Below are 54,620 nucleotides of genomic sequence, written 5' to 3' on the forward strand. Positions count from 1 at the left end.
GGGAGCATCACCGGGATGCCGTCGCGGATCGGGTAGGCCAGACCATCGAAGAGGCAGATCAGCTCCTCGGCCTCGCGGTCGTACTTGAGCTTGCCCTTGCACAGCGGGCAGACCAGCATGGCCAGCAGTTCCTTGTCCATCGTGTTCACCTCACTCCTGATGGCGAACCGGCGGCGTGCCGGCTCGCGGATTCGTGTCGGTCGCTGCCGCCCCCAGGGCGGCCAGCCGCGCCTCGAGCCACACAGCGAAGGCCTTCTCGGGCTGCGCCTCCACCTCCAGCACCCAGCTGTCGGGAGGCGCCAGGCCCCGGCACTTCGCGGCATCCTTGGCGGTCATCACCAGGGGTCGGCCATCGGCGAAGGCGAGCTCCTCGGCGCGGTAGGCGTGGTGGTCGGCGAAGGGGTGGGGGATCACCTCGACGCCGAGGGTGGCCAGGGTCTCGAAGAAGCGCGCCGGCCGGCCGATGCCGGCCACGGCGTGGACCGGCCCCGCGAAGGGCGGCGGCGACAGGGCACGCCGCGCGCCGTCCCCCAGCCGCCGCCAGGCCACGGGGGCCAGGGTCATCCCGAAGGCGCCCGCCGGGGCCGCGAAGCGCGCCTCGCCGTTGACCACCACCCCATCGACGCTGGCCAGTCGCGACAGGGGCTCGCGCAGCGGCCCTGCCGGCAGACAGCGGCCGTTGCCGAAGCCCCGCGCCCCGTCCACCACCACCAGCTCCAGGTCGCGGGCCAGCGCCAGGTGCTGAAGGCCGTCGTCGCTGATCAGGATATCGCAGCCCGCCGCCAGCAGCGCTCGCGCCCCACGGGGACGGTCCGGGTCGACCACCACCGGCACCCCGGTCTGGTCGGCCAGCATGCGCGGCTCGTCGCCGCACTGCGCCGCCGGCGTCTGCTCATCGACGCGCAGCGGGTAGGCATCACTCTTCCCGCCATAGCCCCGGGAGAGGATGCCCGGACGATAGCCGCGCTCGGCCAGCCAGGCCGCCAGCCAGGCCACCAGGGGCGACTTGCCGGTGCCACCCAGGGTCAGGTTGCCCACCACGATCACCGGTACCGGGGCCTGCCACGCCGTACGACGCCCCTCGGCGTAGGCAGCGGCGCGACGCGCCACCGCGGCGCGGTAGAGCCGCTCCAGGGGCCGCAGCAGGGTCAGCCAGGAGGCTCCCGCATAGGCCGCCGCCAGCCAGCGCTCGCCCAGCCCGCTCATGCCGGGTCTGCGTCCTGGAACTGCAGGCGGTGCAGGGCGGCGTAGGCACCATCGCGGGCCAGCAGCTCGGCGTGGGAGCCCTGCTCGATGATCTCGCCCTGCTCCATCACCAGGATGCGGTCGGCACGCTCGATGGTGGAGAGGCGGTGGGCGATCACCAGGGTGGTACGCCCGCGGCAGACCTCTTCCAGCGCCGCCTGGATATGGCGCTCGGACTCCGTATCCAGGGCCGAGGTGGCCTCGTCGAGGATCAGCAGCGGCGCGTCCTTGAAGATCGCCCGGGCGATGGCCAGGCGCTGGCGCTGGCCGCCGGAGAGCATGACGCCGTTGTCCCCCACCACGGTGGCATAGCCGCCGGGAAGGCGTTCGATGAACTCGTGGGCATGAGCGGCCCGGGCGGCGGCCTCGATGGCCGCGGGGTCGGCGTCGGGCACGCCATAGGCGATGTTGTCGGCGATGCTGGCGTTGAACAGGGTCACCTGCTGGGAGACCAGGGCGATCTGGCGGCGCAGCGGCCCCAGGCGGTAGTCGTCAAGGGGCACGTCATCGACCAGCACCCGCCCTTCGATGGGCCGATAAAAGCGCGGCAAGAGCCCCACCAGGGTGGACTTGCCGCTGCCCGAGCGGCCGACGATGGCCACCATCTCACCCGGCGCCACCTCCAGGTCGATCCCCTTGAGCACCTCGGGCTGCCCCTCGGCATAGCGAAAGCGCACCCCCTCGAAGCTGACCTTGCCGGCCAGGCGGCCGGGCTCGTGATGGCCCTCGTCGCGTTCGGCGGGCTCCTCCAGCAGGCCGAAGAGCTCCGCGGCGGCGGCCAGCCCCTTCTGGATCTCGCTGTTGATCTCGGTGAGCTGGCGCACCGGCTTGGCCATCAGCGAGGCCGCGGTGATAAAGGCCACGAACTCGCCGGCGGTCATGTTGTCCATCAGCGCCGGCGACATCGCCAGCCACACCAGCACCGCCAGGGCCAGGGCCACCAGCAGCTGGATCACCGGCGTGCTGATCGCCTTGGTCAGCGCCTCCTTCATGCTCTGCTGGCGGTTGTACTCGCTGGCCGCGGCGAAGCGGGACTTCTCGAAGCCCTCAGCGCCGTGGGTGCGCACCACCCGGTAGCCGGAGAGCGCCTCGGAGGCCACGTGGGTGACGTCCCCCATGGAGGCCTGGATGCGGGCCGAGATGCGCCGGAAACGCTTGCTGGCGTAGCTGACCACCCCACCGATCAGCGGCGTGACGGTCAGGAAGAGCAGCGTCAGCATCCAGTTGGTCCACAGCAGGTAGCTGATCAGGCCGATCACGAAGAGCCCCTCGCGCAGCAGGATGGTCAGCGCCTTGGTGGCCGCCCCGGTGACCTGCTCCACGTGGTAGGTGACCCGGGAGATCAGGTGGCCGCTGGAGTGGCTGTCGAAGAAGCGCCCCGGCAGATGGAGCATATGGTTGAAGACGTTGCAGCGCAGGGCGTGGACCACGTTGCGCGCCACGTTGCTCATGAAGTAGGTGCCGAGGAAGGTGCCGAGGCCCCGGGCGGCGAACATGCCGACCACGAAGAGCGGCAGGAAGAGGCGAAAGGCGGCATCGGGGTCCTGGATGCCGTCGATCAGGCGCTTCATCATCTCGGCAAGCGCCGTGCTGGAGGCGGCATAGATGACGTAGCCCACGATGGCCAGGCCGAAGGAGCGCCAGTGGGGGCGCACATAGCTCAGCAGGCGCTTGTAGAGCGTCCAGCCGGAGTGTTGGGGGGTCCCGTCCTGATTCACGGCGTCTCCGCTTGTGGGGAAATGGTCTCGCCGGTGCGGCTTTCGGTGGTGGCGATGCGCACCCGCTGGATGCCCTGCAGGCCGGCCTGGTCGAGCACCCGTACCACGTCGGCGTGGCTGGCGCGGCCATCGGCCTCCACCACCAGCCCGTGCTCGCGAGCCTGCTCGGCCTCGGCGGCCAGGGCCGCAGGCAGCTCGGCCGGGGCGAGCTCGCGCTCGCCGAGCCGGTAGGCGCCGGCCGCGGTGACCACCAGGGTGACCGGCGAGACCTCGGCGGCGGCCCCGCTGGTCGTCTCGGGGAGTTCGAGCTCCAGGGCCTGGCGAGTCTCGAAGGTGGTCGAGACCATGAAGAAGATCAGCAGCAGGAACACCACGTCGATGAGCGGCGTGAGATTGACCTCCACCGGGTCGCGGCGGGTGCGCGCAAACCTCACGGGCGCCTCACCTCCGGCGCCAGGCGGCCATCGGCCTCCAGGCGCTCGTCGTCACCGCCGCCCTCGTGACGCTCGGCCAGGGTCAGGTCGCCGCCGAAGTGGGCCAGGAATTCCACCACCTGGCTCGACTGCTCCTCCATGCGCACGGTGATGTCCTCGACCCGGCGCAGGAAGTAGCGGTGGAACATCAGAGCGGGAATCGCCACGGTCAGGCCCGCCGCGGTGGTCACCAGGGCGCGGGAGATGCCGCCGGCGAGATCGGCGGTGCGACCGGCCCCGTCGCCGGCGACGATCACCGCAAACACCTCGATCATGCCCACCACGGTACCCAGCAGGCCGATCAGCGGGGCAATGGCGGCGATGGTACCGAGCGGGCTCAGGAAGCGTTCCATGTCGTGGACCACCGCGGTGCCGGCCTCCTGCAGCCGAGCCCGCACCTGATCGTGGCCGAGCCGGGCATTGCGCAGCCCGGCGGCCAGCACTCCGCCCAGGGGCGAGTGGCTCTCCAGCCAGTAGAGGTTGACCTGCCCCCGGGCCACCAGGGTGCACACCTCCTGGCCAAGGCCACGGGGGGCGATGCGTCCGGCGCGAAGCGTCCACAGCCGCTCGATGATGATGACCGTGGCCAGCAGCGAGCAGCCCAGCAGTGGCAGCATCAGCCAGCCCCCGGCGATCAGGGCCTCCATCATGTCCATGCGCACTCCCTCGAAGGTGCCCCGTGATCCAGCGTTGAGTCTCAGGGCGATTCTAACGCAAGGCAGTCGCCTCCGACACCGCCGCGCCGCCAGGGCAGCCGGCGCCGGTGCTCCACGGGGACCGCTCCCTCGTCCCCCAGCCGGAAGGCCAGCGCGCCGTCCAGGGCGGTGCTCCACTGGCAGCTGTCGGCGGCCCGAAAGCGGCGCACCACCTCAGCATGGGGATGCCCGAAGGCGTTGTGGCGCCCGGCACTGTAGACCACGTGGCGCGGGGTCAGCCACTGCACCAGCTGGGGGCCCGAGCTGGTGTGACTGCCGTGGTGGCCGGCCACCAGCAGGGTGACCGGCGCCTCGGCCTCGAGCAGAACCGAACGCTCCACCCGGCGACCCACGTCACCGGTGATCAGCAGCCGCTCACCGCCGGCGTTGACCTCCAGCACGCAGGAGCGGTCGTTGCTGGAGAGCGCCGCCGTATCGGCCGGCGGCCACAGGAAGCGGAAGCGCACGCCGTCACGCTCCCAGGCCTGGCCCTGCAGGCAGTACTCGAAGGACACCCCGATCTCCTCGCCGGGAGGCGCAAGGAAGCGCCCCACGCGATGCGCCTCGGCCAGGAGCGGCACTCCGCCGGCGTGATCGATGTCGTCATGGCTGACGATCACCTCGTCGAAGCGCTGGCCCGGCGGCCAGAGGGTGCTCACCGGCGCAAAGCCCGAGATAAAACGAGGCCCCGTATCATAGAGGGCCCGATAGCCGGCGGTGCGCAGCTCCACCAGCTGCCCCTGCCCCACGTCCAGCACGCGCACCTCCAGCTGCCCGTGGGGGATACCCGAGGGCGAAAGGCTCAGCGCTACCGCGATCAGCGCCAGGCTGCCCGCGGCGCGCAGTGACCCCGCCAGCCCCGGCAGCACCCAGAGCAGTGCCATCACCCCCAGGCAGAACGCCAGGGGCGTGACCAGATGTGGCTCGGGCAGCCACAGCGGCAGCAGCGCCACCGCCCGCTCCAGGCTCCAGGCCAGGGCCTCGGCGAGCCGGGCAAACAGCCACCAGCAGAGCGCTGAGAGCGGCGGCAGCGGGACCAGCAGCCAGCCCAGAAGCCCAAGAGGCACCAGCAGGCTACTCACCAGGGGAACCGCCACCAGGTTGACCAGGGGCGCGGCCGGGGCCAGCCGGGCGAAGGCCAGCAGCACCGCCGCGGCCATCAGCGGCGCCAGCAGCAGCTGGGTCCTGACCAGCGCCCAGGCCCAGCCGTGCAGGCCGCGTGGTCGCGGGCGCCCCTGCCAGGCCAGGATCAGCAGCGCCACCGCCAGGAAGGAGAGCCAGAGCCCTGGCCGCCAGGCGTGGCGCGGGTCGAGGAGCAGCACCACGGCCAGGGCCAGCCACCACCCCTGCCAGGGACCCGGCGCATGCCGGCCGCTGGCCACCCAGAGCCCCACCAGGGTCATCACCAGGGCACGCAGCGCCGGCGGTTCGAGACCGGAAAGGCCGGCATAGGCGGCGGCGGCAGCCCCGGCCAGCCACCAGGGCCATACCGCCAGCCGCCAACCGCTCGGGGTGATCAGGCGCGCCGCCCCTCTCCCCAGCAGCAGGGTAAACCCCGCCACCAGCCCCACGTGGAGACCCGAGATCACCATCAGATGGGTGGTACCGCTGGCGTTGAGCAGGCCCCAGTCGTCGGCGGTCAGCCGCTCACCGGCGCCCAGGGTCAGCGCCGCCAACCAGCGCTCGGCCCGGGGCGGAAGCCCACGGGTCTCCAGATGAGAGAGCGCGTGCTCGCGCAGCCCGGGCCTCGCCTCGGCCAGGCGCCGGGGCGGCGGCTCCCGCCGCATATAGCCGGTGGCCTGGATGCCCTCCCGCCACAGCCAGGCCTCATAGTCGAAGGTGTGGGGGTTGGCGAAGCCCGCCGGCGGGCGCAGGCGCACGGTAAGCGCCCAGCGTTCGCCGGGGTGCATCGCCGGCGCCTCGAAGGCACTCAGCCGCACGCGCTGCAGGCGTTCGCAGCCAGGGCGCCCCGCGGCCAGCGGGTGGCAGTCGCTCACCTCCAGGGTGAGGCGGGTCAGGCGCTCCTCCCGAGAGACGCTGATCAGCTGCCCCTCGATGGCGAGATCCTCGCGCAGGAGGCCATCGGGAAGGATGGCACCGCGAGCCAGCAGCAGCCCCGCCGCCACCCAGGCCAGGGCCGCCAGGGGCAGCCACACCAGCGGACGCCGCCAGGCCAGCGCCAGCAGCAGCAAGGCGCCAAGCCCCTCGAGCAGCCCCGGGGGCGGGCGCGTTCCCAGCCACAGGCCACCCGCCACGGCCAGCGCCAGGAGGGTGGCCATGCCATAGCGCATGCCCCTGCTCCAGGTCCGTGCATCGCCGCCCGCTCGCCGCCGATGGAAGTGTCGCGACCATGGCGGAAGCGGGCCCATCCATGGATAATAGCCTGCGTCCCGATGCTGCGAGCCCGACGACATGCCGCGCCGCTTTCTCCAGCGCTACATGCCCCACCCCGAGACGCTCAGGCGCCAGAGCTCGCTGCGTTTCATGAGTCACCTCATCGGCAACCCCGCCCTGTGGGTGCTGAGTCGGCGCAGTGTGGCCAACGCCTTCTCCGTGGGGCTGTTCAGCGCCATGCTGCCGATCCCTTTCCAGATGGTGGTCGCGGCCCTCGGCGCCTGGGTGGCACGGGCCAACCTGCCCCTCTCCGTGGGCCTGGTCTGGATCACCAATCCGCTGACCATGCCGCTGATCTTCTACGGCAACTACCGCATCGGCGCCTGGCTGATGAACACCCCTGCCCGGGAGGTGCCCGAGCGGCTCTCCACCCGCTGGATCGCCGAGCAGATGGCCGACATCCTCCCCGCCTTGGCGGTGGGCTCGGTGGTCACCGCCATCGTGCTGGCACTGCTCGGCAACCTGGCCATCCGACTGATCTGGCGCTGGCAGGTCTCGCGCAGCTGGAAGGCGCGGCGACGCAGGCGGCGTCGGCGCCCACCGCCGGACGATGACCCGCGCTGACTCCCCCGACGCAAAGGGCCCTCAACGCAAACGGCCGGCTCCATGCGGGGCCGGCCGTTTGCTCATCGCACTGCGAGGGGAGCGGCCTCGGTCAGGCGCCCTCCGCCGCCGGCAGCTGCTCGGTCAGCCGCCCCTCATCCAGGCGCATGACGCGATCCTGATGGGCCGCCAGGGCGGGGTCGTGGGTCACGATCACGAAGGCGCAGGCGGTGGTGCGGGCCAGCTCGTCCATCAGCGCCAGTATGTGCGCCGCGGTGTGCTGATCCAGGTTGCCGGTGGGCTCATCCATCAGCACCAGGCTCGGGTCGGTGACCAGGGCCCGAGCGATGGCCACCCGCTGACGCTCGCCGCCGGAGAGCTCACCGGGCTTATGATCGGCCCGTGCCGCCATGCCTACCTTCTCCAGCAGCCCCCGGGCGCGCACCTCGGCCTGCTTCTTGGACTGCCCGCGCACGATCAGCGGCAGCGCCGCATTCTCGAGGGCCGTGAACTCCGCCAGCAGGTGGTGGAACTGATAGACGAAGCCGATATGGCGGTTGCGGAAGCGCCCCAGCGCCGCATCGCCCAGGTCCAGCAGCGATTCGCCGGCGATGCGCACCTCGCCCCGGGTGGGCTGGTCCAGCCCGCCCAGCAGGTTGAGCAGGGTAGTCTTGCCGGAGCCTGAGCTGCCGACGATGGCCACCCGCTCGCCGGCGTGCACGGTCAGCGCCAGACCGTCCAGCACGGTAACGTCCTGGGGGCCCTCATGGTAGATGCGGGTCAGGTCGAGGCACTCCAGCATCGGCGCCCCCGGCGCCGGGGAGGCACCCTGCTCGGCTGTGGCTTGCATGGTCGTCTCACTCATAGCGCAGCACCTCCGCCGGCTGGACCTTGGCCGCCCGCCAGGCCGGATAGAGGGTGGAAAGGAAGGTCAGGCCCAGGGCCGCGGCGACGATGTCGCGCACGTCGGCCCAGTCGAGGCGCGATGGCAGATTGCTGATGAAGTAGACCCCGGCATCCAGAAACTGGATGCCGAACAGGCTCTCGACGCCGTCGATGATGTCGGAAATGGTCAGCGCCAGCAGCACCCCGAGCGCTACCCCGACCAGGATGCCGATCACCCCGATAGCCAGCCCCTGGACGATGAAGATGCCCATGATGGAGCGCGGCGTGGCGCCGATGGTGCGCAGGATGGCGATATCGGCGTGCTTGTCAGTGACCACCATCACCAGGGTGGAGACGATGTTGAAGGCCGCCACGGCGATGATCACGGTGAGCAGCAGCGCGATCATGCGCTTCTCCATCTGGATCGCCTGGAAGAGGTTGCCGTGGGAGAAGGTCCAGTCGATGCCGCGGTAGCCGGGGCCGAGCTCGTTGATGATGGCCCGGGTCTCCGCGGAGGCTGCAAAGAGGTCATCGAGCTCCAGGCGCAGCCCCCCCACGGCGTCACCCAGCCGCGCCAGCGTCTGCATGTCCTCGATATTGGCGTAGGCCAGGGCGGCGTCCAGGTCGGCGCCGACGCTGAAGATGCCGCTCACCGTGAAGCGCTTGAGGCGGGGAAAGACCCCGGCCGGGGTGATCGAGGCCTCCGGGACCAGCAGGGTCACGCTGTCGCCCACCCCGACCCCGAGCCGCCGAGCCAGGATGGAGCCCAGCACGATGTTCCACTCCCCGGGCTGCAGATCATCCAGCCCGCCCCGCTGCATATGCTGGCCGATGATCGAGACGCGGTCCTCCCACTCGGGGTGGATGCCATTGACCATGGCGCCCTCGTTGCGGCCACCCACCGAGAACATGCCCTGCTGCTCGACGTAGGGGGCGGCACCGATCACCCGCTCGCGCTCCATCAGCCGCTCGGCCAGCGCTTCCCACTCCACCATGCCGGTGCGCGACTCGATCTTGGTGTGGGGCACCATGCCGAGGATGCGGGTGCGCAGCTCGTGGTCGAAGCCGTTCATCACCGAGAGCACCAGGATCAGCACCGCCACGCCCAGCATCAGGCCCAGCATGGAGGTCAGGGAGATGAAGGAGATAAAGTGGTTGCGGCGCTTGGCGCGCACATAGCGCAACCCGATCAGGAATGGCAGACGGTCAAGCATGGAGGCGTTCCTTGTCAGCGGGCGCCCATGGTAAGACTTTTTGGGCAGCGCTGCACCGGGGCAGCCGGCACTTGCCTTCTATTTGCACGGAGCTCCCGGCGCTGCCAAGCAAGAGGCTATTGCATCCCCGGCCGTTGATGCCTACATTCGCCGGCTGACACTGCGCACCTGGCAACTCATCTACCGCGGGGCTTCACGACCATGGCCAAACGCCTGCTTCCCGAATGGCATCCACAGGATGCGGTCCAGCTCACCTGGCCCGGCCCCGAGAGCGACTGGGCCCCGCTGCTCGAGCGCATCGAGGCCACCCTGGAGGCCATGGTGGTGGCCATTGCCCGCTACCAGCGGGTGCTGGTCAGCGTGCCCGACACCGCCACTCGCACTCACCTGGCCGGCCGCTTCTCGAACCTCGGCGTGCCCGCCGAACGGCTCACCCTGGTAGTGGCCGAGAGCGACGACACCTGGACCCGGGACCACGGCCCCCTGGCGGTGGAGGAGCGGGGCGAGCTGCGCCTGCACGACTATGTCTTCACCGGCTGGGGCGGCAAGTTTCCCGCGGCCCGGGACAACACCCTGACGCGGCGCCTGGCGGATGCCGGCGTCTACGCCCGCCCGGTGAGCGAGCGCGGCCTGGTGCTGGAGGGAGGCGCCATCGAGAGCGACGGCGCCGGCACCCTGCTCACCACCGAGGCCTGCCTGCTCAACCCCAACCGCAACCCCGGCCTCGACCGGGAGGCGGTGGAGGACTGGCTCCACGAGGACTTCGGGGTGACCCGGGTGCTCTGGCTGGCCAACGGCCACCTGGAGGGGGACGACACCGACAGCCACGTGGACACCCTGGCGCGCTTCTGCGACCCGGCCACCATCGCCTACGTGCGCTGCGACGACGAGGACGACCCCCACTACCCGGCGCTGGCCGCCATGGAGGCGGAGCTCAAGGCGCTGCGCCGCCGGGACGGCGAACCCTACCGCCTGGTGCCGCTGCCCTGGCCGCGCCCCTGCTTCGACCCGGTCGACGGCCACCGCCTGCCGGCCACCTACGCCAACTTCCTGATCATCAACGGCGCCGTGCTGGTGCCCACCTACGGCGACGCCGCCGACACCCGGGCGCTGACCGCCCTGGCCGGCGCCTTCCCGGGTCGCGACATCATCCCCATCGACTGCCTGAGCGTGATCCGCCAGCACGGCAGCCTGCACTGCCTGACCATGCAGCTGCCCCAGGGCAGCCTGGCAACACTCACCTGAATCAAGAGGCGTCGGGGAAAGTCCGCAGAGGGGGTCCTACGCCAGGGGTGAGGAGCATTGCTCCGAACGGGCGGGCCATGGATGGCCCGCACCGGCCCTGCAAGCGGCGCAGGATGCGAGAGCGCCGCAGGGCGTCGGTAGCGTACAGGGAGGTATTCACAGCGCCCCCTCGGAGGACTGTCGCCGAATAGCCTCGGATAATTTGCAACCGAGGAGGCTTTAACATGCCCCGCCATCTGAAGGTCGGCCTGGTCCAGCAGCCCGCCTGGCCCGACAAGGCCAGGAGCCTCGCCGAGAGCGAGGCCGGCATCCGCGAGCTGGCCGGCGCCGGCGCCGAGCTGGTGATGCTCCAGGAGCTGCACGCCACCCACTACTTCTGCCAGTACGAGGACACCGAGCTCTTCGACCTGGCCGAGCCCCTGGACGGCCCCACCGGCACCCGCCTGGCGGCGCTGGCCGCCGAGCTCGACATCGTGCTGGTGGGCTCGCTCTTCGAGCGCCGCGCCCCGGGGCTCTACCACAACACCGCCGTGGTCTACGACCGCAAGCGCGGTGCCGTGGGCCACTACCGCAAGATGCATATTCCCGACGACCCGGGCTTCTACGAGAAGTTCTACTTCACCCCGGGAGACGCCGACGACGCTCGCGGCCAGGGCTTTCACCCCATCGACACCTCGGTGGGCCGGCTCGGCCTGCTGGTGTGCTGGGACCAGTGGTACCCGGAGGCGGCGCGGCTGATGGCGCTCGCCGGGGCGGAGCTTCTGCTCTACCCCACCGCCATCGGCTGGGACCCCGCCGACGACGACGCCGAGAAGAGCCGCCAGAAGGACGCCTGGACCCTGATCCAGCGCAGCCACGCGGTGGCCAACGGCGTGCCGGTGATCGTGGCCAACCGGGTCGGCCACGAGCCGGACCACTCCGGCGTCGGCCGCGGCATCGACTTCTGGGGCGGCAGCTTCATCGCCGGGCCCCAGGGGGAGCTGCTGGCCCACGGCGGCGTCAACGCCGAGCGCCTGCTGGTGACCCTGGACATGGCGCGCGGCGAGGATGTGCGCCGGATCTGGCCGTATCTGAGAGACCGCCGCATCGACGCCTATGGAGATCTGACCCGGCGCTATCGGGATTGAGCCGCCTACGGCGGATCTGGCCGCTCTGCATCTGCCGAGATCGCCGCATCGACGCCTACGGCGACCTCACCCGCCGCTATCGGGATTGATCGAGTAGGAGGGGGAGTCGCCTCCCCCGTCCTCTCACACCACCGGGCATACGGTTCCGTACCACGGCGGTTCACGAAGAACGACTAAGCCCTCTTGACCGTATCGAGTACCGAGATCAGGCCCTGCTGCTCGAACCATTTCCGTGGCAAGGCCTGATTCATGTGCGAGGCGCCGGCGTTCCACCAAGGGCCTCGCCCGTTTCCCGCTGACTTCCACGCCCGATGGTCGTCCAGACCCAGCGCCCGTAGCTTGCGGCGCCGTGTCCGCGGGCGCTTCCACTGCCGCCAGATCACGCAACGCAGTCGGCGACGTATCCAACCCTCCAGCGCTTCCAGCGGCCGCTCTACGTCGACGAGGGAGAAGTAGTTGGCCCAGCCCCGCAGGACCGGGGTCAACTCTTCGATAACGCGCCGTATGTTGCGCCCCCTGCCACGCTTGAGGATCTCGCGGACACGCTGCATCAGGCGCTGCAGGCTGGCCTTGGCCAGCGTCAGCTTCGGCCGCTTGTGCCGGGTCAGCGTGTAGCCCAGATACCCCCGGTGCCAGGGTCGGTCCACCGCGCTCTTGTCGCGATTGACCGTCAGCCTGAGTGAGTTCTCGAGAAAATCACTCAGACTGGCCATGACGCGCTCGCCCGCCCGCCGACTCTTGACGTACACCTGTACGTCGTCGGCGTAGCGGCAGAAGCGGTGGCCCCGGCGTTCCAGTTCCTTGTCCACGTCATCCAGCAGGATATTGGCCAGCAGCGGGCTGAGTGGCCCGCCCTGGGGTGTGCCCTGCCGGCGTGGTGCGACCAGGCCGTCCTGGAACATCCCGGCTTCCAGATAGCGGCGGATCAGGCGTAACGCTCGCTTGTCGCGGATGCGGCGCGCGACCCGCGCCATCAGCAGGTCGTGGTTCACCCGGTCGAAGAAGGCTTCCAGGTCGAGGTCGACCACCCAGCGGTGGCCGACAGTGACATGGGACTTCATCGCCGAGACGGCCTGCTGGGCACTGCGCCCAGGGCGATAGCCGTAACTCGATGCGGAGAATCCCGGATCGAAGATCGGCGTCAGCACCTGAAGCAGCGCCTGCTGAATCAGCCGGTCGGTAACCGTGGGGATGCCGAGCTGTCGCGTTCCGCCCTTGGGCTTGGGGATCTCGACGGCTCGGATCGGGCTGGGGTGGTACTCACCGGCCAGTAGCCGTTCGCACAGCGTTGGCCAGCATTCCTTCAGGTGGTCGGCCAACTGGTGGACCGTCATGCCATCGGCACCCGGCGCCCCCTGGTTGGCGACCACCCGACGGTAAGCCCGCTCCATGTTGGCCTTCTCTACCACGGCCTCCATAAGCGGGGCGGACTCCGCTTTCGTCCACGATGACGACGCCGGGACCGTCTCGACGCCCACCGGCTGGGACCCGGGGTACTGCCCCTGCCCCTCTGGGTGGGTGGCGGTATCAGCGCCACTTTCTGCCTTCATGATCGATCCTCGAGACATCATCGCCTACTCGCGGTTCTTCATGTTCGGCCCTTGGTGCCGCGGTGAACCAGCACTTACTATGGCCTCTGCTGACGTCTGGTGGCCCATCCCGTCGCCTCTCGGCGCCGGTAGCACCGTGGCAGACCACCAGACCTCCCAGGGTAAGACGCGCGACCTTCCTCCCATCTACCCGCCGCATTTACCTCCACATCTTCCGGATAGCTATTGGGCTTCGAGTGTCATTGCCCTCTCGCCCAGATGTGGCTGCCTCATATGCGATTCCTGTTCGTCAGGCCGGGAGTTTGCCTTCAGCTTCCTTCAGATTCCGCCTCGCGGCGGACACCCTTGCTGTTCGGCTAGCGGTTCCCGCTATCAGGGTCCGCAGGGGACTTTCACCCCCAAGTCATCCCGAGGCACCACCCTCGGGAACAGCACCTATCGGTGCTACGCGCCATGCCTGGCGCACAATGAAAAGCGGGGCGCTTCCACTGGAAGCGCCCCGCCTGCGTCAGAGGGGGATCGAGGCGACGCCCTACTCGTCTTCCTCGGCGCGGGGCAGCACCCAGTTGAGCAGGATGCCCACCAGGGCGGCGAGGCTCACCCCCTGCAGGGTGAACTGGCCGCCGCCGAACTGCATGCCGCCGATGCCGAAGACAAGGATCAGCGAGATCACCACCAGGTTGCGCGGCGCGGTCAGCGAGTGGCCGGCGCGCACCAGGGTGTTCATGCCCACCACGGCGATGGAGCCGAACAGCAGGGTCATGATGCCGCCCATCACCGGGCCCGGGATGGTCTGCAGCAGGGCGCCGAGCTTGGCCACGAAGGCCAGTGCGATGGCGAGGCAGGCCGCCACCACCATGTACTTCGGATTGAAGGCCCGGGTCAGGGTCACCGCGCCGGTCACCTCGGAATAGGTGGTGTTGGGCGGGCCGCCGAACAGCGCCGCGGTGGAGGTGGCCAGGCCGTCGCCCAGCAGGGTGCGATGCAGGCCGGGCTTCTCCAGGTAGTTCTTCCGCGTGACCGAGCCGATCGCCACCATGTCGCCGATATGCTCCACCGCCGGCGCGATGGCCACCGGGATCATGAAGAGGATCGCCGCCCAGTGGAAGCTCGGCGCGGTGAACGCCGGGATCGACAGCCAGGACGCCTCGCGCACCGGCGAGAAGTCCACCAGACCCATCGCAAGCGCCAGCACGTAGCCGGTGACGATACCGCCCATGATCGGGATCAGGCGCACGATGCCGCGGCCGAACACCGCCAGGGTCAGGGTCACCAGCAGGCTGATCATGGAGAGGAAGATCGCCGGGGCGTAGCCGATATGGTCGCTGGTCTCGCCGGTGGCCATGCTGACCGCCACCGGCGCCAGGGCCAGGCCGATCACCATGATCACCGGCCCCACCACCACCGGGGGCAGCAGGCGATGCAGCCAGGCGGTGCCCTTGAGGCGCACCGCCTGGGAGATCGCCACGTAGACCAGGCCCGCTGCCATCAACCCGCCCATAGTGGCCGGAATGCCGAAGTTGGCCACCGAGCCCTGGATGGGCGCGATGAAGGCGAACGACGAGGCCAGGAACACCGGCACGGTGACCCGGGTCACCCCGTGGAATACCAGGGTCCCCACCCCGGCGGTGAAGAGCGCCACGCTGGGGTCCAGCCCGGTCAGCAGCGGCACCAGCACCAGGGCGCCGAAGGCCACGAAGAGCATCTGGGCGCCGGTGAGCAGGGTACGGGGCAGCGATTCGACGGGGACGGCAGCGGCTGACGTCGAGGGGTCGGGCATGGTGATTCTCCGAAAAAACGCCCCTGGAGCGAGGTCTCAGGGGCGCGATGTCGATGGATGGCGGCTCAACGGGTACCGAAGATCTTGTCCCCGGCATCGCCGAGGCCGGGCACGATATAGCCGTGCTCGTCCAGGCGCTCATCGACGCCGGCGGTGTAGATCTCGATGTCCGGATAGGCCTCCTGCACCCGCTTGATCCCCTCGGGGGCCGCCACCAGCACGATCACCTTCATCTGCTTGCAGCCCCGCTCCCGCAGCATGTCCAGGGTCGCCACCATGGTGCCCCCGGTGGCCAGCATGGGGTCGATCACGATGGCCATGCGCTCCTCGAGGTCGTTCGCGAACTTGGCGAAGTAGGGCACCGGCTCCAGGGTCTCCTCGTCGCGGTAGAGCCCCACCACGCTGATCCGTGCGCTGGGGATCAGGTCGGTGACGCCGTCGAGCATGCCGAGGCCGGCGCGCAGGATGGGGACGATGGTGACCTTCTTGCCCTTGAGCAGCTGGACCGGAATCTTGTTGCCGCTCCAGCCGTCGATCTCCTGGGTCTGCAGCTCCAGATCCTGGGTCGCCTCGTAGGTCAGCAGCTTGGCCAGCTCACCGGCCAGCTCACGGAAACTCTTGGTGCTGATACCGGCTTCGCGCATCAGACCCAGCTTGTGCTGGACCAGGGGATGCTGGATGGCGTGGACGCTCATGGGCAGGACCTCTTCACTCTTCGGGCGGCAGGAGACGGCGCCGACCTTGGTCGCATGGACCCGGCCGACAAATTGCGGGCCATTCTACCCGCATCCTCCGTTGAGGTTAAAGCGTGCCCTCGCCGGGAGGGTCGGGCAGCTGCCAGTCGATGGGGGTGCGGCCCTGCGCCATCAGGAAGGCGTTGGCCCGGGAGAAGTGGTGGTTGCCGAAGAAGCCGCGGTGGGCCGAGAGCGGCGAGGGGTGCGGCGACTCCAGCACCAGGTGCCGGGAGGTGTCGATCAGCGCCCGCTTCTGGCGGGCCTGGCTGCCCCACAGCAGGAAGACCGAGGGCCGGCCGTGCTCGCTGACCGCGGCGATGGCGCGGTCGGTGAAGGTCTCCCAGCCCCGCCCGCGGTGGGAGCCGGCATTGCCCTGCTCCACCGTCAGCGAGGCGTTGAGCAGCAGCACCCCCTGGCGCGCCCAGTGCGCCAGGTTGCCGTGGGCCACCGGGCGGAAGCCCACGTCCGCCTGCAATTCCTTGTAGATATTGACCAGCGACGGCGGGAGGCGCACCCCGGGCTTCACCGAGAAACAGAGCCCGTGGGCCTGGCCGGGCCCGTGGTAGGGATCCTGGCCCAGGATCACCACCCTCACCTCCTCGAAGGGGGTCAGCTCGAAGGCGCGAAACCACTCGCTGGAGTGGGGGTAGACCACCTTCCTGGCCGCCTTCTCGGCGGCCAGGAAGTCGCGCAGCGCCTGCATGTAGGGCGCCTGGAGCTCGTCGCCCAGCCACTGCTGCCAGCTCTCGGGAAGCGGTGTCGCCATCCTGCCCTCTCGCCTCAGCGCCTGACCTGGTCGGCCAGGGGCTCAACGTAGGCGATGCCCATGTCCCAGGGGAACTGGATCCAGCAGTCCTGGGCCACCTCGGTGAGGTACTGGTCCACCAGGGGCTTGCCCTCGGGCTTGGCGTAGACGGTGACGAAGTGCGCCTTCGGCAGCATCTCGCGGACCTTGCGGGCGGTCTTGCCGGTATCCACCAGGTCATCCACCAGCAGCCAGCCGTCGCCGTCGTGGTCGACGCCCTTCATGACGTCGAGGCCGCCCTGGTCCATATGGTCGTAGCTCTTGATGCAGACGGTATCGATCAGCCGCACGTTGAGCTCCCGGGCGATCAGGGCCGCCGGGATCAGCCCGCCCCGGGTGATGGCCACGATGCCCTTGAAGTCGCGCTCCACCAGCTGGTGGCAGAGCTCGCGCACATCGCGGTGGAGCTGGTCCCAGGAGACGGTGAAGTGCTTGTGGTAGCGATTGCTGCTCATGGGATCATTCGTCCTCGGTGAAGGAACAGACGGCAAAGACGCCATAGCCCGCCTCGCGGATGCGCGCGGAGCCGCCCAGGTCCGGCAGGTCAACGATGGTGGCGGTCTCCACCACCTGGCCGCCGCTGCGGCTGATCAGCTTGGCGGCGGCCAGCATGGTACCGCCGGTGGCGATCAGGTCGTCGACGATCAGAATGCGGTCGCCCTCGCGGAAGGCGTCGGAGTGCAGCTCCACCTCCGCCTCGCCGTACTCCAGGGTGTAGGTCTCGCTGATGGTGCGGAACGGCAGCTTGCCCTTCTTGCGCACCGGCACGAAGCTGCAGCCCAGCTCGTAGGCCAGCGGCGCCCCGACGATGAAGCCCCGGGCGTCGATGGCGGCGATGGCATCGAGGTTCATCTCCTGGTAGCGGTGCACGAAGCTGTCGATCAACTTGCGGAAGGCGGCGCTGTTCTGCAGCAGCGGGGTGATGTCGCGGAAGTTGACCCCCGGCTGCGGCCAGTCGGGGACGGTGCGGATCACGGACTTGATATAGTCGCCGTAGATGCTCATGGCGGGTCTCGGTAGTGGATGATCAGTCGAGGAAGAGGAACTTGGCCGCGAACAGCAGGGCCAGGATGATCACCGCCGGGTTGAGGTCCCGGAAGCGACCGGAGAGGGCCTTGATGGCGACGAAGCTGATGAAGCCCAGCGCGATGCCCTCGGCAATGGAGAAGGTCAGCGGCATGCCGAGGGCGGCGATCAGCACCGGCGCGGCATCGGTGGGGTCCTCCCAGTTGGCGTGGGCCAGGCTGCCGGCCATCAGCACCGCCACGTAGAGCAGCGCCCCCGCGGTGGCGTAGGCCGGAATGGAGCCCGCCAGCGGCGCGAAGAAGAGGCTGATCAGGAAGAGCCCCCCCACCACCACGGCGGTGAGGCCGGTGCGGCCGCCCGCGGCGATGCCGGCGGTGGACTCCACGTAGCTGGTGGTGGTGGAGGTGCCCAGCACCGCGCCGGCCATGGAAGCGCCGCTGTCGGCCATCATGGCGCGGCCGATGCGCGGCAGCTTGCCGTCCTTGTCGAGCAGGCCGCCCTTGTGCGCCACCCCGACCAGGGTGCCCGAGGTATCGAAGAGGTCGACGAAGAGGAAGGCGAAGATCACGCTGAGCATGGCGATATCCAGCGCGCCCCACAGGTCCAGCGCCAGGAAGGTGGGCGCGATGGAGGGCGGCATGGACATCAGGCCGCCATACTCGTTGTGGCCCAGCACCATGGCCAGCACGGTGACCCCCAGGATGCCGATCATCACCGCACCGGTCACCTTCAGGTAGGCCAGGGCCGTGATCGCGAAGAAACCCAGCAGCGCATAGAGGGCCGCGGGCTCGGAAAGGTCCCCCAGCGCCACGTAGGTGGCCGGGTTGGCCACCACGATGCCCGCGTTCTTCATGGCGATCATCGCCAGGAAGAGGCCGATGCCGGCGGCGATCCCCAGGCGCAGGGAGAGCGGGATCGAGTTGATGATCCACTCGCGCACCTTGAAGATGCTGAGCATGAAGAAACAAAAACCGGAGAAGAAGACCGCGCCGAGCGCCGCCTCCCAGGTGTAGCCCATGCCCAGCACCACCCCGTAGGTGAAGAAGGCGTTGAGCCCCATGCCCGGCGCCTGGGCAATCGGGTAGTTGGCCCAGAGCCCCATGATCAGACAGCCGATGGCGGCGGCCAGGCAGGTGGCGACGAAGACCGCGCCATAGTCCATGCCGGCCTCGGAGAGGATGCTGGGGTTGACGAAGATGATGTAGGCCATGGTCAGGAAGGTGGTGATCCCGGCGATGACCTCGGTCTTGATGCTGGTGTTGTGCTCGGACAGCTTGAACTGCTTGTCGATCAGGCTCTTCATGGGGCTCATTCCTGCGCGCGTGGGCTATGGTGGTCCCTGGGGGGGCGAGAAAGGTCGCGAGAAAAGCGGCTTATGGTACCCGCATCCCCGGCGGGATGCGAGAGACCGGAAGGCCGCCGACTCGCACTGTCCACACTGTATAAGCAAGGGGCGAGCCAACCGCCAGCCGCGCCACCAACGCAGGCCTGACGAAGTGGTCAACCCCGCCCCGGCTCAGATGCCCCGCGCCGCCAGCACCCGCTCCACAGTCTCGACGATGGCCTGGGTCTGGGGGTCGATCTCGATGTTGACGCGATCGCCCGGCACCCGATCGATCAGGGTGGTGCGGGCCAGGGTCTCGGGGATGAGATTGACGCAGAAGCGCGGGCCGTGGGCGGCGGTGGCCGGACGCACCTCGCCGATGGTCAGGCTGGCCCCGTCGACGCCGATGTAGCCCTTGTCGAACAGGAAGCGCCCCAGGGCGTGGGGCAGCTCGAACCAGAGGCGGCGATTGTTGGGCGCCTCGTCGAGCTCCACCAGCTCGGCCACGGCCATCACATGGCCGGACATGGCGTGCCCGCCGATCTCGTCACCGAAGCGGGCGGCGCGCTCGATATTGACGCGATCGCCCACCCCCAGCGCCCCCAGGTTGGTCACGGCCAGGGTCTCGCGCATCAGGTCGAAGCTGACCCGCTCGCCCTCGATGGCGGTCACCGTCAGGCAGACCCCGTTGTGGGCCACCGAGGCGCCGATCTCGAGCCCCGGGCGCAGGGCCTCGGGCAGGACCACGACGTGGGTGCGAAACTGCTCGGCCTCGTGGATGGCGACCACCTCGGCGGTGCCCTGGACGATACCCGTGAACATGGCGTCTCCTCGACTGCAGATAGGCCCCGGCGGGGCAAGGGGGCAGAGTGTAGAGAACTCCCGCCCGCCTCGTCCACGCCGCCCCCGGGGGAACCAGAGGTTTCACCTGATCATCCCGGAAATAGAGAACAATCACCCGGCCGTATTGCCCATCCACCGAAACAACCTCCGCGGCGATTGACAGCCTACCGACACCGCCCTAAGCTTCCCGGCTACATTGAACGGCGCCGATTTGTACCCGGCTTGCGGGCGCCAGCGTGGCGGCACGCCCTCCGGGGCACTGACGCCACGTGAAGTGCAGCTAAAAGGGTGTGTCCAGCGTTGATGGCCACCCGCAAGGGTGGCCTTTTTTTGCCCTGGCTGCACCGCCCGCCCCGGCGCCCCGCTTGCGGTGCATCCGATGATCCGACTCCATAACGTATCCAAGACCTTTGTGCTGAAAGGTCGACGCGGCAGCCCGACGCGTACCGTCCAGGCGCTGAAGAGTGTCGACCTGCACGTGCCCGCCGGCCAGATTCACGGCGTGATCGGCCTCTCCGGCGCCGGCAAGTCGACCCTGATTCGCTGCGTCAACCTGCTCGAGCGCCCCACCACCGGCACCGTCACCGTGGACGGCCAGGAGCTCACCGGCCTCTCCCGCCAGGCGCTCAACCAGGCGCGCCACGGCATGGGCATGATCTTCCAGCACTTCAACCTGCTCACCAACCGCACGGTATTCGCCAACGTGGCCCTGCCCCTGGAGCTGATGGGCATGAGGCGCGCCGAGATCCGCGAGCGGATCACGCCGCTGCTGGAGCTGGTGGGGCTGGCCGACAAGGCGAGCCAGTACCCGGCCCAGCTCTCCGGCGGCCAGAAGCAGCGGGTGGCCATCGCCCGGGCGCTGGCCAGCCGCCCCAAGGTGCTGCTCTGCGACGAGGCCACCTCGGCCCTCGACCCCCAGACCACCGCCTCGATCCTGGCGCTGCTGCGGGACATCAACCAGAAGCTCGGCCTGACCATCCTGCTGATCACCCACGAGATGGAGGTGGTCAAATCGATCTGCCACAGGGTCAGCCTGATCTCCGGCGGCGAGCTGGTGGAGGAGGCCGAGGTGGGCGACTTCTTCACCGCCCCGCGCACCCGGCTGGGCCGCGAGTTCCTCAACGACTTCCTCAAGCTGGAGCCGCCCCGGGCGCTGATCGAACGCCTCGAGGAGAGCCCCGGCGAGCACACCCATCCGGTGGTGCGCCTGGCCTTCTCCGGCGACGCCGTCTCCACGCCGCTGATCTCGCGGCTTGCCCGGGAGTGCGGCGTCGACGTCAGCATCCTGCAGGCCAAGGTGGAGTCGATCCAGGAGCGCACCCTCGGCCTGATGATCGCCGAGCTGATGGGCCCAGCGGAGCAGACCCGCACGGCCATCGACTATCTCGAATCCCATGATCTGCACGTGGAGGTGCTTGGCCATGTCCAGCGCGATGATTGACCTGATCCTCCGGGCTACCCTGGACACCCTCTATATGGTGGCCGTCTCCGGGGTGATCTCGGCCCTGGTGGGCATCCCGCTCGGGGTGCTGCTCTATGTGACGCGTCCCGGCCAGGTGCTGGCCCAGCCGGCGGTCAACGGCGTGCTCGGCATCGTCACCAATATCGGCCGCTCGATCCCCTTCATTATCCTGATGGTGGCGATCATCCCCTTCACCCGCATGCTGGTGGGCACCTCCATCGGCACCAACGCCGCCGCCGTGCCGCTGACCATCGCCGCCATTCCCTTTATCGCCCGCCTGGTGGAGGGCGCGCTGAACGAGATCAACCCGGGCCTGGTGGAGGCCGCCCAGTCCATGGGCGCCACCCCCTGGCAGATCATCACCCGGGTGCTGCTGCCCGAGGCCCGCGGCGGCATCTTCACGGCGCTGACCGTCACCGTGGTGACCCTGGTCAGCTATTCGGCCATGGCCGGCGCCGTGGGCGGCGGGGGCCTTGGCGACCTGGGCATCCGCTACGGCTACAACCGCTTCAACCCCACCGTCATGCTGATCACCGTGGCGATCCTGGTGGTGATGGTGCAGGGCTTCCAGAGCCTGGGGGATTATCTGGTCCGCAAGAGCGATCACAAATAGCGAAAAGCTATTTAAATTATTTTTTTTATTCCGCTATTATCTACTCATCATCACAGGAGACCCGACATGCGCAAGACACTGCTCAGCACCCTGCTCGCCTCCAGCCTGGCCCTCGGCGCCGGCAGCGCCCTGGCCGACGAGCACCGCATCAAGGTCGGCACCGTGGCCGGCCCCGAGACCGACGTGATGCAGGTCGCCGCCGAGATCGCCCTGCGCGAATACGGCCTGACCGTGGAGATCATCGAGTTCACCGACTATGTGACCCCCAACGCCGCCCTGGCCGACGGCAGCCTGGACGCCAACGCCTACCAGCACGAGCCCTACATGCTGGCCATGGTCAACGACCGCGGCTACGACTTCGCCGTGGCCGGACGCACCTTCGTCTATCCCATCGGCGCCTACTCCGAGAAGTACGCCAGCATCGACGAGCTGCCCGAGCGGGCCCAGATCGCCCTGCCCAATGACCCCTCCAACGAGGGTCGCTCGCTGATCCTGATGCACAACGAGGGGCTGATCCAGCTGGACGATCCGGAAAACCTCGAGGCCACCCCCCTCAACGTGGTGGAGAACCCCAAGCGCTTCCGCTTCCGGGAGATCGAGGCCGCCCAGCTGCCCCGCGTGCTGCCCGACGTGGACATGGCCTTCATCAACAACACCTTCGCCCAGCCCGCCGGCCTGAGCCTGGACGACGCCCTGATCAAGGAGGGTCCGGAGTCCCCCTACGTCAACCTGATCGTGGTGCGCGGCGGCGACGAGGAGCGCGAGGCGATCCAGCAGCTGGTGCGCAGCTACCAGACCGAGGAAGTGAAGGCCAAGGCGGCCGAGCTGTTTGGGCCGGCAGCGGTGCCCGGCTGGGAGTAAGAAAAACGGAGAAGGACAGAGGCCGGCCCCGGGCTCTTGGAAAAGGAGGGGCCGGCCTCTGCCATTTCAGGAGCCATGATGACCGTCGACTATCCCCTGCTCGCCCGCCAGCTCGCCGCACTCCTCGATACCCGCGACTGGCTGACCAACAGCGCCCAGACCGCCGCCTTCCTGATGCAGGAGCTCCCCGAGCTCAACTGGGCGGGCTTCTACCTGCAGCGCGAGCCGGAGACGCTCTGCCTCGGCCCCTTCCAGGGCAAGCCCGCCTGCCACCCCATCCCCTTCAGCAAGGGGGTCTGCGGCGCCGCGGCGCGCACCCGCACCACCCAGCGCATCGACGATGTCCACGCCGTGGCCGACCATATCGCCTGCGACGCCGCCTCCCGGGCCGAGCTGGTGGTGCCCATCCTGGCAGGCGATCGGCTGTGGGGCGTGCTGGACCTGGACAGCCCCAGGCGCGGCCGCTTCAGCGTCGACGACCAGGCCGGCATCGAGGCGCTGGTGGCAGTCTTTGTCGAGCGCACGGAGCTGGCGCTGGCCTGACGACAGGCAGGTGCAGCAGAAAGCAGAACGCCCCCGCAGCAGGGCTGCGGGGGCGTTCCGGAATCTGGTAGGACCAGGCGGATTCGAACCGCCGACCTCTACCATGTCAAGGTAGCGCTCTAACCAACTGAGCTATGGTCCTGTTGTCGATGCATGCTGGTAGGACCAGGCGGATTCGAACCGCCGACCTCTACCATGTCAAGGTAGCGCTCTAACCAACTGAGCTATGGTCCTGTTTCAGCAGCATATTGCCGGAGCTCTCTTGCCCCGGCAACGGATGCATATATTACCGATCCTCAGAGATTTTGCAAGCACTCAGCGCTCGCTTTTGACCCGCTCCACCGCCTCCTGCCAGCCGCGATAGAGCCGCTCCCGCTCCTCCTCCGGCATCCGGGGCGTGAAACGACGCTCGCACTGCCAGAGCTCGGCGATCTCGTCGAGGTCACGGTACCAGCCCAGGCGCAGCCCGGCCAGGTAGGCGGCCCCCAGCGCCGTGGTCTCAAGCACCGTGGGGCGGTCCACCGCCACGCCCAGCATGTCGGCCAGGAACTGCATCACCCAGCCATTGGCCACCATGCCGCCATCCACCCGCAGGGTGTCCGGCGCAGCGTCCATGTCGTCGCTCATGCAGGCCTGCAGGTCCCGAGTCTGGTAGCAGACCGCCTGGAGGCCGGCGGCGACGATCTCGGCGATGCCGGTATCCCGGGTCAGGCCGAAGATGGCACCGCGGGCCTTGGGGTCCCAGTGGGGCGCCCCGAGCCCCGTGAAGGCCGGCACCAGGTAGACGCTGTGGCCGGCCCGGGTCTGGCGCGCCAGGGCCTCGGTCTCGGCGGCGCTCTCGAAGAGCCGCAGGCCGTCGCGCAGCCACTGCACGGTGGCGCCGGCCACGAAGATGCTCCCCTCCATGGCATAGGTCGGCTTCCCCCCCAGGCGGTAAGCCACGGTGGTCAGCAGGCGGTTGCGCGACAGCGCCGGCGTATCGCCGGTATTGACGATCATGAAGCAGCCGGTGCCGTAGGTGCTCTTGCCCATGCCCGGCCGGAAGCAGGCCTGCCCCACCAGCGCCGCCTGCTGATCGCCAGCCACCCCGGCGATGGGCGGCTCTGCCCCCAGCCACTTTCGCTCGAGAGTGCCGAAGTCATCGCTGGAGTCCTTCACCTCCGGGAGCAGCGCCTCGGGAATCTCGAACAGCTCGAGCAGCGCCGGGTCCCAGCGCTGCTCGTGGATATTGAACAGGGCGGTGCGCGAGGCGTTGGTGGCATCGGTGGCGTGGACGCGACCGCCGGTCAGCCGCCAGATCAGGAAGCTGTCCACGGTGCCGAAGGCGAGTTCGCCGCGCTCGGCCCGCTCCCGGGCCCCCTCCACGTGATCGAGGAGCCAGGCGAGCTTGGTGGCCGAGAAGTAGGGGTCGATCAAGAGGCCGGTGCGCGCCTGGACCGTCTCGAGGTGGCCGGCATCCCGCAGCGCCTGGCAGGCGTCGGCGGTGCGCCGGTCCTGCCAGACGATGGCGCGATGGAGCACCTCTCCGCTCTGCCGATCCCAGAGCAGGGCGGTCTCGCGCTGGTTGGTGATGCCCACCCCGGCCAGCCGCTCGGGGCCGACGCCGGCCCGGTCGATGACCTCCCGGCAGGTGGCGAGCACGCTCTCCCAGATCTCCTCCGGGTCGTGCTCCACCCAGCCATCCCGGGGGAAGTGCTGGGTGAACTCCCGCTGGGCCATGGCCACCCGCCGCCCCTGGCGGTCGAAGAGGATGGCCCGGGAGCTGGTGGTGCCCTGGTCGATGGCCAGGATCAGGTCATCCCCACGGCTCGCGTCACGGCTCATTGGGGGATCCCCCCGCGGGTCAGCGCCGCCGGGTCGAGGAGACGCTCGAGCTCCTCGCGAGAGAGGTCGGTCTGCTCCTCGGCCACGTCGATGATGGGGCGCCCCGCCTGATAGGCCGCCTTGGCGATGGCCGCCGCGGCGTTGTAGCCGATCACCGAGTTGAGCGCCGTGACCAGGATGGGGTTACGCGCCAGAGGCCCGGCCAGGTTCTCCTCGCGCACCTTGAAGGTGGCGATGGCGCGATCGGCCAGCAGCCGCGCGGTGTTGCTCATCAGGGTGATGGCGGTCAGCAGGTTGTGGGCCACCAGCGGCAGCATGACGTTGAGCTGGAAGTTGCCGCTCTGGCCGGCCACCGTCACCGCCGCATCCAGGCCGATCACCTGGGCCGCCGCCTGGGCGGCGGACTCCGGGATCACCGGGTTGACCTTGCCCGGCATGATGGAGCTGCCCGGCTGCAGCGCCTCCAGCTCGATCTCGCCGAGACCCGCCAGGGGGCCAGAGTTCATCCAGCGCAGGTCGTTGGCGATCTTCATGATCACGCAGGCGAGCCCCCTGAGCTGGCCGGAGAGCTCCACCGCGGCATCCTGGGAGGCGAGGCTGGCGAAGAAGCTGTCGTTGGGCGAGAAGGTCAGGCCGGTCTGGGCCGAGAGGTGCGCCGCCACCCGCTCGGCGAACTCCGGATGGGCGTTGATGCCGGTGCCCACCGCCGTGCCCCCCTGGGCCAGTCGGCAGAGCCTGACCTGGGCCGCATCGAAGCGCTCGATGGCCTGGCCGACCTGGCTCGACCAGGCGCCCAGCTCCTGGCTCATGCGCAGCGGCATGGCATCCATCAGGTGGGTGCGCCCGGTCTTGACCACCCCGTCGAGCTCGGCGGCACGGGCATCGATGGTCTCGCGCAGGTGCACCAGCGCCGGTCGCAGCCGGCCGGTCAACTCCAGTGCCGCCGCAACGTGAATGGCGGTGGGGATCACGTCGTTGCTGGACTGCCCCATGTTGACGTGGTCGTTGGGGCCCACCTCGAGCCCCTCCCGGCTGGCCAGGGTGGCGATCACCTCGTTGACGTTCATGTTGCTGGAGGTGCCGGAGCCGGTCTGGAACACCTCCACGGGAAAGTGCTCGTCGTGCTCGCCGCGAATCACCGCCTCAGCGGCGGTGGAGATCGCCTCGGCGCGCGCCGGATCCAGCAGGCCAAGCTCCGCATTGACCTGGGCCGCCGCCAGCTTGATACGGGCGATGGCGTGAATGAAGGCGGCGGGCATCGGCTGCCCCGACACCTGGAAGTTGTTCACGGCGCGCTGGGTCTGGGCGCCATAGAGGGCATCGGCCGGCACCTCCAGCTCTCCCATGCTGTCGTGTTCCTTGCGCATCTTGCTCATGGCGGGCTCCTCGAAGGGGGATGGAACCAGGCTGGCTGGGGTTTGGGTTCACCATGGCGCCGCCGACGGCGTCCTGCAAGTCCGAGGAGGGAGAACGAAATCGCTCGACAATGTTGCAGTGCACAAACCGCTCTGCTATTGTGCAATGCAACAGGGCAGGTAACCTGCTCATTCACACCAGATGAACCAGGAGGTTCGCCATGATGAACGCCTTCAACTTCGACTCCAAGCAGTTCGACACCCAGCAGTTCGACGCCCTCTTCTTCGGCCCGGCTCGCGCCTACGCCTCCCTGGCCGTCGACTACACCGAGAAGCTGGCCCACGCCCAGCTGGACGCCACCAAAGCCTACACCGACACCGGCCTGGCCCAGCTGCGCACCCTGATGTCCGTCAAGGATGCCGAGGGCCTCAAGAGCTACATGGAAGGCCAGCAGAAGGTCGCCAAGGACCTGGCCGAGCGCCTGAAGGGCGATGCCGAGAAGGTCGTGGCCCTGCAGCAGGACTTCGTCCAGCAGAGCCAGAAGCTGACCGAAGAGAACGTCAAGCAGGCCCAGGCGACCGCCACCAAGGCGACTGCCCAGAAGTAAGCCGCCGGGCCGGCCATCGGCCGGCGCCTGCTGCGCCCAAGAAGACCGCCGCCCCTCGGGGCGGCGGTCTTCGTTTGTCCCTTCGCGGGTTCCATCGGCCTCGAGCTGCGCTATGCTGGGCGCTGGCACAGGGCGCCGATGAATGATTCAGGGAGTGACACCATGAAACGCTGGATACCCATGCTGCTGCCGGCCGTGCTGCTGGCGGGCTGCGAGATCATGCCCCCTGCACCGACCCCGACCGAGCGCATCGAAGTGGTCGACCGCGAGGTCGAGCCCCGGGAGGCTCCCGAGCGCGTCGAGGCCCCTCGCGAGGTGCCGCCGGGCCGCGTGGCGCGGGAGGTGGCCTTCCCCGCCGAGGAGTATGCCGCCCTCGAGAAGCAGGGCAGTGCGGTTATCAGCGGGCAGCTGACCATCGGCGGGCGCCCGGTGCCCAATGCCGGCGTCTCGGCCGCGCCGGTGACCACCTACTCCGCCGAGGCGGCCGAAATGGCACTGGCCGGCATCGCCGTGGAGCCCGCCGACCCCCGCGCCCGGGCCTACACCCACACGACGCGAACCGACGGCAGCGGCCGCTTCCGCCTCGCCGGGCTGCCCGCCGGGGATTTCTACCTCTCGGGCGCAGGCCCGGACCCCGCCAGCGGCGAGCCTCGGGTGGTGATTCGCCAGGTCCAGCTGCGCAATGGCCAGCACCTGGAGAGCAACCTCAGCCGCTGAGCCCTACCAGCCCAGCGCCTGCTTGACGAAGGGAATGGTCAGCTTGCGCTGGGCGGAGAGCGAGGCCCGATCCAGGGTGGCCAGGATCTCGAACAGCTCGCCCAGCCGCCGCGGCCCCCGGTGGAGGATATAGCGCGCCACCTCGTCGGGCAGCGCCATGCCGCGCACCCGGGCGCGCAGCTGCAGCGCCGCCAGGCGGCCAGCGTCATCCAGCCCCTGGACGTGGAAGGTAACGCCCCAGGTCAGCCGCGAGGCCAGGTCAGGCAGCCGGGTCGGCAGCTGCCGAGGAGGCGCATCGGCGGCGACCACCAGGCGCTTGCCGGCATCCCTCAGGCGATTGAAGGCGTGAAAGAGCGCCTCCTCCCAGCGCTTGCGCCCGAGCACCTGCTCCAGGTCGTCGATGGCCACCAGGTCGAGGCGCTCGATCTCCTCGAGCATCAGCGGCGGAAAGTGGCCGAGCTCCGCCAGGGGCAGGTAGAGGGCGCGCAGCTCGCGGTCAGAGGCGGCATGACAGGCGGCCTGCAGCAGGTGGCTGCGGCCCACGCCCTCCCCGCCCCAGAGGTAGAGGAAGGGTTCGCCGCCCTCGTCAAGCTGGTGAACCAGCCGATCCACCAGGCTGGCATTGGGGCCCGGGTAGTAGTTGACGAAGGTGGCATCGTCGCGAAGACCGACGCCCAGCGGCAGCTGGGCAGGCGCTCGGCTCATGGCGCCTCCTCGTCGTGGGGGCGGTCGAGGTCGCGACGTGCAAGGGTGGCGTCGTACAAGGTGCTGCTCTTGTAGCGGTCATTGAGTTCACGCAAGAGTACCATGATCACCGCCGCCGCCGGCAGCGCCAGCAGCACCCCGGTGAAGCCGAACAGATTGCCGCCGGCCAGCACGGCGAAGATCACCGCCACCGGGTGCAGGCCGATGCGATCCCCCAGCAGCTTGGGCTGCAGCACGGTGCTCTCGATGATCTGGCCGACGCTGAACACCGCGACCACGCCCAGCAGGGCCAGCCAGGTACCGAACTGAAAGAAGGCCACGATCAGCGCGATGCTGATGCCGACGATAAAGCCCAGGAAGGGCACAATGCTGGCCAGCCCCGAGATCAGGCCGATCAGCACCCCGAAGCGCACGCCCATCAGGGTCAGGCCCAGGCCATAGATCACCCCGAGGCTCAGCATCACCAGCAGCTGGCCGCGCAGGAAGGCGGAGAGCACCTCGTCACAGCGCCCCGCCAGGCGGACCACATCGGCCTCCCAGCCCCGCGGCAGCAGGTCGCGGAGGCTGCCCATCAGCCGCTTCCAGTCGAGCAGCAGGTAGAAGGTCACCACCGGGATCAGCGACACATAGGTCACCCAGGTGACGAAGGCCATGCCCGAGCGCCCCACCTGCCCCAGCACCTGGGCCAGGTAGCCGCCGGCATCCTGCCAGTGCTCGGCCAGGGTCTCCTGGACATTGTCCAGCTCTGCCGCCACGTCGAAACCGGTCCAGGCCTGGATCTGCGGCGCCAGCACCGTCTCCAGCCACTCGAAGATGCCGGGCGTCACTTCACCGAACTGGCGCAGCTGCTGCACCAGCAGTGGAATCAGCACCAGCAGCCCCACCGCCAGCAGCGCCAGCAGCACCAGGAATACCGCACTGACCGCCAGCGGCCGCGACAACCCCCAGCGCTCCAGGCGGTTGGCCAGGGGGTCGGCCAGATAGGCCAGGATCATGCCGGCGAAGAACGGCATCAGCATCGCCTCGAGGCGTAGCAGCAGCCACACCAGGGCGACCGCCGCCGCCAGCACCCACCACTCTCTGCGCATCCTACCCTCCCTGTGGCGCCGTCATCGGCACGCCTCACGGCTGCCTGAACGGCGTCTTGATGCTACAATCTTGCACCCGATCTTGATCCAGTGCCCGAACTTCCCAGGCGGCCTTGCCACTCCCGTGCGGCCGACCCGGGCCGACGACCTACCGACAGGACCCGAGATGACCGACTCCTCCTCTTCCCGCCCCTCGCTCAGCTACAAGGATGCCGGCGTCGACATCGATGCCGGCAACGCCCTGGTCGACCGCATCAAGGGCGTCGCCAAGCGTACCACTCGACCCGAGGTGATGGGCGGGCTGGGTGGCTTCGGCGCCCTGTGCCAGCTGCCGAGCGGCTACCGCGAGCCGGTACTGGTCTCCGGCACCGACGGCGTGGGCACCAAGCTGCGCCTGGCCATGGACCTTGGCCGCCACGACACCATCGGCATCGACCTGGTGGCCATGTGCGTCAATGACCTGATCGTGGCCGGCGCCGAACCGCTGCTCTTCCTCGACTACTATGCCACGGGCAAGCTGGATGTGGACATCGCCGCGGACGTGGTCTCCGGCATCGGCGAGGGCTGCGAGCAGGCCGGCTGTGCCCTGGTGGGCGGCGAGACCGCCGAGATGCCCGGCATGTACGAGGGCAGCGACTATGACCTGGCCGGCTTCTGCGTCGGCGTCGTCGAGAAGTCCGAGATCCTCGACGGCAGCAAGGTGGCCGAGGGCGACGTGCTGCTGGGCATCGCCTCCTCGGGCCCCCACTCCAACGGCTACTCGCTGATTCGCAAGATCCTCGAGGTGTCCGGTGCCAGCCTCGACGCCGACATCGGCGGCATGGCACTGGGCGACGCCCTGATGGCGCCCACCCGCATCTACGTCAAGCCGCTGCTGTCGCTGATCCGCGAGAGCGGCGTGCCGGTGCATGCCCTCTCCCATATCACCGGCGGCGGCCTTACCGAGAACCTGCCCCGGGTGCTGCCCGACAGCCTCGCGGCCAAGGTCGATGTGACCAGCTGGGCCCGTCCGGCGGTCTTCGACTGGCTCCAGGAGCAGGGCAACGTGGCCGAGGAGGAGATGTACCGGGTGCTCAACTGCGGCATCGGCATGGTGGTGGTGGTACCGGCCGAGAAGGCCGACCAGGCCCGGGCCCACCTGCAGGCCCTGGGCGAGACGGTCTACCGGCTGGGCGAGATCGTCGCCCGCAGCGGCGAAGAGGCCCAGGTGCGTCTGGAGAACCTCGAGGCATGAGCGACGCCAGCGACACCCTGAACGACTTCACCTCGGAGCCGGTAGGCGCGCGCCGGGTGGTGGTGCTGATCTCCGGTAGCGGCAGCAACCTGCAGGCGCTGATCGACGAGCAGACCCACGACCGCCTGGGCGGCGAAATCGTGGCGGTGATCTCCAACGAGCCGGACGCCTATGGCCTGGTACGCGCCCGGGAGGCCGGCATCGACGCCGTGGTGCTGCCCCACCGGGAGTACGAGAACCGCGACGCCTACGACGGCGCCCTGATCAAGGTGATCGAGCGCCACGAGCCCGATCTGATCGTGCTGGCCGGCTTCATGCGCATCCTCACCCCGCGCTTCGTGCAGCGCTTCCTGGGGCGGATGCTCAATATCCACCCCTCCCTGCTGCCCGCCTACCAGGGGCTCGACACCCACGCCCGGGCCCTGGCCGACGGCGTCGCCGAGCACGGCTGCAGCGTGCACTTCGTGACCGAGGAGCTGGACGGCGGCCCGGTGGTGATCCAGGCCGCGGTGGACGTGGCCGAGGGCGAGACCGAGGCGAGCCTCAAGGAGAAGGTGCACGCCCGGGAGCACCTGATCTATCCCATCGCGGTGAAGTGGTTCCTGGAGGGGCGCCTGCAGTTCGCGCCCGGCGGCGCCACCCTGGATGGCACCCCGCTGCCGGCACAGGGCGTGCGGCTCTCCCACGCCGACGCGGCCGAGGAGCTGGACGAGGAGTAGCGGCCAACAAAGCAAGTCAAGGTTGGATGAGCACCGGCTCATCCAACCTCGTTTCCTATCAATCCCTCGCTCGGAAAGCTGGCGATTTAAGTCGCGAGCGATGACAGGCTGGTCGTCGCCGGAGCGCAGGAACCGGAGTGTAGCCTGCTACATGAGGATTCCGATCGGACCGGCGCACCGGCACCGCCGGCGATCAGGATGTCGAGCGCAGCAATAAATCGACGCTTTCTCAGGTGCGGGGGAGAGTGACGCCCCGCTGCCCCATATACTTGCCGCCGCGGTCCTTGTAGGAGGTCTCGCACACCTCGTCGGACTCCAGGAACAGCATCTGGGCCACGCCCTCGTTGGCGTAGATCTTGGCCGGCAGGTTGGTGGTATTGGAGAACTCCAGGGTCACATGCCCTTCCCACTCCGGCTCCAGCGGCGTCACGTTGACGATGATGCCGCAGCGGGCATAGGTGGACTTGCCCAGGCAGATGGTCAGCACGCTGCGCGGGATGCGGAAGTACTCCACGGTGCGGGCCAGGGCGAAGGAGTTGGGCGGGATCACGCAGACATCGCCCTGCACATCCACAAAGCTCTTCTCGTCGAAGGCCTTGGGGTCCACCACCGCGGAGTGGATATTGGTGAAGACCTTGAACTCGTCGGCGCAGCGCACGTCGTAGCCGTAGCTGGAGGTTCCGTAGGAGATCACCCGACGGTCATTCACGTAGCGAACCTGATCGGCCTCGAAGGGCTCGATCATCCCCTCCTGTGCGGCCATGCGGCGAATCCACTTGTCGGACTTGATGCTCATCGAAACCTTTCCTGCTGGGGTGGGAACGGAGGCGTCGGGCCGGCAGCCAGCGCCCGGGGCCGCCATGATAGCGGCCCCGGCCCCGGGCGTCACGCCGGCCCGGCCATTCGGGGCTCAGTCGCTGAAGGAGATGCTCGGGCCGGCATCCTCCTGACCGGCCACCTGCTCCGCCACCTGGCGGGCCATGTCGCGGAAGGTGGCCGTCACCTCCCCATCCGGCTCGGCGACCACCGTGGGGCGCCCACCGTCGACCTGCTCGCGGATGGAGAGCGCCAGGGGGAGGCGACCCAGCACCCGGGTCTCGTACTCGGAGGCGATGCGCTCCCCACCCCCTGCGCCGAAGATCGGCTCGGCGTGGCCGCAGCTGGAGCAGACGTGAAGGCTCATGTTCTCCACCACGCCCAGCACCGGCACCTTCACCTTGCGGAACATCTCGATGCCCTTGCGCGCGTCGAGCAGGGCGATGTCCTGGGGCGTGGTGACGATGACGGCGCCATCCACCGGGACCTTCTGGGCCAGGGTCAGCTGGATGTCGCCGGTACCCGGCGGCATGTCGATGAACAGGAAGTCCAGCTCATCCCACAGGGTCTGGGTCAGCAGCTGCTGGAAGGCACCGGCCACCATGGGCCCGCGCCACACCATGGGCTCCCGGGTATCGACCATGAAGGCCATGGACATGGCCTGCAGGCCGTGGGCCTCGAGCGGGTGCATGCGGTTCTCGCCGGCCGCCACGGGGCGCACCCCCTCCCCTACGCCCAGCATCTGGGCCTGGCTGGGGCCGTGGATGTCCGCATCCAGGATGCCGACCCGGTACCCCTCGGCCGCCATGGCCAGCGCCAGATTGACGGTGACGGTGGACTTGCCCACGCCCCCCTTGCCGGACGCCACGGCAACGATGTGCTTGACCCCTTCGATCACGGGCTGCTCCTTGCTGGTTCTTTGTGCATGTCAGGACGGTCAGGGGCCGCCCCGCACTGGGTGCAGTATACGACGAACGGCGGACCCGAGGGTCCGCCGTTCACTGCCGGCTTATGGCAGGAAAACGAAGCGCCGTTCACGCCGCCTCGGCGTCCTCGCTCTCGTCACTCTCTTCGCTCTCCTCGGGCTGCGGTTCTTCGGCGCCCGACTCGACCTCCTCGGCAGGCTCGGCGTCGGGAGCCCCCAGACGGGTCTCCAGGTCGGCGAGCTCGCTGCGCCAGCTGGCCAGCTGAGCCTCGAGGCGCTCGAGCTGCTCCTCGCGCCGCTCCGCCTCGGCATCGATGGCGGCCACCTCGTCGCGACCCACCTCGATCGCCACCAGCAGATCGTCCCGCTCGGCGCGAGCCTCCTCGAGCGCTTCACGAGCGGCATCGCGCTCATCGCGGACCGCGCCGACCTCCTCGGCCACCTCGTCGCGCCAGATCTCCAGCGCCTCGATCTCCTCTTCGAGGGCCTCGAGATGGGCCTGGCGCTCCTCGAGCTCAGCCTCGACCCCTGAGAGCCGGCCCTCGGTCTCCTCGATCCGCTCGCCCAGGGAGGCCAGCTCACCCTCGGCCTCGTCACGAGCCGCTTCGGCCTCTTCGCGGGCCTCGAAGGCCGCCTGACGCTCCTCCTCGGCCTCCTGACGGGCACCCTCTGCCTCCTGGCGCGCCTGCTCGGCGTCCTGACGGGCAGCCTCGGCGGCGTCGCGGGCCTCCTCGACGGCGGCCTGCTCCTCGCGCAGGGAGGCGAGGGCCTCCTGCAGTTCGGCCTGCTCGGCCTCCAGGGCCTCGAGCTCCGCCTCAAGCGCATCACGCTGTTCGGTCAGGGCCTCGAGGCGCGCCTCGGCGTCGGCGATCTCCGCATTGAGACGCTCGAGTTCGGCACGGGCCTCGGCCTGCTCCTCGGCCATGGCGGCCTCGGCGGCATCGCGCTCGTCCTGCAGCTCAGCCAGGCGCGCCTGCAGCGCCTCGATCTCCTCGCCGGCGGCGTCACGCTCCTCGAGCTGGCTGGTCAGCGCCTGGTTACGCGACTCCATGGCGGAGAGCTCGGCCTCGAGGGCCTCGCGAGCGTCGCGGTGGGAGCCCGAGTTGGACTGGGCGATGAGGGCCCAGATGACGGCGACGGCCGCTACACCCGCCAGTCCCTTGACGCGGTTATCCTTGAACGGTGATGGCTGGGAGGTTTCCGACATAGGTAGTTCCTCGCTGCGTTCCAGTAATCATCGCCGCCCGGCACGGCCGAGCGACATGCACACACCGTCCCAGCATACCTAGGGCCGCCAGCCGGGGAAAGGGAGGCGACGGGGGGCTCAGAACCTCTCGGTGGGTTTGAGGTAGCGCCACTCTCCAGGCGGCACCGCCCCAAGCGATACCCCGCCGAGGCGCAGCCGGCGGGTCGCCACTACCGTCAGCCCGACCGCCCGACACAGGGGCTCCAGCAGGCCCGACGCCCTGCCCTTGATGGCAAAGCGCAGGCGGGTTTCGCTCTGCCAGCTGACCCTGGCGGGCCCCGGGAGCTGGCCGGGCAGCGCAGTGCCGCTGCGCAGCGCCTCGAGTCCCGCCTCATCGAGACTGCCGATCACCTCCACCTGCCACTCCTCCTCCAGCCGTGAGCCCCGCTCGCCCAGCCGCCGGGCCACGCCGCGATCCTGGGTGAAGACCAGCAGCCCCTCCTCGCCGGGGGCCAGCGGCAGCAGGGGCACCAGGCCGCGAAAGTGCGCCTTGAGCGGGGCCTGGCCGACGGGGTCCTCGCCCCAGTGCGTCGCCTTGCGAATCAGCCGCCGGGCCAGCTCCTCCTCCTCGGCGGCCTGGAGCTGCGCCGGGCAGTTGAGCAGCAGGGTCGTCGGCGGGATCTCCCGGGGCATCGCACCGGGAAGCAGCTCGATGCGCTGTTCGCTCACCTTGAACTGGGGCTCCTCAACCACCCGGCCGTCGACGCTGACCCAACCGCCGGCAATATAGAGCTCCGCCTCCCGACGCGAGCAGGGCAGCTGGCGCGCCAGCCGCTTGGAGAGCCGCTCTCCCGGCGCCTTGTCACTCATGATCTTTCTCTCCGTGATGATAGAGGCTCGCAGAAGGCGCCTCGAAACGCCAGCGCGACAGCCAGGGGATGCCCCGCACCTCCACGCCCAGGCTACGCAGCCAGCGGGCGGTGACCAGGTTGGACTGGTGGGTCCACCAATAGGCGCGAGGATAGGGAACGAAGAGGAGGTCAAACTCCTCACTGTAGGCAGGCGATGCTAGCGGCGCCTCGAAATGGGCATCCAGACGCCGCTTGAGGGCAATCACCCGGGCCTCTTCGGCCACCAGGGGGTAGACGGCGACCAGCCCCTCCGGGGCCAGGCCCGACAGCGCCTCCGGGCCGGTTATCGCCTCGTGCACGCCGCGCCCCAGGCCGCTCCGGGTGGGCCAGAGCAGGGCCGCGGCACCGGAAAGCAGGTGACGCTCGGCCTCCACGTACCAGCGCCACTCGCCGTAGCTGTAGCGCACCATGCCGCCCTCCCGGCGCGGCAGCACCAGGCTCGCGTGGCGTCCGTGGTCGAGCAGGTAGACCGTCACGGGCGAGACGGGTGCCTCCGGTGGCGTCAGCCGTCCCGCGCAGCCGGCCAGAAGGAGCAGCACCAGGAGCAGCGGGGCCCGGCGCAGGGCGTAAGAGCCACGCATCTCAGCTGGCCAGCCAGATGCAGTGCTTGGCCCCCTTGCCGGGGCGATGGGCGCGCACCGTGACCGTCTCGACCAGAAAGCCGATCCGGCGCAGGCGCTCGGTAAAGGCGGGATCCTGGCCCGCCGACCATACCGCCAGCACCCCGTCGGGGCGCAGGGCCGCCTGGGCGGCGGCCAGCCCCTTGGGAGAGTAGAGCCAGTCGTTCTCGCGCCGGGTCAGCCCCTCGGGACCGTTGTCCACGTCGAGCATGATGGCATCGAAACCGCCGGGCTCGCGGCGCAGCAGCTCGCCCACGTCGCCCAGGCTGACCCGGGTGCGCGGGTCGTCGAGCGGATGGCCCGAGGCGGCGCCCAGGGGCCCGCGGTTCCACTCCACCACCCCCGGGACCAGCTCGGCCACCACCACCTCGGCGTCCTCGCCCAGGACGGCCAGGGCCGCGGCCAGGGTAAAGCCCATGCCCAGGCCGCCCACCAGCACCCGGGCGCCGGGGCGGTCGGCGATACGCTCACAGGCCAGCTCGGCCAGGGCATCCTCAGAGCCGTGCAGGCGGGTGTTCATGAGCTCGCCGGGGGCCCCGGCGATGCGGATGGAGAATTCGTCATTGCGCTGCAGCAGCCGAAGCTCGCTGCCCTTGCCGGGAATGCTGGCGGTACCGATCAGTTCGAACTTGGCCATGGTGTCTCGCTGCCGTGGGAATGGGGTGAAGCCGAGGCGTGACATTATGCTGACTGTCGTCCCGCCGTACCATTATTTGGCCGTTGCCCCCCGGCAGGCAGCGGCATTGGCAACGAGTGCTGGGCGGGGCGTATGATGCAGGTACGCCCATGGATGGCCTCCGCCATGACTGCATCGCCGCCCAGGCGCCCCTCGCGCCCCCTGCCCCTCCTCACGCTGCTGCCGCGGGTGGCTCGCTTCCTGTGGCGGGTGCTCACCGCCTTCCTGCGCAACCGCGGCATCCTGCTGGCCGGCGGCGTCGGCTACAATATCCTGCTCTCCATCGTGCCGCTCTTCGCCCTGCTGGTGGTGCTGCTGGCCCGGGTGGTGGACGAGGCGCACCTGCTCGACGTCCTCAGCATCCAGGTACAGCACCTGGCTCCGGCCCACGCCGAGGTGCTGCTGGAGGCGGTGCGCGCCCTGCTCGACACCCGCGAGGTGATCGGCATCCTCGGCTTCCCGATCCTGCTGCTCTTCAGCTCCTTCGCCTTCCGCATGCTGGAGGACGCCCTGGCGATCATCTTCCACGCCCCGGACACCCATCACCAGGGACGCAGCGCCTGGGTCTCGGTGCTGCTGCCCTACGCCTTCATGGTGGTGCTGGGCGCCGGGCTGATGGCACTCACCCTGCTGGTCAGCCTGCTCAGCTCCCTCAATACGCTCTGGCTGGCGCTCTTCGATCGGGAGCTGCCGCTGTCGGGCGCCTCGGAGCCGGTGCTCAACCTGGCCAGCTTTATCGGGGTCTTCCTGCTGTTCAGCGCCATCTACAAGGTGCTGCCGGTGGTGCGGGTGGCGCTGCGCCGGGCGGTGATCGGTGGGCTGGTGGCCGCCCTGCTGTGGGAGGGAGTGCGGCTGCTGCTGGTCTACTACTTCGCCAATATCTCCTTCGTCAACGCCGTCTACGGCTCCCTGGCGACCCTGATCGTGGTCCTGCTGAGCCTGGAGGTGGGCGCCATCATCCTGCTGCTGGGGGCCCAGGTGATCGCCGAGCTGGAGCACAACGCCCGCCAGGGGCTGCCCTGGCATATCGACCCGCGACGCCAGGCGATCACCCACATCGATTGAGCGCCGTCGCCCTCCGCGAAAGGGCTCGCCCCTCCCGGGCGGCTGGCCCTCAGAAGGTGGAGAGCCCGGTGGCCTCCATGATGCGGTAGCGCAGGCCCTGCCAGACGCTGGCGTCATCAAAGGCCGCAAAGGGCTCACTGGTGGTGCGCTCGGGAGAGCTCGCCCAGCGCCGCTCGAAGAAGGCAGTGGCCTGCTCGAGGGCCGGGGTGTCGGGAGGGCCCAGGAGCCGGACGCTGCTTTCCAGGTTGAGGTCATCCAGGTTGCGCCGGGTAAAGTTGGCCGAGCCGAGGATCAGCTCAGTCTCGCCGCCGTCTGCCGGACGGCGCAGCAGCAGCTTGCTGTGGCACTGCTCCCCCCGGGTGGCGCACCAGCGCACCGCGATGCCAGCGGCGACGAGTTCGCGTCCCACCGGCCGGTTGGGAATGCCGCCCTTCTCCAGGCCGAAGGCATCCCGGTTGGGGTCGAGCAGGGCGCGAACCCGTACGCCGCGCCGGCTGGCCGCCTGAAGCGCCTCGATCACGCCACGATGGGCGAGGTAGAAGACCACCAGGTCCAGGCGATCCCCCTCCTGGCAGGCCTCGATCGCCGCCAGCAGCACCTTGCGAATCGCCGCCTCGGTCAAGAGCTGCAGGCGCAGGTTGCCTGCTACCGGGGCCGGGTCGGGCGGCATCGGCCCGGGCAAGTTGATGCCCGACCAGCTCGCCACCGCCCGCTCCGAGGCCAGCAGGTCGAGGGCCGCCTCTCCGCCGAAGCGCAGCGCCACGTTGCCGTGCAGGCTGCTGGCGTCATGGGGGTTCGCCGAGGTCACCAGGCCGGCCCACCCCTCGCCCTCGTCCACCACCAGGGTCTTGCGATGGTTGGCATTGAAGTTGAGCATCGCCAGATAGCTGCGCAGCGTCACCCGGCCCGGTCCCAGGGCGTTGGGTAGCCAGCCCCGCTCGGGGCGATTGCCCAACCAGCGCGGGCCCAGGTGCCAGAGCCCCGACCAGAGCGGGTTGGAGGCGCGCAGGCGGTTGAGGTCGGTCAGCACCACGACGATCCCCGCCCGTCGCAGGGCCTCCAGATGGTCGAGCTCGAGCCCGCCGTAGAGGGTATTGAGGGGGTCGGTGATCACCACCGCCTCCAGTTCGGGGTAGCGGCGCTTCTGTGCCACCAGGGCGGCACTCAGCTCCGCCGATAGCGGACGCAGGCCGTCACCCCCGACGCCGGCGGTGAAGTCGTTGAAGAGAAACACGTCGAGTACCACCAGGCGCCGGGCCTGGTCGATCATCGCCAGCATCTCGTCGAAGATGGCCTGATCGAGATGGCGCCTCCCCCGTGCATCGAACCAGGTTTCGTCGCTCAGGAAGCGAACCTCGTCGACGGCTCTCACCGGCCAGGCCGCGCCCACGCGCCTCGGCAGCGGCTTGCAGCGCTGCCAGGCCCCCATGGCAACCCAGCCCGTCAGCAGCAGTGCCATCAGCCAAGGCCACATGCGTCGCCCCTCCCCCTGTCCCTTGCCGGCACTCCGCTGCCCTCATGGTGCGGCGCCGACACCCGGCGCCTGACGGCATCCACCAGGTATCGGCACGCCATTGGACCAAAGTTTACGTTTACGTAAAGACCGGCCGGCGACACCTCAGTGTCAACAACCTTGGCGTCATATCCCGCCCATTTCGCGACTCTTTGGCCTCTTTTCGCCACAAGAGCAAAATATTGTCGACAGTCACGCGATCGCCAGCCGGCCCGGGCTCGTTACAAGGTCGAATGTTCCTGGCCCGCTACGCCAAGTAAAAACGCCACAGCCAATAACAACAATAGATAAGCGAGGAATGTCCATGAACAACCAGAACCGCTAGAGGTTATCGACGTGCTACTGAAACGTAAGTATGGTGAGGAACAACCCTACTGGCCGGTGGGACCCTTCAAGGTTCGCCTCCCCTTCATCCACTTCCCCTGGGCCATCCCGGAAACCATCCAGGCCCTGGTGATGTTCGTCATCTCCCTGGGCATGATTCCGCTGCTGGAGCAGTATCTCGGCATACCCTACGAGGTAGCGCTGGCCTTTGTCGTGGTCTGTGGCATCGGCTTCATCCTACCGCCGCTGCTCGGCATTCCCTTCATCGCCGGCTGGATCACGCCCGCGATCCCGGTGGTGCTGCTGTTTATCGGCGACTTCGAACCTGGCCCCGAGGCGCTCAAGGCGATGGTCGCCCTGCAGCTCATGGTCACCGCCATCTTCTTGTTCATGGCCGTCACTCGCCTCGGCACCAAGCTGGTCAACAACGTTCCCGACTCCATCAAGGCAGGGATCCTGCTGGGCGCCGGCATCGCCGCCATCAGCGGCGAGATCAGCGCCGGCGGCCGGCTCTACAACACCCCCATCTCGCTCGGCATCGGCGGCCTGATCACTCTCTACGTGCTCTTCTCGCTCTCCTTCCGGGACCTGGCCGAGAAGTATCGCTGGGCGCGTAACATCGTTGCCTACGGCATGGTGCCGGGCATGCTGATCACCATGGCCATCGGCTGGAGCGTGGGCGAGTACCCGCTGCCCGAGGTCGAGTGGGGCATCGCCATTCCCGACTTCGCCGGCATCTGGGCCTACCTGCCCTTCTCCATCGGCGCCCCGGGCATCGAGCTGATGATCGCCGCCATCCCCACCGCGATCATCGCCTACATCATCGCCTTCGGCGATATCATCGTGGGTCAGACCCTGCTCAAGCGCGTCGACCACCTGCGTCCCGACGAGAAGATCGAGGTCAACGTCGACCGCGTGCACCTGATCACCGGCCTGCGCAACCTGATGCACTCCCTGCTGGCGCCCTATCCGGGCCTGGCTGGCCCGCTCTTCACCGGCGCCATGGCCACCGTCACCGAGCGCTACCGCTATGGCCGCAAGGCCATGGAGAGCATCTACTCCGGCACCTCGGTGTTCTGGATCGTCGGCTTCTTCGCCCTCTTCCTGCTGCCGCTGGTCACCGCCTTCCGCCCGGTGCTGCCCATCGCCCTCTCCATCACCCTGCTGATCACCGGCTACCTCTGCATCGCGGTGGCCGTGGAGCAGATCCACAACGCCACCGCCATGGGCGTGGCGGGGATCATGGGTGTGGTACTCGCCACCCACGGCGCCGCCTGGGGCCTGGGCATCGGCCTGATCCTCTACTTCCTGATCGAGCATCGCGCCCGCAGCGTGCGCGACGCCGAGCATGAAGAGCCGATTCATGTGGAGGATGACATGGTGGTGGAGCAGGACGACGGCCGCGACGCCGAGCCCGCCACCCGCTGAGCCAGCGCCCCACGGGGCGGCACAAGGCCAAGGTCAGAAGGGCCGCCCGGTGGGCGGCCCTTCTGCGTGGGCGGCTGCTCACGCCTCGGGAGGCAGGTGGCCCAGGAAACGAGTGGGATCATCGCTGATCGCGCTGTTCACTCCCCAGCCCCACTGGTGGGCGAAGGCCGCCGGGTCGTTGGCCGTGTAGCAGAGCAGCGGGTAGCCGGCCGCCCGCACGGCACGCGCAGTGCGCTCGGTGAGGCGCGTCCAGTCGGCGTGGACGCTGAACGCCTCGAGGGCCTCGCAGCGGTGCTGCCAATCGCTGGTCACCCCCTCGAACAGCACGCCCAGGGCCAGCCGCTTCGCCGGCGCCATATCACGGGCGGCGTCCAGCGCCCCGGCGTGGAAGGAGGAGACGATCAGCCGCTCCGGTGGCAGCGCCTCCATGGCAGCAGGGACCGCCTCCTCCACCAGCGCGGCGGCGCTGCGGCCGCGGTTGACCTTGAGCTCCAGGTTGAGCCCGAGCCCCAGGCCATCGACCAGCGCCAGCATCTCCGAGAGGGTCGCCATGCGCTCGCCTCGGTACTCGTCGCCGAACCAGGCGCCCACGTCAAGTCGACGGGCACCGGGCAGGTCCAGATCGGCGAGCCTCGCCCGCCCGTCGGAGCAGCGCTTGACCGTGGCGTCGTGCCAGATCACCGGCGTGCCGTCTCCCAGCAGCTGGACATCCAGCTCGACCCAGGTACAGCCCGCCGCCTGGGCGGCGCGCACCGCGGCCAGGGTGTTCTCGGGGGCCCTGGCGGAGAGGCCGCGATGGGCAAGCAGGCGTGGCAGGGTAATCTCCGGATGGCGCATGGCGTCTCGACTCCTTGAGGATCATGGCCGCCAGCATAGCGGGATGCGGGGGACCGTGACAGGGCCCCGAGGCGCTGGAGTATGCTAGGCTTCGCGCCAGCCAATCTAGAGAGTGGAGAGCACGATGAAGGTGGTGAGTCTCGAGCCCGGCGCCCGGCAAGATGCCTGGCTGGCGCGGCTATGTGCGGCGGTCCATGGCACCCAGGCAGGGCTGGCTCCGCTGGTGGCCTTCAGCGGTATCCGCCACCTGCTGTTTCCCGTCGAGGCGGCGCGCCTCTGGGCACTGGAGGATGACCGGGGCCGCCCCCTGGCGCTGGCGCTGCTGGTCATGGACGAGAGCGGCGAGGGCATGGCCGTGACCCTCGCCGCTACCTTCGGCGAGAGTCGCGAGCCCCTGCGCCGGCTGCTCCACGACCTGGCCCTGAAGGCGCCGCTCTGCATCACCCCAAACGAGACCCTGGATGAGGCCTTCCTGCGGGAGTGCGGCATCACTCGCTGGGTGGAGAACGACCGGGGGGAGCGGGTCGGCCTCGCCTTCCAGCACCCCGCCGCGCTCTCCGGCCGGCTGACGCCACCGCTCGCCTTCGATGAGCAGGCGGTGCTGCGCCGCTTCAAGCAGGAGCGGGCCTTCTTCGAGGCGGAGCGGCAGGCCTTCGTCGACGGGCTCGGGACCGGCTGAACCCGCCGAGGGAGCCAGCGACTTGACCGGCCGGACGTTCGGCGTTTGGATGGCTCTCTGTCCCCACGGCTTTCCACTCCCATTACAAGGACCTGACACCATGGCCAAGCGTATCCAGTTTGCCCGCACCGGCGGCTCCGAGGTGCTTGAGCTCGTCGATGTCTCCCCCGCCGAGCCCGGCCCCGGCGAGGTGCGAATCGCCAACCGCGCCATCGGCCTCAACTTCATCGACATCTACTTCCGCACCGGCCTCTACCCCGCCCCGTCGCTGCCCTCCGGTCTCGGCACCGAGGGCGCCGGCGTGGTCGAGGCGGTGGGTGAAGGGGTCAGCCACCTCGCGCCCGGCGACCGCGTCGCCTACGCCCAGGGGCCGCTGGGCGCCTATGCCGAGCAGCACACCCTGCCCGCCGACAAGGTAGTCAAGCTGCCCGAATCCATCGACTTCGAGACCGCCGCGGCCAGCATGCTCAAGGGGCTGACGGTGCAGTACCTGATGCGCCAGACCTTTGCGCTCAAGGGCGGCGAGACCATCCTGTGGCACGCCGCCGCCGGCGGCGTGGGCTCCATCGCCTGCCAGTGGGCGCGGGCGCTCGGCGTCAGGCTGATCGGCACCGTCAGCTCCCCGGAGAAGGCGGCCCTTGCCGAGAAGAACGGCGCCTGGGCCACCATCGACTACACCAGGGAGAACGTGGTCGAGCGGGTGCGCGAACTCACCGACGGCGCCATGTGCGACGTGGTCTACGACTCGGTGGGCAAGGACACCTGGGAGACCTCCCTCGACTGCCTCAAGCCGCGCTCGCTGATGGTCAGCTTCGGCAACGCCTCCGGCGCGGTCGACGGGGTCAACCTGGGCATCCTCAACCAGAAGGGGTCGCAGTTCGTCACCCGTCCCAGCCTCAACGGCTATGCCGACACCCCCGAGCGGCTGCAGATGATGGCCGACGAGCTCTTTGCCATGCTCGAAAGCGGCAAGCTCAAGGTCGATATCTCCCACCGCTACCCGCTGGCGGAAGCCGGACAGGCTCAGGACGCCCTGCAGGGCCGCCAGACCACCGGCTCCACCATCCTGCTGCCCTGATCTCCCCTGCCCCCCAAGCAGAACGCCCGGCCACTGGCCGGGCGTTCTGCTTGGGGCGACGCCGACATTCAGCGCTGACGCTGCAGCCGTCGCTGGCGAAGGACACGCCGCAGCAGCAGGGCCAGCCCGGTCACGCCCAGCACGGCGAAGGCGCCCGCCAGCAGCAGCAGCGGGCTGCCGGTATGGGCATGGACATCGGGGGCGCCGTGGCCCGGGTGAGCCAGTGCCGAGCCGGCCCCAAGCATCAGGCCGGTGGCCGCGGCAGCCGCAGCGGCGCGTTTCGAGAGAGACATCGAGAGTAAGGTCATGGTGGCGATCTCCTTGCCGGTGTGTCGAGTCGGTATGGGGGAGTGAATCAGGCGGTAGCGCCGGCCGGTGGCCGGCGCTCCGGCAGCATGCCGCGCTCGAGGATGAACTGGATGATGGTCTCGAGGCCCACGCCGTCATAGAGGTTGGTGAAGACGAAGGGGCGCTCGCCGCGCATCGTCTTCGAGTCGCGCTCCATCACCTCGAGGGACGCATGCACCTGCTCGGCGATATCGATCTTGTTGATGATCAACAGATCCGACTTGGTGATGCCGGGGCCGCCCTTGCGGGGGATCTTGTCGCCGGCGGAGACGTCGATCACGTAGAGGGTGAGGTCGGAGAGCTCGGGGCTGAAGGTGGCCGAGAGGTTGTCGCCGCCGGACTCCACTAGCACCAGCTCGAGGCCCGGGTGGCGCCCCTGGAGCTCGTCGATGGCGGCGAGGTTCATGGAGGCGTCCTCGCGGATGGCGGTGTGGGGGCAGCCGCCGGTCTCCACGCCGAGGATGCGATCGGCGTCGAGCGCCTCGTGCTTAAGCAGGAAGTCGGCGTCCTCCCGGGTGTAGATGTCGTTGGTGACCACGGCGATATCGTAGTGGTCGCGCAGGGCCAGGCAGAGCTGCTTGAGCAGCGCCGTCTTGCCGGAGCCCACCGGGCCGCCGACGCCAACGCGTAAACAATGGGTCATGTCGTGTCTCCTCTCGTACTCTTTCGTCGTCATCCTGTCGGCACGGGCGACTCACTGGACTCACCACGCCACGCGACCGAAACCCTGGCACCCCGGCCGGACTCCCGCGGTCGGAAAGACGGCACATCCCTGTACCGACTTTCCTAAATCTTCATCCCTGAAGATTTCCCGCGTCGCTTCGTCCGGTGTACCAGCGGCCGCGCGAGGTGGCTTCGCCAGTAATCGCCCTGCCGTCCTGTCTTGGCGCTAACTTCTGAAAAGTCGCGAATACTGGGTCTCGTGCAGGGCGCTGGCCAGGGCCAGGCCGGGCAGCGCCGGGCCGAGGGCGTCGTCGGGGAGCGCCAGGGCCTCGTCCACCGCGGCGACCAGCGCCGGGCGCAGCCGCTCGACGAGGCGCTGGGCGGCGGTGTGGCCCAGGGGCAGCGCCTTGCAGGCCACCGCCAGCTGGTTCTCCAGCCAGGCCCAGGCGAAGCCGAGCAGCGCCGGGCGCACCGCAATGCCGCGCCTCCCGGCCGCCCAGGCAAACAGCGTCACATAGCCCGCCCCTTCCGGGAGCTCCGGCCCATGACGTGAAACATCAGGGGGCAGCAGCGCCAGGCTGCCCAGCAGGCGCTTGAGCGAGGCCCCGAGCCGCGCATCCTCGGCGGCGAGCTCCGCGGTCTCGCGGTTGGCGGCAAGCCAGGCGTCCCACTCGGCCACCGCCTCGCCGTCACCCTCTGACCAGGCGGCGTGCAGGCGCGCCAGCGCCGGCAGCTCGCAGCGGGTCAGGCCATCCTCGAGCACCCCTTCGAGCCAGTCGCCGAGGCTCGCCTCGTCGCTCACCCAGCCCAGCTCGAAGGCGCTCTCGAGCCCCTGGGAGAAGGCGAAGGCGCCGATGGGCAGCGCCGGGCTGACCAGCTGGAGTAGCCCGAGCAGGGCCAGGTCATCGCCTGGCGCCCTCTCCACCGGGGCCTCCGGCTCAGTGGGCATGAGAGTGGCCATGTTCGTGCCCATGGTCGTGGTCATGCCCGTTTGACTGGCTGTGGGAATGGCCGTGCGAGTGGCTGTGAGAGTGACTGTGTGAATGGCCATGCCCGCCCAGCTGCTGGTAGGCGCCGGGCTCCGGGTCGAAGGGGGCCCGGTGGTGCTCGAGCGTGGCGCCGAGCAGCGTCGCCAGCTCCTCCAGCACATGGTCCGGTGGAAAGCGCACGTATCCCCCCTTCTCGTCCTCGCCCAGGGCCAGCTGCACATGGCGGTTGCCCAGGTGGTAGGCGAGCCGTGCCAGGGGCAGGCCGGAGGCGATGCGGGCGGTGACCACCGGCTCGTCGGCGGCGCGGATGCGCACCACCTCGCCGCCCTCGGCGCGCAGCCCTTCGCCGTCGCGCAGCACCGGCCCGCGGTCGAGGAAGAGCCCGAGGTCGCGGCCGGCGTCGCTTTCCGCCTTGAGGCGGCCGCGAATACGCAGCTCATAGGGCAGCGTCAGGGTATCGCTGGCCTGGTCCGCCGCGATGGGGCCCAGGCGTTCGGTCAGTTTCAGCATTGAACAACCGCTCCTCTGGTGTCTCGAGACGAGCCAGCCCTGGCATCGTCTCGTTAAATTCTGGCTCGGAGCCTATTAGCCGCGGCTAACCCGGCGACACGTCTAGGCGGGGGCGCTGTAAATACGTCCCTGTACGCTACTTTTGCCATCCCTGGCAAAAGACCCCCGCTGCGACCTGTCCCCGGCGCCGCTCACCTTGGTATCTACCGCTCGGCGCTAGGCGCTCAGAACAGGTGGTAGCGCTGGGCCAGCGGCAGCTCGGTGGCGGGCTCGCAGGTCAGAAGCTCCCCATCGCAGCGCACCTCGTAGGTCTGGGGGTCGACGCTGAGATCGGGGCAGGCGTCGTTGAGCTTCATGTCCCCCTTGCGCACGCCGCGCACGTTCTTGCACGCCACCAGCCGGCTGGCGAGGCCCAGCCGCTCCCGGATACCCGCGTCCAGGGCCGCCTGGCTGACGAAGCTGACCCGGGTCAGGCTTACCGCCCGCCCCAGGGCGCCGAACATCGGCCGGTAGTGGACCGGCTGAGGCGTGGGGATCGAGGCGTTGGGGTCGCCCATGGGCGCCATGGCGATCATGCCCCCCTTGAGGATCAGCGCCGGCTTGACGCCGAAGAAGGCCGGGCTCCAGAGCACCAGGTCGGCGAGCTTGCCCACCTCGATGGAGCCCACCTCGTGGCCGATGCCGTGGGTGATCGCCGGGTTGATGGTGTACTTGGCGATGTAGCGCCGGGCGCGGAAGTTGTCGGCGCCGAGCGCCTCGTCCTCGGGCAACAGGCCCCGCTGCACCTTCATCTTGTGGGCGGTCTGCCAGGTGCGGCACACCACCTCCCCCACCCGGCCCATGGCCTGGGAGTCGGAGGAGATCATCGAGATCACGCCGAGATCCTGGAGGATATCCTCGGCGGCGATGGTCTCGCGGCGGATGCGCGAGTCGGCGAAGGCCACGTCCTCGGGGATGTTGGGGTCCAGGTGGTGGCACACCATCAGCATGTCGAGATGCTCGTCGATGGTGTTGACCGTATAGGGCCGCGTCGGGTTGGTGGAGGACGGCAGCACGTAGGGCTTGGCGCAGGCGGTGAGGATGTCCGGCGCGTGGCCGCCCCCGGCCCCCTCGGTGTGGTAGGTGTGGATGCCGCGCTCCTTGAACGCCGCCAGGGTGTCCTCCACGAAGCCCGACTCGTTGAGGGTGTCGGTGTGGATGGCGATCTGGACGTCGTACCGCTCGGCCACCGAGAGGCAGGTATCGATCGACGCCGGGGTGGTGCCCCAGTCCTCGTGGAGCTTGAGACCCATGGCCCCGGCCTCGAGCTGCGCCGCCAGCCCCTCCGGCAGGCTGGCATTTCCCTTGCCCAACAGGCCGATGTTCATGGGCAATCCATCCACCGCCTGGAGCATGCGGCCGATATGCCATTCCCCCGGGGTGCAGGTGGTGGCCTTGGAGCCGGTGGCAGGCCCGGTGCCGCCGCCGAGCATGGTGGTGATGCCGCTGGCCAGCGCCTCCTCCACCTGCTGGGGGCAGATGAAGTGGATGTGGGCATCGATGCCGCCGGCGGTGAGGATCATGCCTTCGCCGGCAATCACCTCGGTGCCGGGGCCGATCACGATTTCCACGCCCGGCTGGGTATCGGGATTGCCCGCCTTGCCGATGGCGGCGATGCGGCCATTTTGCAGCCCCACATCCGCCTTGACGATGCCCCACCAGTCGAGGATCAGGGCGTTGGTGATCACGGTGTCCATCACGCTGTCGTCGGCGCGCTGGCTCTGGCCCATGCCGTCGCGGATCACCTTGCCGCCGCCGAACTTCACCTCCTCGCCGTAGTGGGTGGCGTCGCGCTCCACCTCGATCCACAGCTCGGTGTCGCCAAGGCGCACCCGGTCGCCCACCGTGGGGCCGTACATATCGGCGTAGGCCTGTCTCGAGATCTTCATGATTTGCCTCCTTCCAGCGCACCCATGACCTCGCCGAGGAAGCCGTAGATATGGCGCGTGCCGGCAAAGGGAATAAGGGTCACCTCCCGGGTCTGCCCCGGCTCGAAGCGGATCGCCGTGCCGGCGGCCACGTCGAGGCGATAGCCACGGGTCGTGTCGCGATCGAAGACCAGCGCCGGGTTGGCCTCGGCGAAGTGGTAGTGGGAGCCGATCTGGATCGGCCGGTCGCCGGTATTGGCCACCTCGACGGTGATCCGCTCGCGCCCCTCGCAGAGCGCGATCTCGCCGTCCTTCAGCTGATATTCGCCAGGAATCATAAGCGCCTTACCTTTCGTTAATGGCTGCTGCTGCACAGCTAAAACTGAGCGAACGAAGGCCAGGCAAGGCGGCGAGCGGCAAAAAAGCGGAGTTTACTTTAGTAAATGAGCAATTTTTGTCGCGAAGCCAACACAGCATGGCCAAGTGCAGCCAGTTTTAGACGATTGGGGTGTGGACGGTGACCAGCTTGGTGCCATCGGGGAAGGTGGCCTCCACCTGCACCTCGTGGACCATCTCAGCCACCCCCTCCATGACGTCGTCGCGGCCGAGAATCTCGCGGCCGGCGCTCATCAGGTCGGCCACGCTGCGGCCATCCCGGGCGCCCTCCATGATCTCGAAGCTGATCAGCGCCACCGCCTCGGGATAGTTGAGCTTCAGGCCGCGGGCGCGGCGGCGCTCGGCCAGCTGAGCGGCCAGAAAGAGCATCAGCTTGTCCTTGTCGCGGGGTGTCAGTTCCATGGCGTCGTCTCGTCGGTGAAGGTGGGGAATCAGGTCAGCCAGATGCGCGGGATCTGGGCCTCGAGGCCCAGCAGCCGTGGGCGCAGTACTCGCCAGGCGGCCTCGCAGAGCGCCCAGGCCTCGCGGCGCTCATCGCCCAGGTAGCGCAGCAGCAGCACGCCGTGGCGCAGGGTCACCGCCCAGCGGGGCGAGGCGGGAAGCGCGTCGCGCAGCGCCTCGATGGCCTCGGGCGCCTCAACCAGGCCCACCGCCCAGAGGGTCGCCTGGACGCTGGCGCCCCCCTGCCCCCAGCGCCCCGTGAAGCGCGGGTGGGCGGGGTCCAGCGGCTGGCGCTCCAGCCACAGGGGCCTGCCGTCACGGGTGAGGCGAAAGCGCTGTTCGAGGCGCCCCGAGCGATAGGGCAGCGCACTTGCCGGGCGCCCCAGGGCCAGCACCTCCCAGCCCAGGCAGCGGGCGGTGCCCGAAAGGTCGATCCGGGTGCTCTGCTCCCCCCGGGAGCCGTCGAAGGCGATGGTCTCCTGGGGCAGCCACTCCAGGGTGCCGCCATCGTCGACCTCCAGGTGGGTGGCCTGACACCAGGCCACCCCGTGGCTGTCGGCGCGATAGAGCTTGTTGGCCGCCGGGGTGGTGAGCAGCGCCTGGGCGCCCGCCTCGACCCGCGCCGAGATGGTCAGCGCATCGCCGCTGACCAGCCCCCCCGGCGGGTGCAGCAGGTAGAGGTGGCAGACGCCCGCAGGCCCCTCCGGATAGAAGGGGCGCTGCACCCGCAGCGGCCCGCAATGGCGCGCCCGGGTCAGCCGCGTCGCCCCGCCCCGCGCAGCGAAACTCAACTCAAGCGTCGCCTCCCAGCGCCGCTCGGCATCGAAGCGGTGGCCGGATGCCGGCGGCGGGGGGGCAAGGGTAGGCTCGAAGGCGGTCATGGGCGACTCGTGCGGTGGCGTCTCTGACCAGTCTTCAGCAAGGGGCGTACCAGAATGGGGAGAGGGATATATTTCCCTTATCATTCATAAAGTTGAAATGAATGCCGGTACCAGGCTGACGGCATGCACGCCCCCTCGCGGTGCATCAACGGAGGCCGCCGCGCACCTTGCAGGTGCAGGCGCACGGGCGGGCAGGCCAGAAAGGTGCAAGACGCCCCCATGAACCACAGGAGGCGCCTCGATGCTCGGCGTTTCACGCCTAGACCGTCAGGTGCTCCCTGATCAGCGCATCGGAGAGCTCGTCGATGGGCCCCTTGGCCACCGGCCGGCCGCGGTCCATGATCACGAAGCGGTCGGCGTACTTGCGGGCGAAGGGCAGCTTCTGCTCCACCAGCAGCACGGTGAGGCCGTCCTCCGCGATCAGCCGGCGGATCACCTCGCCGATCAGGGTGACGATATTGGGCTGGATGCCCTCCCCCGGCTCGTCGAGGATCAGCAGCCGCGGCTCGAGCACCAGCGCCCGGCCGATGGCCAGCTGCTGCTGCTGGCCCCCGGAGAGATCGCCGCCGCGGCGGTGCCTCATCTCCTGAAGCACCGGGAAGAGCTCATAGATGCGCTCGGGAATCGTCCTGCGGCCGTCGCCCCGGGCGGCGAGCCCGGTGCGCAGGTTCTCCTCCACGCTGAGCAGCGGGAAGATCTGGCGGCCTTGGGGCACATAGCCGATGCCGAGCCGCGAACGCTCCTCGACGCGCCGCCGGGTCAGCTCCACGTCGTCAGCGTAGCGGAGGCTGCCGGAGGCCACTGTTACCTCGCCCATGATCGCCTTCATCAGGGTGGTCTTGCCCACCCCGTTGCGGCCCATCACGCAGGTGCACTCCCCTGCGGGCACCTCGAGGTCGAGATCCCAGAGGGTATGGCTCTCGCCGTAGTACTGGTTGAGCTTGTCGATCCTGAGCATCACGCCATCTCCTCGTCGGCCTCGGCCCCCAGGTAGACCTCGATCACCCTGGGGTCGCTGGCCACCTGGTCCATGGTCCCCTCGGCCAGCACGCTGCCCTGGTGAAGCACCGTCACCTGGCGGGCGATGGAGCGCACGAAGCCCATGTCGTGCTCCACCACCACCACCGACTGCTTGCCGGCAAGGCCGGTCAAGAGCTCCGCGGTGCGCTCCATCTCCTGCTCGGTCATGCCGGCCACCGGCTCGTCCACCAGCAGCAGGCGCGGGCGCTGCATCAGCAGCATGCCGATCTCCAGCCACTGCTTCTGGCCGTGGGAGAGGATGCCCGCCGGCCGGTCGCGCAGCGCGGTGAGGCCGATGGTGGCCAGCCCCTCCTCGATGCGGTCGCGCACCTCGCCACTCATGCGGGCGGTGAGGGTCGGCAGGATGCGCTTATCGGCGGCCATGGCCAGCTCCAGGTTCTCGAACACGCTGAGCGCCTCGAAGACCGTGGGCTTCTGGAACTTGCGGCCGATGCCGAGACTGGCGATCTCCGGCTCGTTCATCGTCAGCAGGTCGTGGCGGCTGCCGAACCACACCGAGCCGGTGTCGGGGCGGGTCTTGCCGGTGATGATATCCATCATGGTGGTCTTGCCGGCGCCGTTGGGGCCAATGATGCAGCGCAGCTCGCCGTCGTCGATGGTCAGGTTGAGGTTGTCGATGGCCTTGAAGCCGTCGAAGCTCACCGTGACGTCCTCCAGGTAGAGGATCGGGCCGTGGCGCACGTCCACCGGCGAGGCGGTCGGCACCAGGAAGTCGAAGACGCGATCGCGGTCGGCCAGGGATCTCAGGAAGCTCATGGGGTCACCTCCGAGCCGGTGGCGCTGTTTTCATTGCCGGACGCGCCGGCGTCATCGCCCGTTCGGCGACGCTTCAGGCGATAGGCGAGGATCCCCGCCACGCCCCTGGGCAGGAAGACCGTGACCAGCACGAAGAGCCCGCCGAGGGCGAAGAGCCAGGCGTCGGGCATAGCGCCGGTGAAATAGGTCTTGGCGTAGTTGACCAGTATCGCCCCGATCACCGCCCCGTAGAGGGTCGCCCGGCCGCCCAGCGCCACCCAGAGCACGATCTCGATGGAGAAGAGCGGCGAGAACTCGCTGGGGTTGATGATCCCCACCTGGGGCACGTAGAGGGCGCCGGCGAGCCCCGCCAGCATGGCCGAGACCACGAAGACGAAGAGCTGGAAGCGCTCCACCCGGTAGCCGAGAAAGCGCGTGCGCGCCTCGGCGTCACGGGTGGCCACGCAGACCCGGCCGAGCTTGCTTCCCACGATGGCTCGGCACACGACATAGCCCAGGGCCAGCGCCACGCCGCTGGCCAGGAAGAGCCCGAGGCGCGTCTCGTTGCTTCTCAGGTTGAAGCCCAGGATCTCGCGGAAGTCGGTCAGGCCGTCGCTGCCGCCGAAGCCCATCTCGTTGCGGAAGAAGGCCAGCATCAGGGCGAAGGTGAGCGCCTGGGTGATGATGGAGAGATAGACCCCGGTGACCCGGGAGCGGAAGGCCAGGAAGCCGAACACCAGCGCCAGGGCGCCGGGCACCAGCAGCACCATCAGGAAGGCGAACCAGGCCATGTCGAAGCCGAGCCAGTACCAGGGCAGGTTCTCCCAGCTCAGGAACACCATGAAGTCCGGCAGCACGGGATCACCATAGACCCCGCGGTCGCCGATCTGGCGCATCAGGTACATGCCCATGGCGTAGCCGCCCAGCGCAAAGAAGGCGCCGTGACCCAGGCTCAGGATGCCCAGATAGCCCCACACCAGGTCCACGGCGACGGCCAGCAGCGCATAGCTCAGGTACTTGCCGAAGAGGTTGACGGTATAGGCGTTGACATAGAGCGGGTGGCCCTGGGGCACGGCCAGGTGCAGCAGCGTCACCAGGGTCATGGCCGCCAGCAGCACGGCCAGGAAGAGCTGCGTCGAGCGCTCGGCGAAGGGGCGCGTCAGCCAGAAGTGTGTGGAATGCATCGGTTAGCCCTCCGCCGCCCGGCCCTTCTGCGGGAAGAGTCCGCGGGGGCGCTTCTGAATGAACAGGATGATGAAGACGAGCACGATGATCTTGGCCAGCACGGCGCCCGCCCAGGGTTCCAGCACCTGGTTGATCACCCCCAGCGACAGGCCCGCCACCAGGGTGCCCCAGAGGTTTCCGACGCCGCCGAACACCACCACCATGAAGGAGTCGATGATGTAGCTCTGGCCCAGGTTGGGCCCCACGTTGGTGAGCTGGGAGAGCGCCACCCCGGCGAGCCCCGCCACCCCGGAGCCCAGGGCGAAGGTGAGGATATCGACCCGGGTGGCGCGGATGCCCATGGAGCGCGCCATGGCGCGGTTCTGGGTCACCGCCCGCACCTCGAGCCCGAGCCGGGTCCGGCGCATGATCAGCACCAGAGCGGCGAACACCGCCAGGGCGAAGGCGATCACCACCAGGCGGTTGAGGGTCAGCGAGAGGGCGTCGTTGACGGCGATGGAGCCGCTCATCCACTCCGGGGAGACCACGGTGCGGTTCTGGGGCGAGATCAGGGTACGCACCAGCTGCTGCAGGATCAGGCTGATGCCGAAGGTGGCCAGCAGGGTCTCCAGCGGCCGCCCCTTGAGGAACTGGATCACCCCGCGCTCGATGGCGATGCCGGCCAGCGCCGCTACCAGGAAGCCGGCGGGCACCGACAGCACCAGGGCCAGGCCCGGCTGGCCGGGCAGCAGCTGCTGCATCATCCAGGTGGTGTAGGCGCCGAGCATGATCAGCTCGCCGTGGGCCATGTTGATCACCCCCATCACCCCGAAGGTGATGGCCAGGCCAATGGCCGCCAGCACCAGTACCGAGCCGAGCGAGAGCCCGAAGTAGAGGGTCTCGGCGGCGCGGTTGACCTTGAGCATCTGCTCGATCTGGTTCAAGGCGTTGCGGGCGGCGTCGGCCAGCATCGGGTCGTCGCCGTTGGCCGCCTGATTGAGAGCGACGCGGACCCGGGAGTGCAGGCTGCCCTCGAGGTCGGCCACGGCGGCCACCTCGCCCTGCTCCAGGCGATGGATGGCGAGCGCCTGGAGCAGGCGGCGGCGCACCCGGGCGTCCTCCTCGCCCTCGATCACCTCCGCCAGGGGGCCGGCCAGGTCGACGTCCACCTCGCCCAGCAGCCGCTCGGCGGAGGCGCGGCGCAGCGCGAGGTCCGCCGAGTAGAGATCTACCACGGCGATGGCGCTGCGCAGCTGGTTGCGCAGGGCGTTGTTGATGCCGATGCGGTCGAGATCGCGGCGGGACATCTCGCCCAGCGCCTCGCCGGTCAGGGCATCTTCCACCGGCCAGTCGCGGCCGCGGTTGTCCAGCACCACCACGAAGCGGCCGTCGTCGGCGCGCTGCAGGCGGCCGTCGAGCAGGGCCTGGAGCCAGCCTCGGGCGCGCTCGTCGTCGCTGGCCACGATGACCTCGATGGCGCGGCCCTTGGCGGGGAAGCTGTCGACGTCCAGGGCCTCGAGCAGCTCGATGGCGGCGGCATCGTCGGCCGCGGGCTGGGCCTGGGCGCCCAGCGGCAGAGCCAGCAGCACCAGCAGCCAGAGTAAAAGGAGACGCCTCATGGGTTCGTCCTTTGCATTAGGGAGTCACTAAGTGGGTAAAGCGGGCGTGCGCCCCGCACAGGGCCATCGCAGCTGGCAGGCTGTTCCGGCGACAGGCCTGCGAGGGGGCGCTGTAAACCCATCCCTGGGCGCTACCGATGCCATCCCTGGCATAGGACCCCCTCTTCGACCTGTCCCCGGCGCCTTGCGCTTGGTGCGACGCCGGGAGCGGGCGTTACTCGGCGAGGGCGGCCTCGGCCTCCTCGGCGGCGGTGCTGCCGCCGCAGCGGCCGGTGGCCACGTTGAAGTTGCCGCAGCGCATGGGCGCCTGCCAGTCGGCCATCAGGTCGCGGGAGCCGGGCAGGAAGTCGGACCAGGCGTCGCCGACCACGGTGGAGGGGGTCTGCCAGACGATGTCGAACTGGCCATTGTCCTGGACCTCGCCGATCAGCACCGGCTTGGTGATGTGGTGGTTGGGCATCATCGCCGCGTAGCTGCCGGAGAGGTTCGGCACCACTACGCCGATGATGGCGTCCTTGATGGCGTCGGGGTCGGTGGT

55 protein-coding genes, 2 tRNA genes and 1 pseudogene (2 of these 58 running past the window's edge) are annotated in these 54,620 nt (G+C 69.1%); 15 read left to right on the top strand and 43 right to left on the bottom strand.

Annotated elements, in window-relative coordinates:
* The 6 genes in view from NHL60_RS12010 to NHL60_RS12035 are tightly spaced (at most 41 nt apart) and all read right to left on the bottom strand, a layout consistent with a single transcriptional unit that may run on beyond the window.
* Positions 1-140, bottom strand: the 5' portion of a protein-coding gene (locus NHL60_RS12010; protein ID WP_253443566.1) for a Trm112 family protein. It extends 70 nt beyond the left edge of the window; the window shows 140 of its 210 coding nt (coding positions 1-140); it begins with the start codon at positions 138-140; its stop codon lies off the left edge, out of view.
* A 10-nt stretch (positions 141-150) separates the two neighbouring features.
* On the bottom strand, positions 151-1,206 hold the full coding sequence (gene lpxK, locus NHL60_RS12015; RefSeq protein WP_253443567.1) for a tetraacyldisaccharide 4'-kinase: 1,056 nt from the start codon (positions 1,204-1,206) through the stop codon (positions 151-153).
* Positions 1,203-2,963: a lipid A export permease/ATP-binding protein MsbA gene (gene msbA, locus NHL60_RS12020; protein ID WP_253443569.1), complete on the bottom strand. Its 1,761-nt coding sequence runs from the start codon at positions 2,961-2,963 to the stop codon at positions 1,203-1,205. Before msbA ends, lpxK begins: the two co-directional genes overlap by 4 nt.
* Complete coding sequence (locus tag NHL60_RS12025; protein WP_253443571.1) at positions 2,960-3,397, bottom strand: biopolymer transporter ExbD; 438 nt, start codon at positions 3,395-3,397, stop codon at positions 2,960-2,962. Before NHL60_RS12025 ends, msbA begins: the two co-directional genes overlap by 4 nt.
* Entirely contained in the window at positions 3,394-4,092 is a 699-nt protein-coding gene (locus NHL60_RS12030) for a MotA/TolQ/ExbB proton channel family protein (RefSeq protein ID WP_253443572.1), read from the bottom strand. Before NHL60_RS12030 ends, NHL60_RS12025 begins: the two co-directional genes overlap by 4 nt.
* Positions 4,093-4,133: 41 nt before the next feature.
* Entirely contained in the window at positions 4,134-6,422 is a 2,289-nt protein-coding gene (locus NHL60_RS12035) for a DNA internalization-related competence protein ComEC/Rec2 (RefSeq protein ID WP_253443573.1), read from the bottom strand.
* Between the two features lie 121 nt (positions 6,423-6,543).
* Between NHL60_RS12035 and NHL60_RS12040 the strand changes: the two genes are divergently transcribed.
* The gene (locus NHL60_RS12040) at positions 6,544-7,089 is read left to right on the top strand and encodes a DUF2062 domain-containing protein (protein WP_253443574.1); all 546 of its coding nucleotides are present in this window, start codon (positions 6,544-6,546) and stop codon (positions 7,087-7,089) included.
* 91 nt (positions 7,090-7,180) lie between these two features.
* Here NHL60_RS12040 and NHL60_RS12045 read toward each other — a convergent pair whose 3' ends face one another.
* Positions 7,181-7,918: an ABC transporter ATP-binding protein gene (locus tag NHL60_RS12045; protein WP_253443575.1), complete on the bottom strand. Its 738-nt coding sequence runs from the start codon at positions 7,916-7,918 to the stop codon at positions 7,181-7,183.
* Between the two features lie 7 nt (positions 7,919-7,925).
* Positions 7,926-9,167 (bottom strand): lipoprotein-releasing ABC transporter permease subunit, encoded by a 1,242-nt coding sequence (locus tag NHL60_RS12050; protein ID WP_253443576.1) that lies wholly within the window; start codon positions 9,165-9,167, stop codon positions 7,926-7,928.
* Positions 9,168-9,368: 201 nt separating this feature from the next.
* Between NHL60_RS12050 and NHL60_RS12055 the strand changes: the two genes are divergently transcribed.
* Positions 9,369-10,412 carry an agmatine/peptidylarginine deiminase gene (locus NHL60_RS12055; RefSeq protein WP_253443577.1) on the top strand — a complete coding sequence of 348 codons (1,044 nt, stop codon included), beginning with the start codon at positions 9,369-9,371 and terminating at the stop codon, positions 10,410-10,412.
* Positions 10,413-10,636: 224 nt separating this feature from the next.
* Positions 10,637-11,539: a carbon-nitrogen hydrolase gene (locus tag NHL60_RS12060; protein WP_253443579.1), complete on the top strand. Its 903-nt coding sequence runs from the start codon at positions 10,637-10,639 to the stop codon at positions 11,537-11,539.
* Between the two features lie 173 nt (positions 11,540-11,712).
* Here the strand turns inward: NHL60_RS12060 and ltrA are convergent, their stop codons facing one another.
* The 8 genes from ltrA to NHL60_RS12100 all read right to left on the bottom strand — a co-directional run bounded on the left by ltrA (position 11,713) and on the right by NHL60_RS12100 (position 19,580).
* Positions 11,713-13,089, bottom strand: a complete 1,377-nt coding sequence (ltrA, locus tag NHL60_RS12065) for a group II intron reverse transcriptase/maturase (RefSeq protein WP_253443581.1) — start codon at positions 13,087-13,089, stop codon at positions 11,713-11,715.
* A gap of 532 nt (positions 13,090-13,621) precedes the next feature.
* The gene (locus tag NHL60_RS12070; protein WP_253443583.1) at positions 13,622-14,869 is read right to left on the bottom strand and encodes a uracil-xanthine permease family protein; all 1,248 of its coding nucleotides are present in this window, start codon (positions 14,867-14,869) and stop codon (positions 13,622-13,624) included.
* 65 nt (positions 14,870-14,934) lie between these two features.
* The gene (gene upp, locus NHL60_RS12075) at positions 14,935-15,564 is read right to left on the bottom strand and encodes a uracil phosphoribosyltransferase (RefSeq protein WP_253443585.1); all 630 of its coding nucleotides are present in this window, start codon (positions 15,562-15,564) and stop codon (positions 14,935-14,937) included.
* Positions 15,565-15,670: 106 nt separating this feature from the next.
* A complete protein-coding gene (gene ung, locus NHL60_RS12080) occupies positions 15,671-16,369 on the bottom strand; it encodes a uracil-DNA glycosylase (protein WP_253443587.1) in 699 nt (232 codons plus the stop codon).
* A gap of 14 nt (positions 16,370-16,383) precedes the next feature.
* Entirely contained in the window at positions 16,384-16,863 is a 480-nt protein-coding gene (gene gpt, locus NHL60_RS12085; RefSeq protein ID WP_253443589.1) for a xanthine phosphoribosyltransferase, read from the bottom strand.
* 4 nt (positions 16,864-16,867) lie between these two features.
* Complete coding sequence (locus tag NHL60_RS12090; protein ID WP_253443591.1) at positions 16,868-17,413, bottom strand: adenine phosphoribosyltransferase; 546 nt, start codon at positions 17,411-17,413, stop codon at positions 16,868-16,870.
* 22 nt (positions 17,414-17,435) lie between these two features.
* On the bottom strand, positions 17,436-18,737 hold the full coding sequence (locus tag NHL60_RS12095; protein ID WP_253443594.1) for an NCS2 family permease: 1,302 nt from the start codon (positions 18,735-18,737) through the stop codon (positions 17,436-17,438).
* Between the two features lie 213 nt (positions 18,738-18,950).
* Positions 18,951-19,580 (bottom strand): riboflavin synthase subunit alpha, encoded by a 630-nt coding sequence (locus NHL60_RS12100; protein WP_253443595.1) that lies wholly within the window; start codon positions 19,578-19,580, stop codon positions 18,951-18,953.
* Positions 19,581-19,980: 400 nt separating this feature from the next.
* On the opposite strand from NHL60_RS12100, the gene NHL60_RS12105 reads away from it, so the two are divergent.
* From NHL60_RS12105 to NHL60_RS12120, 4 genes are all read left to right on the top strand, one after another.
* Complete coding sequence (locus tag NHL60_RS12105; protein ID WP_253443597.1) at positions 19,981-21,042, top strand: methionine ABC transporter ATP-binding protein; 1,062 nt, start codon at positions 19,981-19,983, stop codon at positions 21,040-21,042.
* A complete protein-coding gene (locus NHL60_RS12110; RefSeq protein ID WP_253443600.1) occupies positions 21,023-21,676 on the top strand; it encodes a methionine ABC transporter permease in 654 nt (217 codons plus the stop codon). Before NHL60_RS12105 ends, NHL60_RS12110 begins: the two co-directional genes overlap by 20 nt.
* Positions 21,677-21,742: 66 nt before the next feature.
* Positions 21,743-22,537 (top strand): MetQ/NlpA family ABC transporter substrate-binding protein, encoded by a 795-nt coding sequence (locus NHL60_RS12115; protein ID WP_253443602.1) that lies wholly within the window; start codon positions 21,743-21,745, stop codon positions 22,535-22,537.
* 75 nt (positions 22,538-22,612) lie between these two features.
* Entirely contained in the window at positions 22,613-23,080 is a 468-nt protein-coding gene (locus NHL60_RS12120) for a GAF domain-containing protein (protein ID WP_253443604.1), read from the top strand.
* Between the two features lie 65 nt (positions 23,081-23,145).
* Here NHL60_RS12120 and NHL60_RS12125 read toward each other — a convergent pair.
* The 4 genes from NHL60_RS12125 to NHL60_RS12140 form a co-directional block, all read right to left on the bottom strand.
* Positions 23,146-23,222, bottom strand: a tRNA-Val gene (locus NHL60_RS12125).
* 15 nt (positions 23,223-23,237) lie between these two features.
* A tRNA-Val gene (locus tag NHL60_RS12130) sits at positions 23,238-23,314 on the bottom strand.
* A gap of 81 nt (positions 23,315-23,395) precedes the next feature.
* Positions 23,396-24,904 (bottom strand): glycerol kinase GlpK, encoded by a 1,509-nt coding sequence (gene glpK / locus NHL60_RS12135; protein ID WP_253443606.1) that lies wholly within the window; start codon positions 24,902-24,904, stop codon positions 23,396-23,398.
* Entirely contained in the window at positions 24,901-26,280 is a 1,380-nt protein-coding gene (locus NHL60_RS12140; RefSeq protein ID WP_253443608.1) for a lyase family protein, read from the bottom strand. The genes glpK and NHL60_RS12140 overlap by 4 nt, the downstream gene beginning before the upstream one ends.
* A 200-nt stretch (positions 26,281-26,480) precedes the next feature.
* Between NHL60_RS12140 and NHL60_RS12145 the strand changes: the two genes are divergently transcribed.
* Positions 26,481-26,867: a phasin family protein gene (locus NHL60_RS12145; RefSeq protein ID WP_253443610.1), complete on the top strand. Its 387-nt coding sequence runs from the start codon at positions 26,481-26,483 to the stop codon at positions 26,865-26,867.
* Between the two features lie 162 nt (positions 26,868-27,029).
* Positions 27,030-27,584 (top strand): carboxypeptidase-like regulatory domain-containing protein, encoded by a 555-nt coding sequence (locus NHL60_RS12150; protein ID WP_253443612.1) that lies wholly within the window; start codon positions 27,030-27,032, stop codon positions 27,582-27,584.
* Between the two features lie 3 nt (positions 27,585-27,587).
* Here NHL60_RS12150 and hda read toward each other — a convergent pair whose 3' ends face one another.
* A complete protein-coding gene (gene hda, locus NHL60_RS12155; RefSeq protein WP_253443614.1) occupies positions 27,588-28,289 on the bottom strand; it encodes a DnaA regulatory inactivator Hda in 702 nt (233 codons plus the stop codon).
* Positions 28,286-29,377, bottom strand: coding sequence for an AI-2E family transporter (locus tag NHL60_RS12160; RefSeq protein WP_253443616.1), 1,092 nt, complete (start codon positions 29,375-29,377; stop codon positions 28,286-28,288). The genes hda and NHL60_RS12160 overlap by 4 nt, the downstream gene beginning before the upstream one ends.
* A gap of 166 nt (positions 29,378-29,543) precedes the next feature.
* On the opposite strand from NHL60_RS12160, the gene purM reads away from it, so the two are divergent.
* Together purM and purN are read left to right on the top strand one after the other, a co-directional pair.
* Positions 29,544-30,611 carry a phosphoribosylformylglycinamidine cyclo-ligase gene (gene purM / locus NHL60_RS12165; protein ID WP_253443618.1) on the top strand — a complete coding sequence of 356 codons (1,068 nt, stop codon included), beginning with the start codon at positions 29,544-29,546 and terminating at the stop codon, positions 30,609-30,611.
* Positions 30,608-31,330, top strand: coding sequence for a phosphoribosylglycinamide formyltransferase (gene purN, locus NHL60_RS12170; protein ID WP_253443620.1), 723 nt, complete (start codon positions 30,608-30,610; stop codon positions 31,328-31,330). Before purM ends, purN begins: the two co-directional genes overlap by 4 nt.
* A gap of 229 nt (positions 31,331-31,559) precedes the next feature.
* On the opposite strand, the gene dcd is transcribed toward purN, so the two are convergent.
* From dcd to NHL60_RS12200, 6 genes and pseudogenes are all read right to left on the bottom strand, one after another.
* The gene (gene dcd / locus NHL60_RS12175) at positions 31,560-32,126 is read right to left on the bottom strand and encodes a dCTP deaminase (protein WP_253443622.1); all 567 of its coding nucleotides are present in this window, start codon (positions 32,124-32,126) and stop codon (positions 31,560-31,562) included.
* 114 nt (positions 32,127-32,240) lie between these two features.
* Positions 32,241-33,053, bottom strand: a pseudogene (gene apbC, locus NHL60_RS12180) (iron-sulfur cluster carrier protein ApbC); the annotation flags it as partial.
* Positions 33,054-33,180: 127 nt separating this feature from the next.
* The gene (locus tag NHL60_RS12185) at positions 33,181-34,278 is read right to left on the bottom strand and encodes a kinesin (protein ID WP_253443624.1); all 1,098 of its coding nucleotides are present in this window, start codon (positions 34,276-34,278) and stop codon (positions 33,181-33,183) included.
* A 117-nt stretch (positions 34,279-34,395) separates the two neighbouring features.
* Complete coding sequence (locus NHL60_RS12190; protein WP_253443626.1) at positions 34,396-35,127, bottom strand: RNA pseudouridine synthase; 732 nt, start codon at positions 35,125-35,127, stop codon at positions 34,396-34,398.
* A complete protein-coding gene (locus NHL60_RS12195) occupies positions 35,120-35,749 on the bottom strand; it encodes a hypothetical protein (protein ID WP_253443628.1) in 630 nt (209 codons plus the stop codon). Before NHL60_RS12195 ends, NHL60_RS12190 begins: the two co-directional genes overlap by 8 nt.
* 1 nt (position 35,750) lies before the next feature.
* Positions 35,751-36,425, bottom strand: a complete 675-nt coding sequence (locus NHL60_RS12200) for a spermidine synthase (protein ID WP_253443630.1) — start codon at positions 36,423-36,425, stop codon at positions 35,751-35,753.
* 165 nt (positions 36,426-36,590) lie between these two features.
* Between NHL60_RS12200 and NHL60_RS12205 the strand changes: the two genes are divergently transcribed.
* On the top strand, positions 36,591-37,529 hold the full coding sequence (locus NHL60_RS12205) for a YihY/virulence factor BrkB family protein (protein WP_253443632.1): 939 nt from the start codon (positions 36,591-36,593) through the stop codon (positions 37,527-37,529).
* A gap of 49 nt (positions 37,530-37,578) precedes the next feature.
* Here the strand turns inward: NHL60_RS12205 and NHL60_RS12210 are convergent, their stop codons facing one another.
* Complete coding sequence (locus tag NHL60_RS12210) at positions 37,579-39,003, bottom strand: phospholipase D family protein (protein ID WP_253443634.1); 1,425 nt, start codon at positions 39,001-39,003, stop codon at positions 37,579-37,581.
* 375 nt (positions 39,004-39,378) lie between these two features.
* Between NHL60_RS12210 and NHL60_RS12215 the strand changes: the two genes are divergently transcribed.
* Positions 39,379-40,794: a xanthine/uracil/vitamin C permease gene (locus tag NHL60_RS12215; protein WP_253443636.1), complete on the top strand. Its 1,416-nt coding sequence runs from the start codon at positions 39,379-39,381 to the stop codon at positions 40,792-40,794.
* Positions 40,795-40,872: 78 nt separating this feature from the next.
* Here the strand turns inward: NHL60_RS12215 and NHL60_RS12220 are convergent, their stop codons facing one another.
* Positions 40,873-41,631 (bottom strand): glycerophosphodiester phosphodiesterase family protein, encoded by a 759-nt coding sequence (locus NHL60_RS12220; protein WP_253443638.1) that lies wholly within the window; start codon positions 41,629-41,631, stop codon positions 40,873-40,875.
* Positions 41,632-41,755: 124 nt separating this feature from the next.
* Here NHL60_RS12220 and NHL60_RS12225 point away from each other — a divergent pair, with 124 nt between their 5' ends.
* Both NHL60_RS12225 and NHL60_RS12230 read left to right on the top strand, forming a co-directional pair.
* Complete coding sequence (locus tag NHL60_RS12225; RefSeq protein ID WP_253443640.1) at positions 41,756-42,310, top strand: hypothetical protein; 555 nt, start codon at positions 41,756-41,758, stop codon at positions 42,308-42,310.
* A 100-nt stretch (positions 42,311-42,410) separates the two neighbouring features.
* Positions 42,411-43,388 (top strand): NADPH:quinone reductase, encoded by a 978-nt coding sequence (locus NHL60_RS12230; protein ID WP_253443641.1) that lies wholly within the window; start codon positions 42,411-42,413, stop codon positions 43,386-43,388.
* A gap of 68 nt (positions 43,389-43,456) precedes the next feature.
* Here NHL60_RS12230 and NHL60_RS12235 read toward each other — a convergent pair whose 3' ends face one another.
* The 13 genes from NHL60_RS12235 to urtA all read right to left on the bottom strand — a co-directional run.
* Positions 43,457-43,696: a hypothetical protein gene (locus tag NHL60_RS12235; protein WP_253443642.1), complete on the bottom strand. Its 240-nt coding sequence runs from the start codon at positions 43,694-43,696 to the stop codon at positions 43,457-43,459.
* A gap of 47 nt (positions 43,697-43,743) precedes the next feature.
* Positions 43,744-44,379 (bottom strand): urease accessory protein UreG, encoded by a 636-nt coding sequence (ureG, locus tag NHL60_RS12240; RefSeq protein WP_253443643.1) that lies wholly within the window; start codon positions 44,377-44,379, stop codon positions 43,744-43,746.
* Positions 44,380-44,625: 246 nt separating this feature from the next.
* Positions 44,626-45,348: an urease accessory protein UreF gene (locus NHL60_RS12245; protein WP_253443644.1), complete on the bottom strand. Its 723-nt coding sequence runs from the start codon at positions 45,346-45,348 to the stop codon at positions 44,626-44,628.
* Positions 45,338-45,898: an urease accessory protein UreE gene (gene ureE / locus NHL60_RS12250; RefSeq protein ID WP_253443646.1), complete on the bottom strand. Its 561-nt coding sequence runs from the start codon at positions 45,896-45,898 to the stop codon at positions 45,338-45,340. Before ureE ends, NHL60_RS12245 begins: the two co-directional genes overlap by 11 nt.
* Positions 45,899-46,122: 224 nt before the next feature.
* Positions 46,123-47,826 carry an urease subunit alpha gene (gene ureC, locus NHL60_RS12255; protein WP_301271062.1) on the bottom strand — a complete coding sequence of 568 codons (1,704 nt, stop codon included), beginning with the start codon at positions 47,824-47,826 and terminating at the stop codon, positions 46,123-46,125.
* The gene (locus NHL60_RS12260) at positions 47,823-48,143 is read right to left on the bottom strand and encodes an urease subunit beta (RefSeq protein ID WP_253443648.1); all 321 of its coding nucleotides are present in this window, start codon (positions 48,141-48,143) and stop codon (positions 47,823-47,825) included. The genes ureC and NHL60_RS12260 overlap by 4 nt, the downstream gene beginning before the upstream one ends.
* A gap of 157 nt (positions 48,144-48,300) precedes the next feature.
* Positions 48,301-48,603, bottom strand: a complete 303-nt coding sequence (locus tag NHL60_RS12265) for an urease subunit gamma (RefSeq protein ID WP_110068086.1) — start codon at positions 48,601-48,603, stop codon at positions 48,301-48,303.
* A 29-nt stretch (positions 48,604-48,632) separates the two neighbouring features.
* Positions 48,633-49,523, bottom strand: a complete 891-nt coding sequence (locus NHL60_RS12270) for an urease accessory protein UreD (protein WP_253443652.1) — start codon at positions 49,521-49,523, stop codon at positions 48,633-48,635.
* A gap of 259 nt (positions 49,524-49,782) precedes the next feature.
* The gene (urtE, locus tag NHL60_RS12275; RefSeq protein ID WP_253443655.1) at positions 49,783-50,481 is read right to left on the bottom strand and encodes an urea ABC transporter ATP-binding subunit UrtE; all 699 of its coding nucleotides are present in this window, start codon (positions 50,479-50,481) and stop codon (positions 49,783-49,785) included.
* Positions 50,481-51,320 (bottom strand): urea ABC transporter ATP-binding protein UrtD, encoded by an 840-nt coding sequence (gene urtD, locus NHL60_RS12280; protein WP_253443657.1) that lies wholly within the window; start codon positions 51,318-51,320, stop codon positions 50,481-50,483. Before urtD ends, urtE begins: the two co-directional genes overlap by 1 nt.
* The gene (gene urtC, locus NHL60_RS12285) at positions 51,317-52,483 is read right to left on the bottom strand and encodes an urea ABC transporter permease subunit UrtC (RefSeq protein ID WP_253443660.1); all 1,167 of its coding nucleotides are present in this window, start codon (positions 52,481-52,483) and stop codon (positions 51,317-51,319) included. The genes urtD and urtC overlap by 4 nt, the downstream gene beginning before the upstream one ends.
* Positions 52,484-52,486: 3 nt before the next feature.
* Complete coding sequence (gene urtB / locus NHL60_RS12290; RefSeq protein WP_253443663.1) at positions 52,487-54,082, bottom strand: urea ABC transporter permease subunit UrtB; 1,596 nt, start codon at positions 54,080-54,082, stop codon at positions 52,487-52,489.
* Between the two features lie 214 nt (positions 54,083-54,296).
* Positions 54,297-54,620, bottom strand: partial view of an urea ABC transporter substrate-binding protein gene (gene urtA, locus NHL60_RS12295; protein ID WP_253452170.1) — the 3' portion only. It continues 969 nt past the right edge of the window; the window shows 324 of its 1,293 coding nt (coding positions 970-1,293); its start codon lies off the right edge, out of view; it ends in the stop codon at positions 54,297-54,299.

The sequence above is a fragment of the Halomonas sp. Y3 genome, from assembly GCF_024137965.1.
GTDB classification, from domain to species: Bacteria; Pseudomonadota; Gammaproteobacteria; order Pseudomonadales; family Halomonadaceae; genus Halomonas; species Halomonas mongoliensis.

What these genes read in the sequence shown, in the direction of transcription:
- lpxK (WP_253443567.1), bottom strand. Translation starts at nt 1,206, where the DNA reads ATGAGCGGGCTGGGCGAGCGCTGGCTGGCGGCGGCCTATGCGGGAGCC.
- NHL60_RS12030 (WP_253443572.1), bottom strand. Translation starts at nt 4,092, where the DNA reads ATGGACATGATGGAGGCCCTGATCGCCGGGGGCTGGCTGATGCTGCCA.
- NHL60_RS12035 (WP_253443573.1), bottom strand. Translation starts at nt 6,422, where the DNA reads ATGCGCTATGGCATGGCCACCCTCCTGGCGCTGGCCGTGGCGGGTGGC.
- NHL60_RS12040 (WP_253443574.1), top strand. Translation starts at nt 6,544, where the DNA reads ATGCCGCGCCGCTTTCTCCAGCGCTACATGCCCCACCCCGAGACGCTC.
- NHL60_RS12045 (WP_253443575.1), bottom strand. Translation starts at nt 7,918, where the DNA reads ATGCAAGCCACAGCCGAGCAGGGTGCCTCCCCGGCGCCGGGGGCGCCG.
- NHL60_RS12050 (WP_253443576.1), bottom strand. Translation starts at nt 9,167, where the DNA reads ATGCTTGACCGTCTGCCATTCCTGATCGGGTTGCGCTATGTGCGCGCC.
- NHL60_RS12055 (WP_253443577.1), top strand. Translation starts at nt 9,369, where the DNA reads ATGGCCAAACGCCTGCTTCCCGAATGGCATCCACAGGATGCGGTCCAG.
- NHL60_RS12060 (WP_253443579.1), top strand. Translation starts at nt 10,637, where the DNA reads ATGCCCCGCCATCTGAAGGTCGGCCTGGTCCAGCAGCCCGCCTGGCCC.
- ltrA (WP_253443581.1), bottom strand. Translation starts at nt 13,089, where the DNA reads ATGAAGGCAGAAAGTGGCGCTGATACCGCCACCCACCCAGAGGGGCAG.
- NHL60_RS12070 (WP_253443583.1), bottom strand. Translation starts at nt 14,869, where the DNA reads ATGCCCGACCCCTCGACGTCAGCCGCTGCCGTCCCCGTCGAATCGCTG.
- upp (WP_253443585.1), bottom strand. Translation starts at nt 15,564, where the DNA reads ATGAGCGTCCACGCCATCCAGCATCCCCTGGTCCAGCACAAGCTGGGT.
- ung (WP_253443587.1), bottom strand. Translation starts at nt 16,369, where the DNA reads ATGGCGACACCGCTTCCCGAGAGCTGGCAGCAGTGGCTGGGCGACGAG.
- gpt (WP_253443589.1), bottom strand. Translation starts at nt 16,863, where the DNA reads ATGAGCAGCAATCGCTACCACAAGCACTTCACCGTCTCCTGGGACCAG.
- NHL60_RS12090 (WP_253443591.1), bottom strand. Translation starts at nt 17,413, where the DNA reads ATGAGCATCTACGGCGACTATATCAAGTCCGTGATCCGCACCGTCCCC.
- NHL60_RS12095 (WP_253443594.1), bottom strand. Translation starts at nt 18,737, where the DNA reads ATGAAGAGCCTGATCGACAAGCAGTTCAAGCTGTCCGAGCACAACACC.
- NHL60_RS12100 (WP_253443595.1), bottom strand. Translation starts at nt 19,580, where the DNA reads ATGTTCACGGGTATCGTCCAGGGCACCGCCGAGGTGGTCGCCATCCAC.
- NHL60_RS12105 (WP_253443597.1), top strand. Translation starts at nt 19,981, where the DNA reads ATGATCCGACTCCATAACGTATCCAAGACCTTTGTGCTGAAAGGTCGA.
- NHL60_RS12110 (WP_253443600.1), top strand. Translation starts at nt 21,023, where the DNA reads ATGTCCAGCGCGATGATTGACCTGATCCTCCGGGCTACCCTGGACACC.
- NHL60_RS12115 (WP_253443602.1), top strand. Translation starts at nt 21,743, where the DNA reads ATGCGCAAGACACTGCTCAGCACCCTGCTCGCCTCCAGCCTGGCCCTC.
- NHL60_RS12120 (WP_253443604.1), top strand. Translation starts at nt 22,613, where the DNA reads ATGATGACCGTCGACTATCCCCTGCTCGCCCGCCAGCTCGCCGCACTC.
- glpK (WP_253443606.1), bottom strand. Translation starts at nt 24,904, where the DNA reads ATGAGCCGTGACGCGAGCCGTGGGGATGACCTGATCCTGGCCATCGAC.
- NHL60_RS12140 (WP_253443608.1), bottom strand. Translation starts at nt 26,280, where the DNA reads ATGAGCAAGATGCGCAAGGAACACGACAGCATGGGAGAGCTGGAGGTG.
- NHL60_RS12145 (WP_253443610.1), top strand. Translation starts at nt 26,481, where the DNA reads ATGATGAACGCCTTCAACTTCGACTCCAAGCAGTTCGACACCCAGCAG.
- NHL60_RS12150 (WP_253443612.1), top strand. Translation starts at nt 27,030, where the DNA reads ATGAAACGCTGGATACCCATGCTGCTGCCGGCCGTGCTGCTGGCGGGC.
- hda (WP_253443614.1), bottom strand. Translation starts at nt 28,289, where the DNA reads ATGAGCCGAGCGCCTGCCCAGCTGCCGCTGGGCGTCGGTCTTCGCGAC.
- NHL60_RS12160 (WP_253443616.1), bottom strand. Translation starts at nt 29,377, where the DNA reads ATGCGCAGAGAGTGGTGGGTGCTGGCGGCGGCGGTCGCCCTGGTGTGG.
- purM (WP_253443618.1), top strand. Translation starts at nt 29,544, where the DNA reads ATGACCGACTCCTCCTCTTCCCGCCCCTCGCTCAGCTACAAGGATGCC.
- purN (WP_253443620.1), top strand. Translation starts at nt 30,608, where the DNA reads ATGAGCGACGCCAGCGACACCCTGAACGACTTCACCTCGGAGCCGGTA.
- dcd (WP_253443622.1), bottom strand. Translation starts at nt 32,126, where the DNA reads ATGAGCATCAAGTCCGACAAGTGGATTCGCCGCATGGCCGCACAGGAG.
- NHL60_RS12185 (WP_253443624.1), bottom strand. Translation starts at nt 34,278, where the DNA reads ATGTCGGAAACCTCCCAGCCATCACCGTTCAAGGATAACCGCGTCAAG.
- NHL60_RS12190 (WP_253443626.1), bottom strand. Translation starts at nt 35,127, where the DNA reads ATGAGTGACAAGGCGCCGGGAGAGCGGCTCTCCAAGCGGCTGGCGCGC.
- NHL60_RS12195 (WP_253443628.1), bottom strand. Translation starts at nt 35,749, where the DNA reads ATGCGTGGCTCTTACGCCCTGCGCCGGGCCCCGCTGCTCCTGGTGCTG.
- NHL60_RS12200 (WP_253443630.1), bottom strand. Translation starts at nt 36,425, where the DNA reads ATGGCCAAGTTCGAACTGATCGGTACCGCCAGCATTCCCGGCAAGGGC.
- NHL60_RS12205 (WP_253443632.1), top strand. Translation starts at nt 36,591, where the DNA reads ATGACTGCATCGCCGCCCAGGCGCCCCTCGCGCCCCCTGCCCCTCCTC.
- NHL60_RS12210 (WP_253443634.1), bottom strand. Translation starts at nt 39,003, where the DNA reads ATGTGGCCTTGGCTGATGGCACTGCTGCTGACGGGCTGGGTTGCCATG.
- NHL60_RS12220 (WP_253443638.1), bottom strand. Translation starts at nt 41,631, where the DNA reads ATGCGCCATCCGGAGATTACCCTGCCACGCCTGCTTGCCCATCGCGGC.
- NHL60_RS12225 (WP_253443640.1), top strand. Translation starts at nt 41,756, where the DNA reads ATGAAGGTGGTGAGTCTCGAGCCCGGCGCCCGGCAAGATGCCTGGCTG.
- NHL60_RS12230 (WP_253443641.1), top strand. Translation starts at nt 42,411, where the DNA reads ATGGCCAAGCGTATCCAGTTTGCCCGCACCGGCGGCTCCGAGGTGCTT.
- NHL60_RS12235 (WP_253443642.1), bottom strand. Translation starts at nt 43,696, where the DNA reads ATGACCTTACTCTCGATGTCTCTCTCGAAACGCGCCGCTGCGGCTGCC.
- ureG (WP_253443643.1), bottom strand. Translation starts at nt 44,379, where the DNA reads ATGACCCATTGTTTACGCGTTGGCGTCGGCGGCCCGGTGGGCTCCGGC.
- NHL60_RS12245 (WP_253443644.1), bottom strand. Translation starts at nt 45,348, where the DNA reads ATGCCCACTGAGCCGGAGGCCCCGGTGGAGAGGGCGCCAGGCGATGAC.
- ureE (WP_253443646.1), bottom strand. Translation starts at nt 45,898, where the DNA reads ATGCTGAAACTGACCGAACGCCTGGGCCCCATCGCGGCGGACCAGGCC.
- ureC (WP_301271062.1), bottom strand. Translation starts at nt 47,826, where the DNA reads ATGAAGATCTCGAGACAGGCCTACGCCGATATGTACGGCCCCACGGTG.
- NHL60_RS12260 (WP_253443648.1), bottom strand. Translation starts at nt 48,143, where the DNA reads ATGATTCCTGGCGAATATCAGCTGAAGGACGGCGAGATCGCGCTCTGC.
- NHL60_RS12265 (WP_110068086.1), bottom strand. Translation starts at nt 48,603, where the DNA reads ATGGAACTGACACCCCGCGACAAGGACAAGCTGATGCTCTTTCTGGCC.
- NHL60_RS12270 (WP_253443652.1), bottom strand. Translation starts at nt 49,523, where the DNA reads ATGACCGCCTTCGAGCCTACCCTTGCCCCCCCGCCGCCGGCATCCGGC.
- urtE (WP_253443655.1), bottom strand. Translation starts at nt 50,481, where the DNA reads ATGCTCAGGATCGACAAGCTCAACCAGTACTACGGCGAGAGCCATACC.
- urtD (WP_253443657.1), bottom strand. Translation starts at nt 51,320, where the DNA reads ATGAGCTTCCTGAGATCCCTGGCCGACCGCGATCGCGTCTTCGACTTC.
- urtC (WP_253443660.1), bottom strand. Translation starts at nt 52,483, where the DNA reads ATGCATTCCACACACTTCTGGCTGACGCGCCCCTTCGCCGAGCGCTCG.
- urtB (WP_253443663.1), bottom strand. Translation starts at nt 54,082, where the DNA reads ATGAGGCGTCTCCTTTTACTCTGGCTGCTGGTGCTGCTGGCTCTGCCG.